59 protein-coding genes (2 of these 59 only partly in view) are annotated in these 56,098 nt (G+C 71.7%); 42 read left to right on the top strand and 17 right to left on the bottom strand.

What is annotated here, in order from left to right; genetic code table 11:
- Together ABD951_RS22085 and ABD951_RS22080 are read left to right on the top strand one after the other, a co-directional pair.
- Positions 1-806: the 3' portion of a sensor histidine kinase gene (locus tag ABD951_RS22085; protein WP_345350246.1), read on the top strand. Its footprint begins 457 nt before the window's first position; the window shows 806 of its 1,263 coding nt (coding positions 458-1,263); its start codon lies beyond the left edge, outside the window; it ends in the stop codon at positions 804-806.
- Entirely contained in the window at positions 803-1,492 is a 690-nt protein-coding gene (locus ABD951_RS22080) for a winged helix-turn-helix domain-containing protein (protein WP_345350243.1), read from the top strand. Before ABD951_RS22085 ends, ABD951_RS22080 begins: the two co-directional genes overlap by 4 nt.
- Here the strand turns inward: ABD951_RS22080 and ABD951_RS22075 are convergent.
- On the bottom strand, positions 1,474-2,307 hold the full coding sequence (locus ABD951_RS22075; RefSeq protein WP_345350240.1) for a DUF3109 family protein: 834 nt from the start codon (positions 2,305-2,307) through the stop codon (positions 1,474-1,476). The genes ABD951_RS22080 and ABD951_RS22075 overlap by 19 nt on opposite strands.
- 66 nt (positions 2,308-2,373) lie before the next feature.
- Here ABD951_RS22075 and ABD951_RS22070 point away from each other — a divergent pair, with 66 nt between their 5' ends.
- From ABD951_RS22070 to ABD951_RS22060, 3 genes are read left to right on the top strand one after another with little or no spacing between them, the layout of a single operon-like run.
- The gene (locus tag ABD951_RS22070; RefSeq protein WP_345350237.1) at positions 2,374-3,324 is read left to right on the top strand and encodes a Ppx/GppA family phosphatase; all 951 of its coding nucleotides are present in this window, start codon (positions 2,374-2,376) and stop codon (positions 3,322-3,324) included.
- Complete coding sequence (locus ABD951_RS22065; RefSeq protein WP_345350234.1) at positions 3,321-4,703, top strand: hypothetical protein; 1,383 nt, start codon at positions 3,321-3,323, stop codon at positions 4,701-4,703. The genes ABD951_RS22070 and ABD951_RS22065 overlap by 4 nt, the downstream gene beginning before the upstream one ends.
- Before the next feature lie 4 nt (positions 4,704-4,707).
- On the top strand, positions 4,708-5,595 hold the full coding sequence (locus ABD951_RS22060) for a sugar phosphate isomerase/epimerase family protein (protein ID WP_345350231.1): 888 nt from the start codon (positions 4,708-4,710) through the stop codon (positions 5,593-5,595).
- An 8-nt stretch (positions 5,596-5,603) separates the two neighbouring features.
- Here ABD951_RS22060 and ABD951_RS22055 read toward each other — a convergent pair whose 3' ends face one another.
- Positions 5,604-6,020 (bottom strand): hypothetical protein, encoded by a 417-nt coding sequence (locus ABD951_RS22055; protein ID WP_345350229.1) that lies wholly within the window; start codon positions 6,018-6,020, stop codon positions 5,604-5,606.
- 130 nt (positions 6,021-6,150) lie between these two features.
- Between ABD951_RS22055 and ABD951_RS22050 the strand changes: the two genes are divergently transcribed.
- From ABD951_RS22050 to ABD951_RS22020, 7 genes are all read left to right on the top strand, one after another.
- Entirely contained in the window at positions 6,151-6,813 is a 663-nt protein-coding gene (locus ABD951_RS22050; RefSeq protein ID WP_345350226.1) for a MerR family transcriptional regulator, read from the top strand.
- Complete coding sequence (locus tag ABD951_RS22045) at positions 6,810-7,670, top strand: thioesterase family protein (protein WP_345350223.1); 861 nt, start codon at positions 6,810-6,812, stop codon at positions 7,668-7,670. Before ABD951_RS22050 ends, ABD951_RS22045 begins: the two co-directional genes overlap by 4 nt.
- Positions 7,671-7,712: 42 nt before the next feature.
- Complete coding sequence (gene proC / locus ABD951_RS22040) at positions 7,713-8,528, top strand: pyrroline-5-carboxylate reductase (RefSeq protein WP_345350220.1); 816 nt, start codon at positions 7,713-7,715, stop codon at positions 8,526-8,528.
- Positions 8,529-8,653: 125 nt separating this feature from the next.
- Complete coding sequence (locus ABD951_RS22035; protein WP_345350217.1) at positions 8,654-8,887, top strand: helix-turn-helix domain-containing protein; 234 nt, start codon at positions 8,654-8,656, stop codon at positions 8,885-8,887.
- A gap of 234 nt (positions 8,888-9,121) precedes the next feature.
- Positions 9,122-9,223, top strand: coding sequence for a 30S ribosomal protein bS22 (locus tag ABD951_RS22030; protein WP_003402602.1), 102 nt, complete (start codon positions 9,122-9,124; stop codon positions 9,221-9,223).
- A gap of 294 nt (positions 9,224-9,517) precedes the next feature.
- Positions 9,518-10,642 carry an NAD-dependent epimerase/dehydratase family protein gene (locus tag ABD951_RS22025; protein ID WP_425569912.1) on the top strand — a complete coding sequence of 375 codons (1,125 nt, stop codon included), beginning with the start codon at positions 9,518-9,520 and terminating at the stop codon, positions 10,640-10,642.
- Entirely contained in the window at positions 10,639-11,682 is a 1,044-nt protein-coding gene (locus ABD951_RS22020) for a lysophospholipid acyltransferase family protein (RefSeq protein ID WP_345350211.1), read from the top strand. The genes ABD951_RS22025 and ABD951_RS22020 overlap by 4 nt, the downstream gene beginning before the upstream one ends.
- Positions 11,683-11,751: 69 nt before the next feature.
- Here ABD951_RS22020 and ABD951_RS22015 read toward each other — a convergent pair whose 3' ends face one another.
- Entirely contained in the window at positions 11,752-12,678 is a 927-nt protein-coding gene (locus ABD951_RS22015; protein ID WP_425569922.1) for an HAD family hydrolase, read from the bottom strand.
- Between the two features lie 192 nt (positions 12,679-12,870).
- Between ABD951_RS22015 and ABD951_RS22010 the strand changes: the two genes are divergently transcribed.
- The 14 genes from ABD951_RS22010 (at position 12,871) to ABD951_RS21945 (ending at position 24,263) form a co-directional block, all read left to right on the top strand.
- Positions 12,871-13,131, top strand: coding sequence for a glutaredoxin family protein (locus ABD951_RS22010; RefSeq protein WP_345350205.1), 261 nt, complete (start codon positions 12,871-12,873; stop codon positions 13,129-13,131).
- Between the two features lie 133 nt (positions 13,132-13,264).
- On the top strand, positions 13,265-14,191 hold the full coding sequence (locus ABD951_RS22005) for a redox-sensing transcriptional repressor Rex (RefSeq protein WP_345350202.1): 927 nt from the start codon (positions 13,265-13,267) through the stop codon (positions 14,189-14,191).
- Complete coding sequence (locus ABD951_RS22000; protein WP_345350199.1) at positions 14,188-15,603, top strand: glutamyl-tRNA reductase; 1,416 nt, start codon at positions 14,188-14,190, stop codon at positions 15,601-15,603. Before ABD951_RS22005 ends, ABD951_RS22000 begins: the two co-directional genes overlap by 4 nt.
- Positions 15,600-16,598: a hydroxymethylbilane synthase gene (gene hemC / locus ABD951_RS21995; protein ID WP_345350196.1), complete on the top strand. Its 999-nt coding sequence runs from the start codon at positions 15,600-15,602 to the stop codon at positions 16,596-16,598. The genes ABD951_RS22000 and hemC overlap by 4 nt, the downstream gene beginning before the upstream one ends.
- Before the next feature lie 141 nt (positions 16,599-16,739).
- The gene (locus tag ABD951_RS21990) at positions 16,740-18,311 is read left to right on the top strand and encodes a bifunctional uroporphyrinogen-III C-methyltransferase/uroporphyrinogen-III synthase (RefSeq protein WP_345350193.1); all 1,572 of its coding nucleotides are present in this window, start codon (positions 16,740-16,742) and stop codon (positions 18,309-18,311) included.
- Between the two features lie 31 nt (positions 18,312-18,342).
- Complete coding sequence (gene hemB, locus ABD951_RS21985) at positions 18,343-19,317, top strand: porphobilinogen synthase (protein ID WP_345350190.1); 975 nt, start codon at positions 18,343-18,345, stop codon at positions 19,315-19,317.
- 140 nt (positions 19,318-19,457) lie between these two features.
- Positions 19,458-19,934 carry a hypothetical protein gene (locus ABD951_RS21980; protein ID WP_345350187.1) on the top strand — a complete coding sequence of 159 codons (477 nt, stop codon included), beginning with the start codon at positions 19,458-19,460 and terminating at the stop codon, positions 19,932-19,934.
- Positions 19,931-20,371 carry a hypothetical protein gene (locus tag ABD951_RS21975; RefSeq protein ID WP_345350184.1) on the top strand — a complete coding sequence of 147 codons (441 nt, stop codon included), beginning with the start codon at positions 19,931-19,933 and terminating at the stop codon, positions 20,369-20,371. The genes ABD951_RS21980 and ABD951_RS21975 overlap by 4 nt, the downstream gene beginning before the upstream one ends.
- Complete coding sequence (locus ABD951_RS21970) at positions 20,364-20,843, top strand: hypothetical protein (protein WP_345350181.1); 480 nt, start codon at positions 20,364-20,366, stop codon at positions 20,841-20,843. Before ABD951_RS21975 ends, ABD951_RS21970 begins: the two co-directional genes overlap by 8 nt.
- Entirely contained in the window at positions 20,840-21,067 is a 228-nt protein-coding gene (locus tag ABD951_RS21965; RefSeq protein WP_345350178.1) for a hypothetical protein, read from the top strand. The genes ABD951_RS21970 and ABD951_RS21965 overlap by 4 nt, the downstream gene beginning before the upstream one ends.
- A gap of 43 nt (positions 21,068-21,110) precedes the next feature.
- On the top strand, positions 21,111-21,392 hold the full coding sequence (locus tag ABD951_RS21960; RefSeq protein ID WP_345350175.1) for a metal-sensitive transcriptional regulator: 282 nt from the start codon (positions 21,111-21,113) through the stop codon (positions 21,390-21,392).
- A gap of 40 nt (positions 21,393-21,432) precedes the next feature.
- Positions 21,433-21,609 carry a heavy-metal-associated domain-containing protein gene (locus tag ABD951_RS21955; protein ID WP_345350704.1) on the top strand — a complete coding sequence of 59 codons (177 nt, stop codon included), beginning with the start codon at positions 21,433-21,435 and terminating at the stop codon, positions 21,607-21,609.
- Positions 21,606-23,780: a heavy metal translocating P-type ATPase gene (locus ABD951_RS21950; protein WP_345350172.1), complete on the top strand. Its 2,175-nt coding sequence runs from the start codon at positions 21,606-21,608 to the stop codon at positions 23,778-23,780. The genes ABD951_RS21955 and ABD951_RS21950 overlap by 4 nt, the downstream gene beginning before the upstream one ends.
- A 99-nt stretch (positions 23,781-23,879) precedes the next feature.
- A complete protein-coding gene (locus ABD951_RS21945; protein ID WP_345350169.1) occupies positions 23,880-24,263 on the top strand; it encodes a DUF4259 domain-containing protein in 384 nt (127 codons plus the stop codon).
- Positions 24,264-24,324: 61 nt separating this feature from the next.
- Here ABD951_RS21945 and ABD951_RS21940 read toward each other — a convergent pair whose 3' ends face one another.
- Complete coding sequence (locus tag ABD951_RS21940; protein ID WP_345350166.1) at positions 24,325-24,771, bottom strand: ester cyclase; 447 nt, start codon at positions 24,769-24,771, stop codon at positions 24,325-24,327.
- An 81-nt stretch (positions 24,772-24,852) separates the two neighbouring features.
- Between ABD951_RS21940 and ABD951_RS21935 the strand changes: the two genes are divergently transcribed.
- Positions 24,853-25,956 (top strand): helix-turn-helix transcriptional regulator, encoded by a 1,104-nt coding sequence (locus ABD951_RS21935; protein ID WP_345350163.1) that lies wholly within the window; start codon positions 24,853-24,855, stop codon positions 25,954-25,956.
- A 133-nt stretch (positions 25,957-26,089) separates the two neighbouring features.
- Here the strand turns inward: ABD951_RS21935 and ABD951_RS21930 are convergent, their stop codons facing one another.
- The 6 genes from ABD951_RS21930 to ABD951_RS21905 form a co-directional block, all read right to left on the bottom strand.
- A complete protein-coding gene (locus ABD951_RS21930; RefSeq protein WP_345350160.1) occupies positions 26,090-27,727 on the bottom strand; it encodes a PHA/PHB synthase family protein in 1,638 nt (545 codons plus the stop codon).
- Between the two features lie 191 nt (positions 27,728-27,918).
- On the bottom strand, positions 27,919-28,368 hold the full coding sequence (locus ABD951_RS21925; protein WP_345350157.1) for an STAS domain-containing protein: 450 nt from the start codon (positions 28,366-28,368) through the stop codon (positions 27,919-27,921).
- Positions 28,369-28,549: 181 nt separating this feature from the next.
- Positions 28,550-28,843: a hypothetical protein gene (locus ABD951_RS21920; protein WP_345350154.1), complete on the bottom strand. Its 294-nt coding sequence runs from the start codon at positions 28,841-28,843 to the stop codon at positions 28,550-28,552.
- Positions 28,844-29,251: 408 nt separating this feature from the next.
- Positions 29,252-30,148, bottom strand: a complete 897-nt coding sequence (locus ABD951_RS21915) for a phosphatidylinositol mannoside acyltransferase (protein ID WP_345350151.1) — start codon at positions 30,146-30,148, stop codon at positions 29,252-29,254.
- Between the two features lie 385 nt (positions 30,149-30,533).
- Positions 30,534-30,725: a hypothetical protein gene (locus ABD951_RS21910; RefSeq protein WP_345350148.1), complete on the bottom strand. Its 192-nt coding sequence runs from the start codon at positions 30,723-30,725 to the stop codon at positions 30,534-30,536.
- Positions 30,726-31,023: 298 nt separating this feature from the next.
- The gene (locus ABD951_RS21905; protein ID WP_345350145.1) at positions 31,024-31,947 is read right to left on the bottom strand and encodes an IclR family transcriptional regulator; all 924 of its coding nucleotides are present in this window, start codon (positions 31,945-31,947) and stop codon (positions 31,024-31,026) included.
- Between the two features lie 565 nt (positions 31,948-32,512).
- Here ABD951_RS21905 and ABD951_RS28745 point away from each other — a divergent pair.
- The 5 genes from ABD951_RS28745 (at position 32,513) to ABD951_RS21880 (ending at position 39,223) form a co-directional block, all read left to right on the top strand.
- Positions 32,513-33,235, top strand: a complete 723-nt coding sequence (locus tag ABD951_RS28745; protein WP_425569909.1) for a cytochrome P450 — start codon at positions 32,513-32,515, stop codon at positions 33,233-33,235.
- 9 nt (positions 33,236-33,244) lie between these two features.
- The gene (locus ABD951_RS21895; RefSeq protein ID WP_345350139.1) at positions 33,245-34,942 is read left to right on the top strand and encodes an FAD-dependent oxidoreductase; all 1,698 of its coding nucleotides are present in this window, start codon (positions 33,245-33,247) and stop codon (positions 34,940-34,942) included.
- Positions 34,939-36,417, top strand: coding sequence for a hypothetical protein (locus ABD951_RS21890; RefSeq protein WP_345350136.1), 1,479 nt, complete (start codon positions 34,939-34,941; stop codon positions 36,415-36,417). Before ABD951_RS21895 ends, ABD951_RS21890 begins: the two co-directional genes overlap by 4 nt.
- A gap of 67 nt (positions 36,418-36,484) precedes the next feature.
- Complete coding sequence (locus ABD951_RS21885) at positions 36,485-37,936, top strand: flavin-containing monooxygenase (RefSeq protein ID WP_345350133.1); 1,452 nt, start codon at positions 36,485-36,487, stop codon at positions 37,934-37,936.
- A 183-nt stretch (positions 37,937-38,119) separates the two neighbouring features.
- The gene (locus ABD951_RS21880) at positions 38,120-39,223 is read left to right on the top strand and encodes a PQQ-dependent sugar dehydrogenase (protein ID WP_345350701.1); all 1,104 of its coding nucleotides are present in this window, start codon (positions 38,120-38,122) and stop codon (positions 39,221-39,223) included.
- 33 nt (positions 39,224-39,256) lie between these two features.
- On the opposite strand, the gene ABD951_RS21875 is transcribed toward ABD951_RS21880, so the two are convergent.
- The 5 genes from ABD951_RS21875 to ABD951_RS21855 form a co-directional block, all read right to left on the bottom strand.
- A complete protein-coding gene (locus ABD951_RS21875) occupies positions 39,257-40,360 on the bottom strand; it encodes a sulfate/molybdate ABC transporter ATP-binding protein (protein ID WP_345350130.1) in 1,104 nt (367 codons plus the stop codon).
- Entirely contained in the window at positions 40,357-41,178 is an 822-nt protein-coding gene (locus ABD951_RS21870; protein ID WP_425569921.1) for an ABC transporter permease, read from the bottom strand. Before ABD951_RS21870 ends, ABD951_RS21875 begins: the two co-directional genes overlap by 4 nt.
- A complete protein-coding gene (modA, locus tag ABD951_RS21865; RefSeq protein ID WP_345350124.1) occupies positions 41,178-41,981 on the bottom strand; it encodes a molybdate ABC transporter substrate-binding protein in 804 nt (267 codons plus the stop codon). Before modA ends, ABD951_RS21870 begins: the two co-directional genes overlap by 1 nt.
- Positions 41,982-41,998: 17 nt before the next feature.
- On the bottom strand, positions 41,999-42,403 hold the full coding sequence (locus tag ABD951_RS21860; RefSeq protein WP_345350121.1) for a TOBE domain-containing protein: 405 nt from the start codon (positions 42,401-42,403) through the stop codon (positions 41,999-42,001).
- Between the two features lie 107 nt (positions 42,404-42,510).
- Positions 42,511-46,770 carry a bifunctional nitrate reductase/sulfite reductase flavoprotein subunit alpha gene (locus ABD951_RS21855; RefSeq protein ID WP_345350118.1) on the bottom strand — a complete coding sequence of 1,420 codons (4,260 nt, stop codon included), beginning with the start codon at positions 46,768-46,770 and terminating at the stop codon, positions 42,511-42,513.
- 225 nt (positions 46,771-46,995) lie between these two features.
- Here ABD951_RS21855 and ABD951_RS21850 point away from each other — a divergent pair, with 225 nt between their 5' ends.
- From ABD951_RS21850 to ABD951_RS21840, 3 genes are read left to right on the top strand one after another with little or no spacing between them, the layout of a single operon-like run.
- Positions 46,996-47,229 (top strand): TOBE domain-containing protein, encoded by a 234-nt coding sequence (locus tag ABD951_RS21850; RefSeq protein ID WP_345350115.1) that lies wholly within the window; start codon positions 46,996-46,998, stop codon positions 47,227-47,229.
- A gap of 55 nt (positions 47,230-47,284) precedes the next feature.
- Positions 47,285-47,707 (top strand): winged helix-turn-helix transcriptional regulator, encoded by a 423-nt coding sequence (locus ABD951_RS21845; protein WP_345350112.1) that lies wholly within the window; start codon positions 47,285-47,287, stop codon positions 47,705-47,707.
- A gap of 52 nt (positions 47,708-47,759) precedes the next feature.
- Complete coding sequence (locus ABD951_RS21840; protein ID WP_345350109.1) at positions 47,760-48,095, top strand: thioredoxin family protein; 336 nt, start codon at positions 47,760-47,762, stop codon at positions 48,093-48,095.
- Positions 48,096-48,097: 2 nt separating this feature from the next.
- Here the strand turns inward: ABD951_RS21840 and ABD951_RS21835 are convergent, their stop codons facing one another.
- Positions 48,098-48,574, bottom strand: a complete 477-nt coding sequence (locus tag ABD951_RS21835; protein ID WP_345350106.1) for an Lrp/AsnC family transcriptional regulator — start codon at positions 48,572-48,574, stop codon at positions 48,098-48,100.
- 136 nt (positions 48,575-48,710) lie between these two features.
- Here ABD951_RS21835 and hppD point away from each other — a divergent pair, with 136 nt between their 5' ends.
- Positions 48,711-49,913: a 4-hydroxyphenylpyruvate dioxygenase gene (hppD, locus tag ABD951_RS21830; RefSeq protein ID WP_345350103.1), complete on the top strand. Its 1,203-nt coding sequence runs from the start codon at positions 48,711-48,713 to the stop codon at positions 49,911-49,913.
- A gap of 60 nt (positions 49,914-49,973) precedes the next feature.
- Positions 49,974-50,348, top strand: coding sequence for a hypothetical protein (locus ABD951_RS21825; RefSeq protein ID WP_345350100.1), 375 nt, complete (start codon positions 49,974-49,976; stop codon positions 50,346-50,348).
- 58 nt (positions 50,349-50,406) lie between these two features.
- Here the strand turns inward: ABD951_RS21825 and ABD951_RS21820 are convergent, their stop codons facing one another.
- Positions 50,407-51,954 (bottom strand): ATP-binding protein, encoded by a 1,548-nt coding sequence (locus ABD951_RS21820; RefSeq protein WP_345350097.1) that lies wholly within the window; start codon positions 51,952-51,954, stop codon positions 50,407-50,409.
- A gap of 112 nt (positions 51,955-52,066) precedes the next feature.
- Between ABD951_RS21820 and hemL the strand changes: the two genes are divergently transcribed.
- The 5 genes in view from hemL to resB are tightly spaced (at most 55 nt apart) and all read left to right on the top strand, a layout consistent with a single transcriptional unit that may run on beyond the window.
- Positions 52,067-53,395, top strand: a complete 1,329-nt coding sequence (gene hemL, locus ABD951_RS21815) for a glutamate-1-semialdehyde 2,1-aminomutase (RefSeq protein ID WP_345350094.1) — start codon at positions 52,067-52,069, stop codon at positions 53,393-53,395.
- A 55-nt stretch (positions 53,396-53,450) separates the two neighbouring features.
- Positions 53,451-54,119, top strand: a complete 669-nt coding sequence (locus tag ABD951_RS21810) for a histidine phosphatase family protein (RefSeq protein WP_345350091.1) — start codon at positions 53,451-53,453, stop codon at positions 54,117-54,119.
- Complete coding sequence (locus ABD951_RS21805) at positions 54,116-54,724, top strand: TlpA disulfide reductase family protein (protein WP_345350088.1); 609 nt, start codon at positions 54,116-54,118, stop codon at positions 54,722-54,724. Before ABD951_RS21810 ends, ABD951_RS21805 begins: the two co-directional genes overlap by 4 nt.
- Positions 54,721-55,557 (top strand): cytochrome c biogenesis CcdA family protein, encoded by an 837-nt coding sequence (locus tag ABD951_RS21800; protein WP_345350085.1) that lies wholly within the window; start codon positions 54,721-54,723, stop codon positions 55,555-55,557. Before ABD951_RS21805 ends, ABD951_RS21800 begins: the two co-directional genes overlap by 4 nt.
- Positions 55,554-56,098, top strand: partial view of a cytochrome c biogenesis protein ResB gene (gene resB, locus ABD951_RS21795; protein ID WP_345350082.1) — the 5' end (the start) only. 1,168 nt of this gene lie beyond the right edge of the window; only the first 545 of its 1,713 coding nucleotides appear in the window; its start codon is at positions 55,554-55,556; the stop codon falls past the right edge of the window. The genes ABD951_RS21800 and resB overlap by 4 nt, the downstream gene beginning before the upstream one ends.

Genomic DNA, 56,098 nt, shown 5'->3' with positions numbered 1-56,098 from the left:
CCCGGCGCGACTTCGTCGCCAACGTCAGCCACGAACTCAAGACCCCGGTCGGTGCGATGAGCCTGCTCGCGGAGGCCCTGCTCGAATCCGCCGACGACGCCGACTCGGTGCGGCACTTCGGCGAGCGGCTGCTGTCGGAGTCGCGGCGACTCGGCAACATGGTCGGCGAGCTGATCGCACTCTCGCGCCTGACGGGGGCGGAGAAGCTGCCCGACCTCGAACCCGTCGCCGTCGACGAGATCATCGACGAGGCACTCCGGCGCAGCACCGTCACCGCCGAGAACGCGGGCATCACCGTCGGCACGGACAAACCCAGCGGCCTCGAGGTCCTCGGCGACCGCACCCTGCTCGTCACCGCGCTGTCGAACCTCGTCGAGAACGCGATCGCCTACTCGCCGACGGGGTCGCCGGTGTCGGTCAGCCGGGTGCGTCGCGGCGACGACGTCGCGATCGCCGTCACCGACCGCGGTATCGGCATCGCCAAGGAAGACCAGGAGCGGGTGTTCGAGCGGTTCTTCCGCGTCGACAAGGCCCGATCCCGCTCGACCGGCGGCACCGGCCTGGGGCTGGCGATCGCCAAACACGTCGCCGCGAACCACAACGGCTCGATCACCCTGTGGAGCAAGCCGGGCACCGGGTCCACGTTCACACTGGTGCTGCCCGCGTACGTCGAGGACGACGTGTCCGACGACCCAGCGGTGCCCGTGACGAACGGGCACCCGAGCGCCGCACCCGACAAGCCCGAACCGATCACTCAACCAGAGCGACCCGCCGCGGTCGCGACGAACATGGAGGCCAACCGGTGACGAACGTGCTGATCGTGGAAGACGAGGAGTCGCTCGCCGACCCGCTCGCGTTCCTGCTCCGCAGGGAGGGATTCGAGACGACGGTCGTCGGCGACGGCCCGTCCGCCCTCGCCGAGTTCGACCGCTCCGGCGCCGACATCGTCCTGCTCGACCTGATGCTGCCCGGCATGAGCGGCACCGACGTGTGCAAGCAGCTGCGGGCCCGTTCCGGGGTCCCGGTGATCATGGTGACCGCCCGCGACAGCGAGATCGACAAGGTCGTCGGGCTCGAGCTCGGCGCCGACGACTACGTCACGAAGCCGTACTCGGCGCGGGAGCTGATCGCCCGGATCCGGGCCGTCCTGCGCCGGGGCTCCGACACCGACGCCGACGCCGGGACCGTCGACGGCGTCCTCGAGGCCGGCCCGGTGCGGATGGACGTCGAGCGGCACGTCGTGCACGTGGGCGGTGAGCCCGTCACCCTCCCGCTCAAGGAGTTCGACCTGCTCGAATACCTGCTGCGCAACTCCGGTCGGGTCCTGACCCGCGGTCAGCTGATCGACCGGGTGTGGGGTGCCGACTACGTCGGCGACACCAAGACCCTCGACGTGCACGTCAAGCGGCTGCGGTCGAAGATCGAGGACGACCCGGCCAAGCCGAAGCACCTGGTGACCGTCCGGGGACTGGGCTACAAGCTCGAGGGCTGACCGGTCTCGGGCGACAGCCGCGCCGACCGCGTCGCGGCCTTGGCCTCGCGCGCGGCGGCGGTCGCCGGGTGCACCGCGATCAGGCCCAGCCCGGCGCGTCGCCGGCAGTGCTTGACCAGCTCCTCGTAGGCCGGCGCCCCGAGCAGTTCGGTCAGCTCCGGTCCGTACGACTGCCAGACCGGCTTGGTGCCGACGTGTGCGTCCGGCGACCCCGAGCAGTACCAGTGCAGGTCCGCGCCGCCCTCGCCCCAGCCACGGCGGTCGTACTCGGTGATCGTGGTCTTGAGGACCTGCTCGCCGTCCGGCCGCTCGACCCACTCCTGGGTGCGGCGGATGGGCAGCTGCCAGCACACGTCCGGTTTGACCTCGAGCGGCTCGATGCCCTGCCGCACCGCCATCAGGTGGAACGCGCACCCGATGCCGCCCTCGAAACCGGGACGATTCAGGAAGATGCATGCGCCCTTGTAACGGCGGGTCCGCAGCGCCGGCTCGTCCTCGAGGTCGTCCTCTTCGACGTACCCCTTCTTGCCCAGCCCCTTGTCCATGAACTGCCAGTCGTCCGGAGTGAGCATGCTCACGCAGCGGTCGAGCTTCTCGCGGTCCTCCTCGTCGGAGAGGAACGCGCCGTGGGAACAGCATCCGTCGTCGGGTCGGCCGGCGACCGTGCCCTGGCACGCGGGAGTGCCGAACACGCAGGTCCAGCGGGAAAGCAGCCAGGTCAGGTCCGCGACGATGACGTGCTCCGGATTCGCAGGGTCGAGGAACTCGATCCACTCGCGCGGGAAATCGAGGTCCACCTCCGGGGTGGGATTCATCTTCGGAAATTGCGGGGCGGCGCCTGCTGTCACAGTGCCCGACGGTAGACCCAGTACCGTGGTCACGTGCGTTTAGGGGTACTCGACGTCGGAAGCAACACCGTCCACCTGCTGGTGGTGGATGCGCACAGGGGTGCGCATCCCACGCCGATGAGTTCGACCAAGGCCACGCTGCGGCTCGCGGAGAACACCGACGACCGCGGTGACATCACCGACGCCGGTGCCGATCGGCTGGTCGCGGCGGTCGGGGATTTCGCGTCGATCGCCGCGACCTCCGGCTGCGGCGAGTTGATGGCGTTCGCGACATCCGCGGTCCGCGACGCCAACAACTCCGAGGGCGTCCTCGCCCGGGTCCGCGCCGAGACCGGGGTGAACCTCGAGGTGCTCTCCGGTGTCGACGAGGCCCGGCTGACGTTCCTCGCCGTGCGGCGCTGGTACGGCTGGAGCGCCGGCCGGATCATGAACTTCGACATCGGCGGCGGCTCCCTCGAACTGACCTCCGGCGGCGACGAGGACCCCGATGTCGCCTTCTCGCTGCAGCTCGGCGCCGGACGGCTGACCCGGGACTGGCTGCAGACCGACCCGCCCGGGAAGCGTCGGGTTGCGGTGCTGCGCGACTGGCTCGACGCCGAACTCGTCGAACCCGCGAAGGCGCTGCGCGCGGCAGGCACCCCCGACCGGGTCGTCGGCACGTCGAAGACGTTCCGCTCGCTGGCGCGACTCACCGGAGCCGCGCCCTCCGCCGCCGGACCCCGCGTGCAGAGGACACTGACGGCGAGCGGTTTGCGTCAGTTGATCGCGTTCATCTCCCGGATGACCGCGTCGGACCGCGCGGAACTCGAAGGCGTGAGCTCGGATCGGTCACAGCAGATCGTGGCCGGTGCACTGATTGCGGAGGCGAGTATGCGGGCACTGTCGGTCGACGAACTCGAAATCTGCCCGTGGGCGCTGCGCGAGGGCCTGATCCTCCGCAAACTGGACACCGACATGGGTGGCGAACTGGTGGTGGCGCGATGACTGAGAAGCCGGACAACACGGGTCAGATTTCGGTGGCCGAGCTGCTGGCCCGCAACGGACAGCAGGTCGAGTCGCGGGGCGGGCGGCGCCGACGCGGCGCGCCCGGAGGAATCAGCGTCGCGGAACTGACCGGGGAACTGCCGGTCGTGTCCGACATCGAGGCGCCGACCCGGAACCGCCGCGCCGCACCCGAGACCGACGACGGCACCCCGGCGCCGGACATCGGCACCACGCCCGCCGCGGCCCCGTCGGTGACGCCGCCGGTCACGGCCGCCCCGTCGGTGACGCCGTCGATCCCTTCGGTGACCTCGTCGACTCCGTCGGTGACGCCGTCGATCCCGTCGGTGACGCCGTCGATCCCGTCGGTGACCTCGACTCCGTCGGTGACGCCGTCGATCCCGTCGGTGACCTCGTCGACTCCGTCGGTGACGCCGTCGATCCCGACGGTGACCCCGACGCCCACCCCGCCCGAGAAGCCCGTGGTCCTCGCGCCGGACGCACCTGCCGCGCCCGAGCACACCCAGGCCATCCCGGCGCTGCGCCGCGCGGTGCTCGCGAAGGCCGACGCGGACCGCAAGGCCGCCGCCGAGAAGGCCGCCGCCGAGAAGGCCGCCGCCGAGAAGGCCGCCGCGGGGAAGGGCGTAGCCGAGAAGACACCCGCGGTGACGAAGGCGGCCCCGGTGATCCGGGCGACTCCGGTGGCCAAGGTTGCGCCGGTCGCCACGGCGACGCCGCCGGCCGAGGCGCCCGCGGAGAAGACGCAGGTCGTCGGGAAGGTCGCCGCCGCGGCCGCCGAACCGCCCGCGACGCAGCCCGCAGCCGCGGTGACGCCGCCCCCGCCGCCGGTGGCCAAGACCGGATTCCCGCGCCCCCCACAGGTCCGGGAGCCGGCGTTGCTGTCCGGGCAGAGTCTCGAGGCCGACCTGCTGCGGCAGGCGCGCACCTCACGGGACGAGTCCCTCGACGAGGCGCGCGCGCTGGTGCACACGACCGGCGAGTTCCCGCGCATCACCGACGCCCCGGCCGGGGAGAAGGCCGGCGCCGACGCGTCGACCGCCACCGGGTCGAGCGAGGCCGTCGCCCCGGCCGACGAGGGCGAGGCGGCCCCGGCGACCGGCGCGGTCCGTCAGTGGCTCGTCCTCGCGGGGCAGGCCGTCGTCGCGATCGTCGCCGGCGCGTTGCTGTTCAAGGGCTTCGAGAAGCTGTGGGAGTCGCTGCCGTGGGTGGCGCTCGTCCTCGCGGTGCTCGTGATCGCGGGCCTGGTCGCGGTGGTCCGGATCCTGCGTCAGACCGAGGACCTGCTGAGCCTGCTCATCGCCGTGATCGTCGGGGTGTTCGTGACGATCGGCCCGCTCGTGTTCGTGCTCAGCTCGAGCTGACGCGATGGGCGGTGACAACGGACCGGGTGGCCACGCGGCAGCCGGCGGTCGACCCGGTCGGATACTCGTCGGGCTGTCGACCGCCTCGGTGTATCCGCAGAACACGGAGGCGGCGTTCGAGTTCGCGGCCGAACTCGGCTACGACGGCGTCGAGCTGATGGTGTGGGCCGAGTCGGTCAGCCAGAACATGGCCGCGGTCACCCGGCTGGTCCGCAAGTACGCGGTCCCGGTGCTCGCCGTGCACGCGCCGTGCCTGCTGATCTCGCAGCGCGTCTGGGGTGCCGACCCCGTCGTCAAGCTGGAGCGGTCCGTGCGGTCCGCGGAGGCCCTCGGCGCCCGCACCGTGGTGGTCCATCCTCCGTTCCGCTGGCAGCGCCGCTACGCCGACGGGTTCGCCGACCAGGTGCACGAGCTGGAACAGCGCAGCGACGTGGCGGTCGCGGTGGAGAACATGTTCCCGATGCGGGCCGACCGGTTCTGGGGCGCGAAGTCGCGATCGGCCGAGCGGCTCGAGAAGCGCGGTGGTCCCGGGCCCGGGGTGTCGGCGTTCGCGCCGTCCTACGATCCGACCGACGTCGGGCACGAGCACTACACGCTCGACCTGTCACACACCGCGACCGCCGGGATGGACGCGTTCGCGCTGGCCGACCGGATGGCCGGTGGGCTCACGCACCTGCATCTGGCCGACGGCCGCGGGGCCTCGTCCGACGAGCACCTGATTCCCGGCCACGGCACCCAGCCCTGCGCGCAGATGTGCCGTGCGTTGGCAGCGTCGGACTTCGGGGGCCAGGTGGTGCTCGAGGTCAACACCCAGAACGCCCGGACCCGGGCCGAGCGCCGGTCGATGCTGGCGCAGTCGCTGGCGTTCGCCCGCGAACACCTGGCGCGGTAGGCGCACGTTCAGAGGGCGGCGGCCGCAGCGGCGATCGTCGCGACGCCCGACACGACCAGGCCGAGCACGAGCACGGCGAATCCGGCCCACACCGAGCGGATCCACCCGTTCGGGCGCTGGGGGTCGGTGCCGAGCGCGGACAGGAAGAACCCGGCCGGGACGAGGATCGCGGAACCGAGCACCAGGACCGCCCCGGTCGTGGACCAGGCGTCGCCGACCCCGGCGGCCTGGGTGAGCAGCGCGATCACCAGGCCGAGGGTGACGAGCACCCCGGCGTGCGCGTGCCCGGCGCGGAAGAGGGTCTTCTGGAGGTCGTTGGCGCCCACGGCGCCGGTGACGACGCGGAGCATGAACGTGCCGCCGAACGCGATGCCGACGACGGTGAGCAGGGTGATGCCGGTGACGAGGGCGAGTACGGGGTCCATGACGGGCTCCTCGGGTGGGAGACGTGACTCTCGGACTTGGATTGGATAGTCTCGATATCCAATATTGGATAGTATTGGTATCCAGTGGTCGGGTCAACGAGGAATCCGGTCGAGCCTCGGGAGGTGTGTCGTGCGGGTGTCGGAGCTCGTCGAGCGATCGGGTGTGCCGCTCGCGACGATCAAGTACTACCTGCGCGAGGGCGTGCTGATGCCTGGGGAGGCGACCGGCGCCACCAAGGCCGACTACGGCGACGAACACCTGCGGCGCCTCGCACTGATCAAGGCGCTCGCCGGGGCGGGTCTGCCGATCCACAAGATCCGTGTCATCGTCCGGCTCATCGACGACCCGGGCGACGACCTCCACGAGACCATCGGCCGTGCGATCGCGACCCTGCCGCCCTACCCGGACGGCCCCCGGTCCCGCGAACATCCGCGGGCGCGCCGCGTGCTCGCCCGCCTCGGGCAGGTGTACGACCCGGCGTATCCGGCCGTCGACCAGCTCGAACGGGCCCTCGAGGCGGTCGAGGCCGTCGGCATTCCGATGACCGACGAGCGTCTCGAGGCCTACGGGCGGCACATCCGCGGCATCGCCGAACTCGACCTGGCGCTGATGCCCGCAGACTCCGCCCGATCCGCGGTCGAGTACGCGGTCCTCGGCACCGCCGTGTACGAGCCCGTCATCGCCGCGATGCGCCGCCTCGCGCACCAGGACGTCGCGGAGCGCATCCTGCGGCGCCGGCCGACCACGCCACCGAGCACCCCACCAGGAGAACCCGAGAGGACCGCCCGATGACCGAGACCAAGACCCTCACCTCCACCCGGCCGTTCACCGACCTGACGACCCTCGCCGACCTCGGTGGCGGTGCGTTCGGCGCGTACATCGATCCGATCTGGACCATCGGGCCCAAGGTGCACGGCGGCTGCATGATGGCGGTCTGCGCGGCCGCGGCCCGCGACGCGATCCGCGCCGACGGTGACGAGGCCCGGGCGCTGCAGCCGGTCGCGATCAGTGCGAACTACCTCGCCGCCCCGGATCCCGGCGACGTCCGGCTCGTCACCACCGTGCGCAAGCGGGGCCGGCAGGTCTGCCTGGTCGACGTCGGCCTGCTGCAGGGCGACCGGCTGGCGGTGTCGGCGTCGGTGACCCTCGGCGCACTGGACGCAGGCGAACCCCGGCACCGGCAGCCGCTCGCGCTCGACGAGATGCCTGCCGAACCGTCGCCCGACGCGGTGCCGATCGTCGAGGGCCATCCGATGCGCGAGATCGTGCACGTGGCCAAGGGCTGCGACCTCCGCGTCGACCCGGCGGCCGCGCGGTTCCTCGCCGGCGAACTGGGGGAACCGGTGAATCGGATGTGGGTGCGCCCGCTCGCCGAGGACGAGGCGACCGCGGACACCGCGGTGATGTTCGCGATCATGCTCGGCGACATCAGCGCGCCGGTGACGATGAACCGTGGCATGTTCGGCTGGGCGCCGACGGTGCAGCTGACCGCCTACCTGCGTCGCCGGCCGGAACCGGGCTGGCTGCGGGTGATGGCCAGCGCCGACGTGATCGGCCGGTCGTGGTTCGAGGAGGACCACGTCGTGGTCGACGCCACCGGCCAGGTCGTCGTGCAGACCCGGCAGCTGGCGATGATCCCGAAGGCCTGACCGGTCTCGGAGCCCCGGTCGGGCCGTGGCAGGCTTGCCGTCATGACGAGAATCGCAGTGATCGGTGGCGGCAGGATCGGTGAGGCGCTGATCGCCGGACTGGTGAAGGCGGGCCACGCGCCCAAGGACCTCGTGGTCGCCGAGCAGTACCCGCCGCGCGCGCAGGAGCTGGCCGGCCAGTACGGCATCCTGGCCACCACGGTGGCCGACGCCGTCGAGGGCGCCCACGTCGTCGTGATCGCGGTCAAGCCCGCCGACGTCGACGCCGTGATGGTCGAGCTGGGTGGCAGCGACCTCGACGGCGACGTCGAGCAGCTGGTCGTCAGCCTCGCCGCCGGACTGCCGACCGCGCGGTTCGAGAGCAAGCTGCCCGCGGGGTTCCCGGTCGTCCGGGTCATGCCGAACACGCCGATGCTGGTCGGTGAGGGTGTCAGCGCGATCGCGCCCGGCCGGTACGCCACCGCGGAGCACCTCGCGACGGTCCGGGAGATCCTCGGCGCGGTCGGCAAGGTCGTCACGGTCGCCGAGTCCCAGCTCGACGCCGTCACCGCGGTGTCCGGTTCCGGCCCGGCGTATGTCTTCCTGGTTGCCGAGGCCATGATCGAGTCCGGTGTCGCGCTCGGCCTGACCCGCGCCACCGCGACCGAACTCGTCGTGCAGACGATGGTCGGATCCGCCGCGATGCTCGACGGGTCCGGCAGCACCCCGAACGAGTTGCGGGCGGACGTGACCTCGCCCGGCGGCACGACCGCGGCCGCGCTCCGTGAGCTGGAACGGGGTGGGGTCCGGACCGCGTTCCACGACGCGCTGGCGGCCGCGAAGGCGCGCTCGGCGGAGCTCGGCGCCACACCGGAATGAAATTGGATCGCCCACACCCGTCGCAGTAATCCCATCCGTCCCGCTAAGCTCGATACAGCACGTGCGTGTCTGTTCCGCCGGAGGGGAAGCCGGCGGCGCGACACGTGCCGGAGGTATGCGGATTAATGGTGTCTACAAGCAAGCCGAAGGGACCAGGTTCGGACAACCAACCGGTCCTCGGCGGCACACAGTTTCTCACCGTCGCCGAGGTGGCGGCGCTGATGCGTGTGTCCAAGATGACGGTGTACCGGCTCGTGCACAGCGGGGAACTGCCCGCGGTGCGAGTCGGGCGGTCGTTCCGGGTACACGCGAAGGCCGTCCACGACTACTTGGAAACGTCGTACTTCGACGCAGGCTGAGAGTCCGGTTTCGGTCCGCCGGTGCGGCCCCGGTACGATGATGACTCGTCGTGCCAGCTGATCTGGTGCCGCCAGGCGCCGGCGAAGCGGATACGAGGCTGCAGCACCAGGCCGGTCGCGTCAGACGGTGTCGCCACGGCGGCGTGGACCGGGTGGGGTGATCAGCCAGAATGCACGCGCGTACGTCACCGGCGTGCGCAGGACCGCTAGAGAAGAACGTGAGGAACTCCCGCCATGGGTTCAGTGATCAAGAAGCGCCGCAAGCGCATGTCGAAGAAGAAGCACCGCAAGCTGCTTCGTAGGACTCGCGTGCAGCGTCGGAAACTCGGCAAGTAGGTCCGCCGAGCTGCAAGGCACGGGGTTCGTACCCCCGCGATGCCCGTCACCGTTCCGGTGGCGGGCATCGCGCATTTCGGGGTGAATTCGTGTCATGCAATTACGGAAACAAAATCCGGGCATTTCGCAAGTTGGTCGTCCGACCATTTCGTGGGGAGAAGTAACGGGCTTCGGCTGAACCGTAAAACACCTGGTGGATGGGTGGTTTCGACCTCGTTAAGTTTTTGAACGTCGGCGCCGAATGCGGTTACGCTCGTCAGTGACCGATCGGCGACCATTCAGTGATCAAATCGAATGCAGGTCGTGCGATCCGGTCGACAACCGACAGGGCGAACACGGACAGGGGTGGACGTGGCGGGTGATCGCGGGGTACAGCGTCCCGGTGTTGTGCTGGTGACCGGGGCCAGCCGGTTCCTCGGTGGGTACCTGGTGGCGAGGCTCGCGCAGGATCCCGGGATCGACAGGGTCATCGCCGTCGACGCGCAGTCGCCCAGCAAGGACATGCTTCGGCGGATGGGTCGGGCCGAGTTCGTCCGCGCCGACATCCGGAACCCGCTCATCGGCAAGGTGTTGCGCGGCGCGAAGGTCGACACGGTCGTGCACGCCGCCACGATGGTCAAGCCGCCGAAGTCGGGCGCCCGCACCGCGATGAAGGACATGAACGTCCTCGGCGCCATGCAGCTGTTCGCCGTCTGCCAGAAGTCCCCGGACGTCCGCAAGGTCGTCGTCCGCTCGACCGCCGCCGTCTACGGCTGCAGCGCGAAGGACCCGGCCAAGTTCAGCGAGGAGATGAGCGCCCGGCGGCCGCCGCAGGGCGGCTACGCCCGCGACAGCATCGAGATCGAGGGGTACGCCCGCGGGCTGGGCCGGCGGCGCCCGGAGATCGCGGTCTCGCTGCTGCGGATGGCCCCGCTGATCGGCCCCAACCTGCACGGATCGGTGTCCCGGTACCTGCACTCGCCGGTCGTGCCGATGATCCTCGGCCGGGACGCCCGAATGCAGCTGCTGCACGAGGAGGACGCGCTGGCGGCCCTGGAGCGGGCCACGGTCGCCGGGCCGGCCGGCACCTTCAACGTCGCGGGCGACGGCGTCGTGATGCTGTCCCAGGCGATCCGCCGGGCCGGGGGCGTCGCGGTCCCGGTGCCGTTCCAGCTGCTCGGCGCGCTGGGGCGACTCGTGCCGGCCTCGAGGATGCGCGAGTTCACGCAGGAGCAGCTCGAGTACTTCCAGTTCGGGTGCGGGCTCGACACCACCCGGATGCGTGCCGAGCTCGGGTTCGAACCGCGGTGGACGACGATGCAGGCGCTCGACGACATGATCAGCGGTGCGGCGATCCGCCCGCTGGTGAGCAAGGACTGGTTGAGATCGGCCGAGTTCCGGATCCAGGAACTGGTCGGCGTGAGCGGGGGAGCGCGATGAACGAGGCCGCGAAGAGCACCGAGGGAGCAAAAGTCATTCCGCTGCACGGCGACGCCGCGCATCGAGGACCGCGGATCAACCCGCGCCATGCCCGGCTGGGGCCGTCGGAGCCGACGCGGTTGTTTCCCGCACCGGTCGCGGCGCCGGAGCCGGCACCGGCCGGATCGCTCGCCGACACGCTCCGGGACGCCGCCCGCGACCTGGTCGCCGACCAGGTGGTCGCGACCGCCGAGTTCGTGCGACGCAGATTGACCGGTGACTATCACGTCGACGACTTCGGGTACGACCCGCACTTCGCGGAGAACGTCTGGCTGCCGCTGCTGCGTCCGCTGTTCGACCGCTGGTTCCGGGTCGAGGTGCGGGGCATCGAGAACGTGCCCGACGACGGCGGTGTCCTGGTGGTCGCGAACCACGCCGGAGTGATCCCGATCGACGGGCTGATGACGTCGGTCGCGATGTTCGACCACCATCCCGCGCACCGGCCGCTGCGCATGCTCGCGGCCGATTTCGCGTTCGAGATGCCGGTCGTCGGCAACATCGCCCGCAAGGCCGGGCACACGCTCGCGTGCAACCCCGACGCCGAACGACTGCTCCGCAGCGGCGAGGTCGCGGCGGTGTTCCCGGAGGGCTTCAAGGGCATCGGCAAGCCGTTCAGCGAGCGCTACAAGCTGCAGCGGTTCGGTCGCGGTGGCTTCGTGTCCGCCGCCCTGCGCACCGGCGTGCCGATCGTGCCGTGCTCGATCGTCGGTTCGGAGGAGATCTATCCGAAGATCGGCGAGCTCAAGTCGCTCGCCCGGCTGCTCGGCATGCCGTACTTCCCGGTCACGCCGTTCTTCCCGCACCTGGGCCCGCTCGGCATGATCCCGCTGCCGTCGAAGTGGTACATCGAGTTCGGGGAACCGATCCGTACCGACACCTACGACTGCGCGACCGCCGACGACCCGATGGTGACGTTCGAGCTGACCGACCACGTCCGCGAGACGATCCAGCAGACCCTCTACCGGCTGCTCGCCCAGCGTCGCAACGTGTTCCTGGGTTAGGGCCCGCGTCCCGGACGGCGGTGGCGCCGCCCGGGTGCACGCCCGGCGTGCGGTGGTGCGGCCTGCGCGTCAGCGCTTCTTCCGGCTGACCACCGCGGCGAGCGCGCCGCCGGCCGCACCGAGGGCCAGGGCCGTCGGGACGCCGATCTTTGCGGCCTTGCGGCCGGTCCGGTAGTCACGGATCTCCCAGCCCCGGTTCCTCGCGACCTCCTTGAGGTCGGCGTCCGGGTTGATCGCGACCGCGGTGCCGACGAGCGAGAGCATCGGCACGTCGTTGTGGCTGTCGGAGTAGGCGGTGCAGCGCTTGAGGTTCAGGCCCTCGCGGACCGCGAGGGTGCGCACCGCGTGCGCCTTGCCCGCGCCGTGCAGGATGTCGCCGACGAGCCGTCCGGTGAACTTGCCGTCCTCGGATTCGACGACGGTGCCGAGCGCGCCGGTCAGACCGAGGCGTTTCGCGATCACCTGCGCCAGTTCCACCGGGGTCGCGGTCACGAGCCACACCTGCTGGCCGGCGTCGAGGTGCATCTGCGCGAGGGCCCGGGTGCCGGGCCAGATCTTGTCGGCGATCAGCTGGTCGTAGATCTCCTCGCCGAGGCGGGTGAACTCGGCGGTCTCCCGGCCGGCGATGAACGCGAGGGCCTTCTCCTTGCCGGACGCGACGTCGTCGCTGTTCTCCTTGCCGGTGACCCGGAACTTGAGCTGCTGCCACCCGAAGCGGGCCATGTCCGAGAGAGAGATGTAGTTGCGGGCGGCGAGGCCGCGGGCGAAATGGATGATCGAGGCGCCCTGCACCATCGTGTTGTCGACGTCGAAGAACGCGGCGGCGGTCAGGTCGCGGGGGACCTGGGGTTCGCCCTCGGTGGGCTCGATGCCGGTCTCGACCGCGGCGGCCTCCGCTTCCTGGAGGGCGAGGGCGGCGTCCGCGCTGGCTTCGCCGGCCAGGTTTGCCCGCAACTGTGCGTCGGTCGGTCCCAGCGGGTTGCGCTTGCGGCGCATGCGGGACCAGCCGGTCCCCACACCCGATCCGATCGGCCCTGTCAGCCCAGGCACTCGCACCTCCTGTGGTTGGCGATCCGGGGTAACCCTAACCCCCGTCCCGGGCGTGCACCGGGCGGACCGACTCGGGGACGACGGCGCTGTGACATCCGTCTCGGACGGCCGGGCCCGTCCGGATGGCAAGGTGGACGCATGACGGCTTCGACGCACACGATCACCCTCCTCACGCGCGCCGGTTGCGGCTCCTGTGCAGTGGCGTGGGAGCAGCTGGTGCCGTTGTGTGAGGAATTCGGCATTCCGCTCGAATCCGTCGACGTCGACGAGGCGGCGGCGGTGGATCCCGAACTCCGGGCCGAGTACGGCGACCGGCTGCCGGTCGTGCTTCTCGACGGCCGCGAGCACAGTTACTGGGAGGTTGACGAAGTTCGGCTGCGGTCGGATTTGACAATCTGAGGTCCGCCTGCGCGCCGCGACATCGGGTCGCTGCGCAGGTCGCAGCGTGTTGCGCGACTTTGTGCAGGGCTTCACAAGCGGTTACCGTGGGTGGGAACGTCCCCCCGGATCAATGTGAACTCCGGTCGTGTGCATGGCCGGACGAGGAGCCACCGAAGTGACCGAACAGCACCAGCCGCATGGGTACTCCGCCCGTGGCGTCGCCGGGGCTGATTCGGCCCGGCGTGCCGAGGCGGCCTCCTCGGGAACTCGGGCGGATTCCGTCTCCTCGGGAACTCGGGCGGATTCGACTGTGCGTGATCTGCCGCAGGCCACCGTCACCCGGCTCGCCAGCTATCTGCGGGTGCTCGGCGTGATGGCCGACGACGGCACGCTGATCGTGTCGAGCGAGGAGCTCGCGTCCGCGGCCGGGGTCGGGTCTGCGATGTTGCGCAAGGACCTGTCGTTCCTCGGGCCGAACGGGGTCCGGGGCGTCGGCTACGACGTGACCCGGCTGCGTGCCCGGATCGAGTCCGCGCTCGGTCTCGACCAGGGGCACCGCGTGGTGCTCGTCGGGGCGGGAAACCTGGGGCAGGCGTTGGCGCGGTACGGCGGGTTCGGGCGGCGCGGGTTCACGATGGTCGGCCTGTTCGATCGGGACCCGGAGCGGATCGGCACCGACGTCGACGGCCTGACCGTGCGCGACGTCGCCGAGCTCGAGTCCGCGTGCCGGGAACTCGGCGCGACGATCGGGGTCGTGGCGACCCCGGACGAGGCCGCGCAGCAGGTGTGCGACCGCCTGGTCGGCGCCGGTGTCCGGTGCATTCTCAGCTTCGCCTCCTCCTCGGTGGAGGTACCGCCGCACGTGGAGGTCGGGCGGGTGGACCTCGCGGTGGAGATGCAGGTTCTTTCATTCCGGAGTGCCCGCAACGCGGAGTCCGATCACGGCACCGCCGTGGCGTCCGATCACGGCACCGCCGTGGCGTCCGATCACGGCACCGCCGTGGCCGCGGTGGGCGGCGCCCGGTCGACTTCGACCGGGCTGGGTTCGACAAAGAATGGATCGGTGATCGCACCGTGAGTGTTCTCCTGGTCGGGATTTCGCATCGCAGCGCTCCCGTCTCCGTGCTCGAGCGGGTCGCGGTCGCCGACACCGACCGGCCGAAGCTGATCGACAAGCTGCAGGGTTCCGCGCACATCTCGGAGTCGATGATCGTCTCGACGTGCAACCGTGTGGAGATCTACGCCGTCGTCGACGCGTTCCACGGCGCGCTCGCGGACGTCGGCGAACTGCTCGCCGATCACTCCGGTCTCGAACTGAACGACCTCACCAAGCACGCGTACGTCCGCTACAGCGAGGCCGCGGCCGAGCACCTGTTCGCCGTCGCCAGCGGACTGGACTCGATGGTCATCGGTGAGCAGCAGATCCTCGGTCAGATCCGCACCGCGTACGCGGTGTCCGACTCCCAGAAGGCCGCGGGCCGCGCGCTGCACGAGCTGGCGCAGCAGGCGCTGCGCGTCGGCAAGCGGGTGCACACCGAGACCGGGATCGACCGCGCCGGCGCGTCGGTGGTGTCGGTGGCACTCGACCGGGCCGCGGCGGTCCTCGGTGCACCGGAGCACGGCGGGAGCGGGCTCACGGGCAGGACGGCGGTGGTCGTCGGCGCCGGGTCGATGGGTGGGCTGTCGGTCGCGCACCTGACCCGGAACGGGATCGGGCGTGTCGTCGTCGCGAACCGGACCCGGGAACGCGCCGAGCACCTCGCCGACACCGTGCGCGCCGCCGGGGTGGACGCCGCGACCGTCGAACTCTCCGACCTGGCGACGGCGGTGGCCGAGGCGGACGTGATGGTCGCGTGTACCGGCGCGGTCGGTGCGGTGGTCACCCTCGCCGACGCGCACATCGCGCTCGCGTCCCGCAATTCCGCGCAGCGGCCGCTGGTGATCTGCGACCTGGGGTTGCCCCGGGACGTCGAGCCGGCCGTCGCGGGCCTGCCGGGCGTGACCCTGCTCGACATCGCGACGATGAAGTCCGACCCGGGTGCGGGTGCCGCGGCGGCCGATGCGGACGCCGCCCGGGAGATCGTCGCCGGCGAACTCGCGACGTACCTGGCCGGCCAGCGGCTCGCCGAGGTCACCCCGACCGTGACGGCGCTCCGCCAGCGTGCGGCCGAGGTGGTCGAGAGCGAACTGCTGCGGCTCGAGTCCCGGCTGCCGGGGCTCGACGATCCGCAGCGCGACGAGGTGGCCCGCACCGTGCGCCGCGTCGTCGACAAGTTGCTGCACGCTCCGACCGTGCGGGTCAAGCAGCTCGCGACCACCCCCGGTGGCGACGCCTACGCGGCCGCGCTGCGGGAACTGTTCGAACTGGCTCCCGGGCGCGCCGAGGCGGTCGCGACCCCGATGGAGATGCGGGCCGTCGTGCTCGCCGACGACATCGCATCTGCCGGTGGCGACGCCGCCGGTACCTGGTGGAAGGGGATGCAGGCATGAATGCGGCCGCACCCTCCGCGCCCGAGACCGAGGTGGCGCGCACGACCCTGCGGATCGGTACCCGCGGCAGCCTGCTGGCCACCACGCAGGCCGGGACGGTCCGGGACGCGCTGATCGCGGCCGGGCACCCCGCCGAGCTGGTGATCATCACGACCAAGGGCGACGTCACCGCCGGCCCGGTGCAGCGCATCGGGGTGGGTGTCTTCGTCGCCGAGCTGCGCGAGGCGCTGCTGGCCGGGGACGTCGACGTGGCCGTGCACTCGTACAAGGACCTGCCGACCGTGCAGCCCGCCGACCTCGTGGTCGCCGCGGTGCCGCCGCGGGAGGATCCGCGGGACGCGCTGGTCGCCCGCGACGGTCTGGTTCTCGGTGAGCTGCCGCCCGGCTCGAAGGTCGGGACCTCCGCGCCGCGCCGCCGCGCCCAGCTGCGTGCGCTGGGCCTGGGACTGGACATCCAGCCGCTGCGGGGCAACATCGACACCCGCCTCGGCAAGGTCGAGTCGGGGGAGCTGGACGCGATCGTCATCGCCCGGGCCGGGTTGTCCCGGATCGGGCGTCTCGACGCGATCACCGAGTCGCTCGAGCCCGTGCAGATGCTGCCCGCGCCGTCGCAGGGTGCGCTCGCCGTCGAGTGCCGCGCCGACAACCCGGCGCTGATCGCGGTCCTCGCGGAACTCGACGACGCCGCGTCCCGCGCGGCGGTGGTGGCCGAACGTGCGCTGCTCGCCGAACTCGAGGCCGGATGCACCGCGCCGGTCGGCGCGATCGCCGAGGTCGTCGAGTCGATCGACGACGACGGCCGGGTCTTCGACGAGCTGTCGGTGCGTGGGTGCGCGGCCGCCCTGGACGGATCGGACTCGATCCGGGCCTCCGCGGTCGGATCGCCCGCGCACGCGGAGGAGCTGGGCCGGGCCGTGGCCCGCGAGCTTCTCGACCTGGGGGCGCGCGAGCTGATGGTCGCCGCCGACGCCGAGGACGGTTCCTCCGATGACTGACCTGTGGCTTTTCCGTGAGCCGCGCCGCCCCACCGGGCAGTGGCGATCGAAACGAAGCGCGCGACCACCGCGCGGCGACCTGCTCGCCTTCCCCTCAGCACCCGTCACCACCGGCATTTTGAACGCACTGGAGAACAACCGATGAGCCGAGTCCGCAAGAACACCCCCGGACGGATCCTGTTCGTGGGATCGGGCCCGGGTGACCCCGCTCTGCTCACCGTCCGCGCCCGGGACGTCCTCGCGAACGCGACGCTGGCGTTCACCGACCCCGACGTCGACCGGGGTGTCACCGCGCTGGTCGGGACCGCGCTGCGGGTCAAGGGCGTCGTGGAGGATCCGGAGCATCCGATCTCCGAGGTCCGGCCGGCGCTCGGCGAGCCCGCCGAGGTGGCGAAGACCCTGGTCCAGGAGGCGAAGGCCGGTCACGACGTGGTGCGCCTGGTCTCCGGTGACCCGCTGACCACCGACTCGGTGATCGCCGAGGTCAACGCCGTGGCCCGCACCCAGGTCGTGTTCGAGATCCTGCCGGGTCTGCCCGCCGGTTCCGCGGTGCCGAGCTACGCCGGTATGGCGCTCGGCTCCGGGCACACCGAGGCCGACGTGCGCGGCGAGGTGGACTGGGCCGCGCTGGCCGCGTCGCCCGGTCCGCTGGTGCTGCACGCGAGCGCCGCGCACCTGGCCGAGACGGCGAGCGCGCTGGTCGAGCACGGCCTGGCCCCGCAGACCCCGGCCGCGATCACGGTCCGTGGCACCACCCGTCAGCAGCGCACGGTCGAGGCGACCCTCGCGACTCTGAACGAGGCGGGCTCGGAGCTGGTCGGGTCGCTGATCGTGACGATCGGCAAGGTGGTCGCGCACCGCAACAAGATGTCGTGGTGGGAGTCGCGTGCCCTGTACGGCTGGACGGTGCTGGTGCCGCGCACCAAGGAGCAGGCGAGCGAGATGAGCGACCGCCTGGTCACCCACGGCGCCATCCCGATCGAGGTGCCGACGATCGCGGTCGAGCCGCCGCGCAGCCCCGCGCAGATGGAGCGCGCGGTCAAGGGCCTGGTCGACGGTCGCTACCAGTGGGTGGTGTTCACCTCCACCAACGCGGTCCGGGCGGTGTGGGAGAAGTTCGAGGAGTTCGGTCTCGACGCCCGCGCGTTCTCGGGCGTGAAGATCGCGTGCGTCGGGCAGGCCACCGCGGACAAGGTGCGCAGCTTCGGCATCAACCCGGAGCTGGTGCCGGCGGGTGAGCAGTCGTCCGAGGGACTGCTGGCCGAATTCGCGCCGTACGACGACGTTTTCGACCCGGTCAACCGGGTGCTGCTGCCGCGTGCCGACATCGCGACGGAGACCCTCGCCGAGGGTCTGCGCCAGCGGGGCTGGGAGATCGACGACGTGACCGCATACCGGACGGTGCGGGCGGCGCCGCCGCCGGCGGAAACCCGCGAGATGATCAAGACCGGCGGCTTCGACGCGGTGTGCTTCACCTCGTCGTCGACGGTCCGGAACCTGGTCGGTATCGCCGGAAAGCCGCACGCGCGCACCATCGTTGCGTGCATCGGCCCGAAGACGGCGGAGACCGCGATCGAGTTCGGCCTGCGGGTGGACGTGCAGCCGGAGACGGCGCAGGTCGGTCCGCTGGTCGAGGCGCTCGCCGAGCACGCCGCCCGGCTGCGCGCCGAGGGCGCCCTGCCGCCTCCGCGCAAGAAGTCCCGCAGGCGCTGACGCGCACACGTCGACCGAAAAGGGAGGCCCCTTGTTCCCGGCCGAACGACCCCGTCGCCTGCGCGGCACCAAGGCGCTGCGCCGACTTGTCGCCGAGACGTCGTTGGAGCCACGGCATCTGGTGCTGCCGATGTTCGTCGCGGACGGCATCGACTCCCCGCGGGAGATCACGTCGATGCCCGGCGTGTACCAGCACACCCTCGACACCCTGCGCGCCGCCGCGACCGACGCGGTGCGGGCCGGGGTCGGCGGGCTGATGCTGTTCGGCGTTCCGCGGCCGGAGGACAAGGACGCGCGCGGGTCGGGAGCGACCGACCCGGACGGCATCCTCAACCGCGGGTTGCGGGCGCTGCGCGACGAACTCGGCGACGACACCGTCCTGATGGCCGACACCTGTCTGGACGAGTTCACCTCGCACGGGCACTGCGGCGTGCTGACCGCCGGTGGCGCCGTCGACAACGACGCCACGCTGACGCGGTACGTGGACATGGCTGTCGCGCAAGCGGAGTCGGGTGCGCACCTGCTCGGTCCGAGCGGGATGATGGACGGCCAGGTCGCGGCGATCCGGGAGGGTCTCGACGACGCCGGCCACGCCGACACCGGCATTCTGGCGTACTCGGCGAAGTACGCGTCCGCGTTCTACGGTCCGTTCCGGGAGGCCGTGGGGTCGTCGCTCGAGGGGGACCGGCGCACCTACCAGCAGGATCCGGCGAACCGGCGCGAATCGCTGCGGGAGGTCGACCTGGACCTCGACGAGGGCGCGGACCTCGTGATGGTCAAGCCCGCGATGAGCTATCTGGACGTGCTGCGCGAGGTCGCCGACATGTCCACGGTCCCGGTTGCGGCGTACCAGATTTCGGGCGAGTACTCGATGATCACCGCCGCTGCGCAGAACGGTTGGATCGACCGGGACGCGGCGGTTCTGGAGTCGTTGCTGAGCATCCGCCGGGCGGGTGCGGACGTGGTGCTCACCTATTGGGCCGCCGAAGCGGCGGGCTGGTTGTGACCGCGCCGCCCCCGGGCCCGGGGCCGTCACCGGCCGCACCGCCGCCCGGGGCGCCGTGGCCGCCCGGCGGGACCGGCCCCCAGCAGTACGGGCCCCCGCCGTTCGGTCCGCCGCCCCAGCCGCCGCGACCGGAGCCGCCGGTGGACGTCGTGACCGCCTTCCAGTTGTTGTGCGCTGTGGCCGCGCTCGGTGTGGTCAACATGATCGCGACCCTGCTCGCCGTGTACTCCGACCGCGCCTCCTACGTCGACCAGCTGCTGCGCGACGTCGCGGCGCAGGACGCGGGCGTCGAGATCGGCCGGGACACCGCCGAGGCCCTGCTGATGGTGGGTCTGGGGTTGACCGCGTTGGTCGGATTCGCCGTGACGGCGCTGTACCTGCTGTTCGTGTTCAAGATGCGGGCCGGTCGCAACTGGGCGCGGATGCTGGTCACGATGATCGGTGTGATCATGGTGTTCTTCGCGATTCCGGCCCTGTTCGGCCTGGGCGCCGGAAGCGGCGCCGCCGCGATGGTCGCGGGTGGGGCCGGGATCCTGCAGGCCGTGCTCGCGGTCGGGGCGGTCGTGCTGATGCACCGCGGCGACGCCAATCGGTACTTCCTTCCGGGTCTGCAGTGACGCCGGCGGACGAGCGGGGCGCGCGGCCGCGCGCGGTCGACGTCGCGTACTGGCTGTGGCTGGTGTGCGCGGGTCTGCTGGTGCTGCTCGGGTTGCTGTCGTTGACGGCGTCGGGTGCCGCGGTGCGCGAACAGCTCCTCGCGAACGGCGCCGACCCCGGTGACGTCGACGCGCTGGTGACGTTGCTGCGCGGTTCGGGCGCCCTGGCGCTCGCGGTGGGAGTCGGGACCGGCTTCCTGGCCGGTCCGGTTCGGGCCGGCGATCCGCGGTTCCGGCGGGCCGAGGTCGCGTTGTCCGCCGTGTACGCGGCAGTTCAGCTGGTGGCGCTGGCCTTCGGGGTGGGGCAGTTGCCGACGATGCTGGTCGCCGTCGGGATGCTCGTGGCCGCCGTGCTGGTGTACCTGCGCTCCGCGGCGGGCTGGTTCGTTCGTGGCTGACGCCCCGGCGGTGTTCGCCGAGCCGGGTGGCCGGTGGCGCACGGTGGCGTACGGACCGGTGCTGTGCCTGGTGGTGCTGATCTCGGACCTGGTCATCGGCGCCGGCGTGCACGTGTTCGGGCTGGCGTTGTTCGCCGTGCTGCTGGCCGCGCTGGTGGCGGTGCAGGTGGCGGCCGCCCGCACCCACGCGAGCGTCGAGGTCGCCGGCGACACCCTGCGATGCGGACGAGAGAGCGTGCCGCTCGCCGAGGTGGCGCAGGTGCTGCCCCCGGCGGATCCGGCGGCCGAGGACCTCGAGCCGTGGGAGGCGGCACGGGCACTCGGGGACCTGTCGGGAGTGCCGCGCCGGCGGACGCCGGTCGGGTTGCGGATGGCCGACGGCACGCTGGTCCGGGCGTGGGCCCGCGACGGTGACGGCCTGCGGGCGGCGCTCGGGGCGGCGGTGGACGATGTCGAGGGGAGCGGCTCGTGAGCGGTCGGGGACGCAGCATCGCCGATCTGGGCCTGGCGGTGGTCGCACTGGTGGCCGCGGTGTGGTGTTGGTCGCGTGCGGTGACCACGTCCGAGTACGCGCCGATCGCGGAGGGGGCGCCGGCGTTCACGGCGACGCACTACTCGGGTCCGTGGATCGCGGCCGCGTCCGCGGCGGTGATCGTCGCCGGTCTGGCCGTGCTCGACGCGTGGCGGCGCCGGTAGGGCACCCCTGGCGTCAAGTACCCATGGGGGGTATGCTATGGGCATGAACGGTTACACGCCCGAGAAGGACGCCCTGCTCAAGCGGCTGCGCCGCATCGAGGGGCAGGTCGCGGGCATCGCGCGCATGGTCGACGACGATCGCTACTGCATCGACATCCTCACTCAGGTGTCGGCGGTCACGAGTGCGCTGCAGTCGGTGTCGCTCAAGCTGCTCGACGAGCACCTGTCGCACTGCGTCGTCGAGGCCGCGCGCAAGGGTGGACCCGAGGCGGATGCGAAGGTCAAGGAGGCCTCCGACGCGATCGCCCGCCTCGTCAAGTCGTAGAACGGGAGGCACCGTGCAGACCACCTACACCGTCACCGGAATGACCTGCCGGCACTGCGTCGCGTCGGTGACCGAGGAGGTCTCGGAGATCGCCGGCGTCATCGGGGTCGCCGTCGACCTCGACAGCGGCCGGGTCGACGTCACCAGCGACACCCCGCTCGACCGGGCCGCGGTGGCCGCGGCAGTCGAAGAGGCGGGCTACGAGCTGGCGCCGTGAGCACCGACGTCTCCGTGGCCGCCGACGGTGTCGACCTCGACATCGGCGGGATGACCTGCGCGTCGTGCGCGAATCGCATCGAACGCAAACTCGGCAAGCTCGACGGGGTCACCGCGACGGTGAACTTCGCGACCGAGCGTGCGCACGTCGTCCATCCGGCGGCGGTGTCCGTCGCGGATCTCGTCGCCGCCGTCGAGGCGGCCGGCTACACCGCGTCGGAGGTGCCGCAGGAACCGGAACCGGTCCCCGCGCACAGTGATTCGCTCGGCGTCCGGCTCGTCGTGTCCGCGATTGCCGCCGTGCCGGTGGTCGCGTTGTCGATGGTGCCTGCGCTGCAGTTCGACGGCTGGCAGTGGATCTGCCTCGCGCTGACGACGCTGGTCGTGTTCTGGGGCGGGTTCCCGTTCCACCGGGCGGCATTCGTCAACGCCCGGCACGGAGCATCGACGATGGACACCCTCGTCTCGCTCGGCACCCTCGCCGCGTACGGCTGGTCGCTGTGGGCGTTGGTCTTCGGCACCGCCGGGCGGATCGGGACGACCCACGAATTCGGCCTGACGCTGGGTGCCCACGACCCGTCGAGTCAGATCTACCTCGAGGTCGCGGCCGCGGTGACGGTGTTCCTGCTCGCCGGGCGCCACGCCGAGGCCAAGGCGAAACGCCGCGCCGGGGCGGCGCTGCGGTCGCTGCTCGAGGTCGGCGCCAAGGACGTCACCCTGCTCGACGGGGACACCGAGACCCGAATCCCGGTGGGTCGCCTGCGGGTCGGTGATCGCTTCGTGGTCCGTCCCGGGGAGAAGGTCGCGACCGACGGTGTCGTGGTCCGCGGCCGAGCCGCGCTGGACACCTCGACGATCACCGGCGAGTCGGTTCCGGTCGACGTCGCGGCGGGCGACCCGGTCGTCGGCGGCACCGTGAACACCGACGGACACCTGGTCGTACGCGCCGAGAAGGTCGGCGCCGACACCCAGCTCGCTCACATCGCACGACTGGTCACCGAGGCACAGAACGGCAAGGCCGCGGTGGCGCGGCTCGCGGACCGGGTGTCCGCGGTGTTCGTCCCGGTGGTGCTGGTGCTCGCCGCGGCCACCCTGGCCGGCTGGCTGGTCACCGGGCACGCCGCCACCCAGGCGTTCACCGCCGCCGTCGCCGTCCTGATCGTCGCGTGCCCGTGTGCCCTCGGACTGGCAACGCCGACAGCGCTTCTCGTCGGCACCGGGCGCGGTGCCCAACTCGGCATCCTGATCCGCGGGCCCGAGGTGCTCGAACAGACCAAGCGGATCGACACCGTCGTCCTCGACAAGACCGGCACCGTCACCACCGGCACGATGGCCGTGCGCCGGGTCGTCGCCGCGGACGGGGAGGACCCGGACCGGGTGCTGGCTCTCGCCGCCGGCGTCGAGTCCGCGTCCGAGCACCCGGTGGCGCGGGCGATCGCCGCCGCGGGGAGGGCGTCGGCGGTCACCGACTTCGAGAACCGTGCCGGGCGCGGCGTCGTCGGCACCGTCGACGGACTGCGGGTCGCGGTCGGCAAACCCGAACACCCGGCGCCACCGGAGCTCGCCGAGGTGTTCGCGTCCGGTGACACCGCGGTCGCGGTGTCGTGGGAGGGGGCGGTGCGCGGCGCGATCACCGTCGCCGACGCCGTGAAGGAGTCGAGCGCCGAGGCGATCACCCGGATCCGAGCGCTGGGAATGGACCCGGTGCTGCTCACCGGGGACGGCGAGGCGGTCGCGCGGCGGGTCGCCGCCGAGGTCGGCATCGAGCGGGTGATCGCCGGGGTGCTGCCGGACGAGAAGGCCGCCGTCGTCACGCGACTGCAGAGCGAGGGACGGGCGGTCGCGATGGTCGGGGACGGCGTGAACGACGCCGCCGCGCTCGCGACCGCCGACGTCGGGCTCGCGATGGGCACCGGCACGGACGCCGCGATCGAGGCCGGTGACCTGACGTTGGTGCGCGGCGACCTGCGGTCGGTGCCGCAGGCGATGCGGCTCGCCCGGGCCACCCTGAACACGATCAGGGCCAACCTGTTCTGGGCGTTCGCCTACAACGTCGCCGCGATCCCGCTCGCCGCGCTCGGTCTGCTCAATCCGATGATCGCCGGTGCCGCGATGGCCGCGTCGTCGTTGTTCGTCGTGGGTAACAGCCTGCGGCTGCGCCGCTTTCGCTGAGTCGGTCCGGAACACCCCGATCCGGTTCGGCCGACACCGGACCGTGCGGTGAGCTGTAGGCTGCGCACGGCAGGTCGGTGACGGACGGGGAGGAACGCTGTGGGTGTCTGGGGTCCGGGGAATTTCGAGAGCGACACGGTGGCCGACGGGTTGGGTGAGCTGACGGACCGGATCATCGGGGACATCGCCCAGCAGTACGACGGCGACTCCGACGACTCGGCGCTGGATCCGGACGAGTGGGGCGGGGAGATGGTGCCCGCCTGGCTCGAGCTCCTGGTCGACATCGTCGAGCGCCGGAGGGTGGGTGCGACCTTTCCCGCGGCGGCGGTGCTGACCGACTGGCGCGACCGGTACCTGCGCGTGTGGGACGGGTACATCGACGACCTCGATCCGGACGAGGACTACAAGGTCGCGCGACGTGCGGTGCTCGTCGGCACCTTCGATCGGGCGATCTCGCTCGCGGCGATCCGCGAGCAGGACTGAGTCCCGGCCGCCGGGTTCGACCTGCGCGGTCGAGGCGGAACCCGGCGCGACGGAGACCGGCTCAGGCGATGATGCCGAGCTGCTGCAGGTGCGTGACGTCGTCGCGGAGCCCCCAGTGCTCGACGACCCGGCCCCCGGGGGAGAACCGCATCCAGTGCATCTGCCGGAACCGGAAGGCGCGTCCGGTCGGCGCGTTGCCCATGAACTCGCCGAGATGTGTTCCCGCGTACCAGTTCCGGCCGACGACCACGTCGCCGGTCGCGACGAAGTCCTCGAAGTCGGTCCGGCCGTCGGGGAACGCGGTCCGGAGCATCGTCACCAGCGCCCGGAGCGGGGCCGTGCCGTGCCGGTGTGCCTCCGGCGCGGTGTGGTTGACCATGTTCGGGTCGAACAGCTCGTCGATCAACTCGAGCCGCCCGGCCCCGAAGATCTCGTCGTAGATCCGGCGCATCGTCGCGATGTTGCGGTCCGGGGCGGTGTGGGTGGGGGAGAGCGCGGAATTCGTCATGTGCTCATCGTGGTGAGCGGGTGCGGCGCCGGCCATCCCCACTGTCTGGGATTCCGGGCGCCGGTGGATAGCCTGCTGTGCATGGCTGCAGATCGTGGTGAACGACTGGTGCGTGAGGTGGTGCGGGTGACGCACCGGGGGCTGGGCCTCGACGAGTTGCGCGAGCAGTTCGACGGCGTGGTGCGCGGGTTCGTGCCCTGGGACGTGGCCGCCTGGTCGACGACGGATCCGGCGACGCTGCTGTTCACCAGCTGCGTGCTCAGTGGGCGCGCCGAGGACCCCGACGCCGAGGCCCGGCTGTTCGACAGCGAGTTCCGGGTCCCCGACGTGAACACCTTCGCCGACCTGGCCCGCTCGAACCCGCCGGTGGGGACCCTGCACGCCGCGACCGGGGGCCGGCTCGACCGCTCGGCGCGGTGGCGGACCATCCTCGGACCGATCGGCGTCACCGACGAGATCCGCGCCGCGTTCCTCGACGGGTCGAGCTGCTGGGGCACCCTGGTCGCGTACCGGATGGGTGGGGCGCCGTTCACCCCGGACGACGTGGCGCTGCTCGCGCGGATCGGTCCGCTGGTCGCCGACGGACTGCGGCGCGCGATGCTTCACACCGCGGCGGACCACGCGGTGGACGCGGTCGCGTCGCCGGGCATCGCGATCGTCGAACCGGACGGCACGCTCGGCGACGTCACCCCGCAGGCACAGCGGTGGCTGGCCGACATCGCGGAGGAGGACACGGTTCCCAGCGTGTTCCGGGCGGTGGCCGCCGCGGCCCGATCGGCCGCGGACGGTGCCGGCGACCGGCCCGCGCACGCGCGACTGGCCCGCCGCGGCGGCGGCTGGATCCTCGTGCACGGCTCGGTGCTGACGAGCTCCGGGCGGGTCGCGGTCATTCTCGAGGCGGCCACCGAGAACCACCTGTCGGACGTGCTGGTACGCGCCTACGGGCTGACGCCGCGCGAACGCGAGATCACCGAACTCGTGCTGCGCGGCGCCTCGACCGACGCGATCGCGAAGGCGCTGTTCATCTCGGCGTACACCGTGCAGGACCACGTGAAGTCGATTCTCGCGAAGGCCGAGATCCCCAGCCGCCGAGACCTTGTCGCCGCGCTGTACGGCAGGCACTACGCCCCGCTCACCGCCGCCGGTGCGATCCCGAGCCCGTACGGCTGGTATCTCGGGGCCTGACGCAGCTCGGCGACGCGGTCGAGTTCGTCCTCGGTCACCGGGCCGCCCATGCCCACGGCGCCCCGGGCGCGGCGGCCGGTGAGCCGGAGAGCCGGGGGCGCCGACACCGTCGTGTCGGGGCCTCGGTCGCCCGTCAGGCCGGAAGGTCCTTGACGTAGCGCCCCGGTGCGGGACCGAGGGGGTTCTCGATGTTGTCGGGCTCGGGAGAGGGCACACGCTCTCCCGACCTGCTGCCGACCCAGTCGGCCCACGCCTGCCACCAGGTGCCCGTGACGCGGTCCGCGTGATCGAGCCACTGTTGCGGGTCCGGGCCCGGCTTCCGTCCGGTCCAGTAGTGGGACTTCGGGTTCCCCGGCGGGTTGACGAGACTGGCGATGTGCCCGGAGTGGCTGAGCACGAACGTGGTGTCGTCCCCACCGAGCAACTGGGTGGTGCGGTAGCAGTTCTTCCACGCGGTGAGATGGTCGTCGATCGCACCGGACACGAAAGTCGGCAGCGTGACGGTCGACAGGTCGACGGGGGTGCCGAGCACCGTCACCGCGCCCGGCTTCGTCAGGTGATTGCCGCGGAAAAGGTCGAGGAACTGCGCGTGCAGGGCTCCGGGCAGGTTGGTTCCGTCGGCATTCCAGGCGAGGATGTCGAACGTGGGCGGCGTGCGGCCCATCAGATAGTTGTTGACGACGTAGTTGAACACCAGGTCGTCCGGACGCATCCAGGTGAAGGCACTGCCCATCTCGCGGGCGCTGATGATGCCGTTGCGCAACGAGCGGCGCCGGGCGAACGAGATGAGGTTCGGCGAGGCGAACGCGCCGAGCTGTTCCTTCTTCTCGAAATCGAGCATGGTGACCGCATAGGACATCGAATGCACCCGAGTGTCTCCGACGGCCGCAAGATGGTTGAGCAGGGTCGTTGCGATGATGCCGCCGGCGCAGAATCCGATGAGGTTGACGTCGTCGCTGCCGGTCTGCTCACGAACCGTGTCGATCGCGTCGGACACGCGCTGAGCGTAGGTGTCGAGATCCCAGTCGCGCTGCTCCTGCTGGGGGTTTCGCCACGAGAGCATGAACGTCTGCAGTCCTCGGGAAACCGCGTATTCGACGAAGCTGCGGCCGGGCCGCAGGTCGAGGAAGTAGTACCGCCCGATCGGCGGGGGCACCACCAGCACCGGGCGCGAGTGCACGGTGTCGGTGCTCGGGTGGTAGCGCAGCACTTCCGCCACGTCGTCTCGGGCCACCACCGAGCCGGGGGTGAGGGCCAGATCGCGGCCGACCTCGAAGGCCCCCGGCTCGACCATCGTCGGCATGCCGCCGTTGCGGCGCACATCGGTGGCGTAGTTCCGCACGCCTCGCACCAGGTTCATCCCCGCCGTGTCGAAGGTTTCCTTCACCGCGGCGGGGTTGGTCGGCAGGTAGTTGGTCGGAGCCAGGCCGCTGACGAGGATGCGTGAGAAGAACTCGAGCTGGTGTGCCCGGTCGGGGTCGGCGTACTGTCCGATCCCGACGGTGGCGCGGCCGATCTGCTGCGCGGACGCGAGGTAGGTCTGCTGGATGCGCCGATACAGCGGGTTCGTCGTCCACGCGGGATCGACCCAGCGACGATCCCCCTTCGGCGGTGTGAGCTCCGACTTGCCGACCGCGATCCGGGCGAACTCACCACCGAATCGGGCGGAGCACTCCGCGGCCACCTGCGCACCGCCGACCGCTGTACCGACCACTCCGGCCAGCCGGCCGAGGCGACGCCGCAGCCCGCTGTCCGGTATGGGAATTCCCATGTGCACCAACTCCTTTTGCTGCCGATCGGCGTGGGACCTCCGCAAGCTAGCAGCGGACGGAACTTACTCGCGCGTCTTGTCGAGTCCCGCGGCTCAGGCGGGCAGGTGATGCGGATCGTGGTGGTGCCCTTCGGATCGGGGCGCCGGAACCCGGCTCGCCGCAGTGGCGCCGGCGCGTGGGAGTCTGCGGATCAGCGGCCCGCGGCGCCCGGTCCGCGTGCGCCCGACCGGGCGGCGGTGAATGCGTCGGCGAACGTGGCGTGGCACGGCGCACCGGCCGCGGCCGGATCCACCCCGAGCGCCGCCCTCGTGTCCGGCCGGGCCGCGACCGTCAGGGCGAGTCCGTCGCCGCGTAGTCGGGCGGCCGCGGAACCGATCAACGCCGCCGCGCTGCGGTCGAGGTCGACGACCTCGAGCAGGTCGAGCACCACGCCCCGCCCGCATCTGACGGCCTCGTTCAGGACGTCGCCCAGTGTCGGGACGGTGGCGGCGTCGAGTCCCCCGGCGACGTGCAGGACCAGCGGTCCGCCGACCGGCTCGCCCACCTCGATGCGGAAGCCGGCGCTGCCCGTCTCGTCCGCGTCGAGGAACGACGACCGCACGGTGGCCGGTGGGTCGAAGATCGATCGAAGATATGTCAACGAACCCTCCCTTCCGGTACCGGACGGTCGGCTCTGACTCGCTCGGAAATCCGTCGCCGAGCCGGCGGTGTCTCCGCGGGCCGGACGGTCGGTGCCCTCCGCCGGGCCGCCGGGCCCGGCCCGGCGACCGCGACCCCGATCGCCGGCGACAGCATCACGGGCGGGTCGAGGACGTCGGCATTCACGCGGGCCGGCCCGGGGAGGAGTCGCCGGACATCCACCCGTATGCGGCGTCCACGCTCAGGCAGCGCAGGCCGGCGGCGTCGACGTCGTGCAGGATCCGCTCCTGCGCCGGTGAGCAGGACCCGCGCAGGACCGCGGTGGTCGCCACGACGCACCGCACCCCACCCCCGGCGGGGGTACGGGTGCACTCGAAGCCCTGCTGCATCGCCCATCCGCGCAGCGCCGCCCACTGCGCCACCTCGTCGGCGTCGGGGCTCCCGACGAACAACACTCGATTCTTGGGTGCGCTCACTCGAACTCCCTTTTCCTGCCGCGTCCGTGCGCGGAGCGCCCGTCCCGACCGGGTCCCACATCGGCGGGATCGGGTCGACGCGGGGCCGCCGACCGCGAGGTGGCTGTACCTCCGCGTCACACGAAAGTGATTGGTGTCACACATGTTTTCTATCGCGGGGCGCGGCGGACCGCCACTCGAACACGCCACGAGGCCCGCGTCACGAGGTCTGGTCCGGCAGCTGCACCGTCGTCACGCCCCGATGCGGTGGAGCGTCTCGGCGGGGTCGGGAACCGCGATCCGGCCCAGTCGAGCGGGACCGGGTTCGCTGCTCGTCGCGCGGGCCTCGCGGCACGCGCGTGGTCGTGCCGCATCCGGGAAGCGGTCGCGCTCCGATCGTTCGATGGTCGTCGTTCGGACGGCCCGCCGTCATTCCGGACGGCTGCGGCGGGACTCGGGCAGATCCGACACCCACAGCGGTTGGAGCATGTGCCAATCTGCGGGGTGTTCGGTGATGTTGGCGGCGAACCGATCCGCCAGCGCCTGTGTCGTGGCCGCCACCCCGGCCGACACGTCGAGCGGGGGCTCGATCTTGAAGCCCCACCCGGAGTCGGTGTTCCAGCAGTGCACGGGCAGCAGGGGCGCGCCGGTGTGGTCCGCCAGTTTCGCCGGTCCCGGGGGCATCCGGGTTTCCTCACCGAAGAACGAGACCGGTACCCCGTGCGCGGTCAGATCGCGCTCCGCCAGCAGACCGACGATCCTGCCCTCCCGTAACCGATCCGCGAGGGCCTCGAACGGGGGACGCTGTCCCCCGCTGACCGGCAGCACCTCGAAGCCCAGCTGCTCGCGGTAGCGGACGAACCGCCGGAACAGCGATTCGGGCTGGAGTCGCTCGGCCACGGTCGTGACCTTCCCGTGGTGGTGCACCAGCCATACTCCCGCCAGGTCCCAGTTGCCGCTGTGGGGGAGGGCGAGGACCGCGCCGTGGCCTCGCCTCACGGCCGCCTCGAGGTGCTCACGTCCCTGCACCGAGGCGTCGATCGATGCGGTGACCTGCGCCGGGTTCATCGACGGCAGCCGGAAGACTTCCTTCCAGTAGCGCGCGTAGGAACGCATGCTCGCGCGGATCATCTCGTGGGGCACGTCGGTCGGGGTCACGCGCAGGACCCGGGCCAGGTTGTGCCGCAACTGTTCCGGCCCGCTCTTGCGGGCAGCGATGTCGGCGCCGCAGTCGAACAGGTCCGTCGCGATCCGGGACGGAAGCGCGCGGACGACGTGCCACCCGGCGATGTAGCCGAGAGCGCTGACCCGTCCGGAGGATGCCACGGGTTTCGGCGGCCTTCCCGATCTTCTCGTTGCTGGTTGGCGCGGGGCAGGGTTCCCGGAAGATCCACTCCGGGTGCCCAGCCCGACAACACGACTGTAGACCCATCCGCTCCGGATCCGGGCGGCTCGAGGAAAGCCCACGCTGTGCCCGGAGCTGCTCGAGGTGGTTCGGGTCGCGTGCGCCACGGGATCCACTGGACCGGCGAAGCGATCGTGAGCACGCAACCGAGCTGCGCAGATGCCGCCACACAGGTCCGCTCGGCCGGCGGTGAGATCCGCATCGACACCGTGCCCGCACCCTGACCCTCGATCTCGTCGTCGCGTGGGGCCCGGGGTCGAACCGCGGTGGTGTCGGCGTCGACCCCGGTGAGGTGGCCCTGCGGCGTCACGCCGACCGGCTGTGTGTGTCTTCCTCGTGCGTCGAGTACCAGGCCAGTTCGTCGTGAGCGACGACGAACGTCCGGCGCATCACGGCCCGCGTCAGTGCGCCCACGGCTCGGGTCTGGAGGTCGAGGGCCGCGTCGGCGGTCGCCAATGCGAGCACCAGAGGTGTGCCGATCCAAAGCGGAATTCTCATGAATTCTCCTCGGGCTGCGTGGTCTCCGTCGGTGGCGAGGAGCCTGGTGGGTGGATCCGTGCGGCCCCGCCGACGCGGGGGCATTGTCGGCGGGGCCTACGCCGTCCATGGAGGGGGAGGTGGACGCCGCATTTTGACACTAGATGCCACAAGTCGTTACTCGCGCGTACGGAACCGGGTGGTTTGTCGGCGTCGCATGTGCGGCACGTCCGCAACGCCACCCCGCGACCGATCGGGCGCGCCCGGTGCTCGGCCGTGACCGCAACCCGTCATGGTGGGGGAACTCGACGAGCGGGCGTCACCGGCGGCGTCCCCCGCCGTCCGCGACCATCGACGTGCCGAGTGCGTCGACGGTGGCGAGCAATTCGCGCACCAGGGTGTCGCGCTCCGCCTTCGTGACGGCCGGTCGCAGCGGTCCGATCTGCAGTTCGTACGTGGCCTCGCCGCGGCTGTCGCGGACCGGGGCGATCAGGTAGCTCACCGGCAGGGGGGTGTCGCCGTCGAGTTCCGCGGTCGTGTACGGGTGCCCGCTGAGGCTCGCGATCAGTCCGAACACACGCTCGCGCAACGCCGTTCGGGTCGGATGCTCGGCGAGCAGTTCGACGACGTCCGCGAGCACGTCGAGCAGGTGTGCGTCGGTCTCACGCATCTGGAACACCGCGACCCCGGTCCGGCGGATCTGCGCGAGCAGTCGCTCCAACGCGTACCGCTGCGATTCGGGTGCGCCGCCCAGCCAGGCGTCCTGGCGGGTCTGCTCGGCATGGGCGATCACGGTGGCCCCGACGGGCGCGTGCAACGGCAGCCGCGTCCCCGCGGCGACGCCGGCGGGGATGCGCCCGCGCCCGCGGGTGACCTCCAGGAACGTCAGCTGCTCGCCCTGGACGACGCTCAGCGCCACCCCGCACCCGATCCGGTCGGCGAGTGCGGACAGCACGTCGGACACGCCGTCCGACAACGGAAGCGAGTCGCGCACCGCGTCCGCGACCCCGACGAGCCCGGGACCGAGGGTGTAGCTGCGGTCGGGTCCGCGCCGCACCCACCCGGCGTGCTCGAGCGCGGTCAGCACCGACGTGACCGTCGACCGGCTCAGCTCGAGACGTTCCGTCACCTCGGCGACCGAGCAGCCGCGGGGTTCGGCGGCGAGCAACTCGACGATCGCGACCACGCGGTCGGTCGGTGGGGAGTCGCCCCGACGCGGGAACTGGGTCTTGTCGTGATCCATGTCACCTCCTACACTCCTCCGCCACACAAATGCGCCATTGATGTGACGAATATTCGCCACACTAGCAAGGAGACAGACCATGCCGGACGCCACGACCCTCGCCGACCTCGACATCGACGGCATCGACTTCGCGTTCGAGGACAACCCCGATCTGCACGCCACGCTCGCGGATCTGCGGGCACGCAAGCCGTATGCGGTGGTGCCGTTCGCCGGGGTGCGGGCGATCGCGCTGCTCACCGAGGACCTGGTGGCCGCCGCGTTCCGGGACGAGAAGATCTTTCCGGCCAAGGCGATCTACCCGCTGTCCACCGGGCCGGTGCTCGGGCACACGCTGCAGTGCATGACCGGGCGCGAACACCGGATCAACAAGGCGCTCGTGTCCAGGCCGTTCCGCCGGCTGGCGACCGCCGCGCTCGCGGAGCCGCTGATCACCCCGATCGCCCACCAGCTGGTCGACGCGTTCGCGGACCGCGGCGAGGCGGATCTGGTCGCGGAGTTCACCACCGCGTTCCCGGTCCGGGTCATCTCGGCGCTGCTGGGGTTGCCGGACCGGGACGTCACCGACATGGCCCGGTGGGCGCACGACCTGTTCAACTTCCCGGTCGACGCCGACGCCGCGATGCGGGCCTCCCGCGAATTCACCGAGTACATCACCCCGGTGCTGGCGGAGCGCCGGGTGAACCCGGGAGACGACCTGATCTCCACCCTGGTCGGCGAGAACGTCGAGGGCGAGGAACTCGGCGACGACCAGATCCTGGCGTTCCTGCGTCTGCTCTTTCCCGCCGGGGCCGACACCACCCACTTGTCGCTGGGCAGCACCCTGTCCGCGCTGCTCACCCACCCGGATCAGCTCGACCTGGTGCGGGCCGATCCGGACGAGCAGATCCGTTGGGCGATCGCGGAGGGTCTGCGCTGGGAGCCTCCGGTGGCGATGCTGCCGCGTTTCTGCCCGGAGGCGGTCACCTGGGAGGGCATCGACATCCCCGCGAACACCCCGATGATCTTCGCGATCACCGCCGCCAATCGGGATCCGGCCACGTACCCGGATCCGGACCGGTTCGACATCACCCGGCAGGTCATGCCCGCGACCGCGTTCGGCGGCGGCCCGCACGCGTGCCTGGGCAACTGGCTGGCGCTGGTGGAGATGCAGACAGCCCTCGCGGTGCTGCTCGAACGGCTGCCGGGGCTGCGTCTGCGGGCCGGAGCCGAGGAGCAGGCGAGGGTGACGAGCATGGTCGCCGCCGCGCTGCGCGGACCGCGGTCGCTGCCGGTCGAGTGGGACGTCTGAGTCCCGGTCATGGCCTACGTGATCACGCAGCCGTGCTGCAACGACGCGACCTGCCTCGAGGTGTGCCCGGTCGACTGCATCCGGCCCACACCGGCCGATCCGGGCTTCGCGACCGCGGAGATGCTCCACATCGACCCCGGCACCTGCATCGACTGCGGCGCCTGCGCCGAGGAGTGCCCGGTCGACGCGATCTTCGCGGCCGACGAGCTGCCCGAGGAGCACGCCCGCTACGCGTCCGTCAACGCCGACTGGTTCGACCGCCATCCACTCGAATCGTCGTGGGACGCACTGGAACCGGGTGGACGGGTCACGCTGCCGCCGGACACGACGCCACTGCGGGTGGCGATCGTCGGGTCGGGCCCGGCCGCGTGCTACGCCGCCGCGGACCTGATCGGCAGGGCCGGGGCGGCCGTGGAAGTGGAGATGTTCGATCGGCTGCCCACCCCGTGGGGCCTGATCCGCGCCGGGGTGGCCCCCGACCACCCCGGTACCAAGGCCATCACCGACGTCTTCCGGGCGACCACGTCGAATCCGGCGTTCGCGTTCCGCCTCAACGTCGAGATCGGCGCCGACCTGTCGCACGACGACCTGATGGCGCACCACCACGCCGTGATCTACGCGGTGGGGGCCGCCGGCGACCGGCGGCTGGGGGTGCCGGGTGAGGATTTCGCCGGCTGTCACGGCGCGACCGAGTTCGTGGCCTGGTACAACGGCCATCCCGACCGGGCGGACGCCCGGTTCGACCTGTCCGGAGAGCGGGTCGTGATCGTCGGCAACGGCAACGTGGCGCTGGACGTGGCGCGGATCCTGGTGTCGGACCCCGACGAGCTCGCGGCCACCGACATCGCCGACCACGCGCTGGAGGCACTGCGCGCGAGCAACATTCGCGAGGTGGTGCTGCTCGGTCGCCGTGGTCCCGCCGAGGCGGCCTACACCAGCCCGGAGCTGATCGCGCTGGGCCGGTTGCCCGGAGTGGACGTCGTCGTCGACGCCCTGGCCTTCGACGAGCACGCCCGAGGGGCGGCCGGCGACGACGCGTCCGACGCCGCGACGGCGCTCAAGACGGCCGTCGCCGCGGAGTACGCGGAGCGTCCGCCGACCCCGGGGAACAGGCGAATTGTGTTGCGCTATATGGTTTCTCCGGTGGTGATGCTCGGCGAAGGTCGCGTCGAGGGCGTGCGGATCGTGCACAATGCGCTGGTCGACGAGGACGGCGTGCGGCGGGCCGAACCCACCGACCGGTACGAGAGCATCGAGACCTCCCTGGTGCTGCGCGCGATCGGCTACCGCGGCACGGCGGTGCCCGGACTGCCGTTCGACGAGGACCGCGGGGTCATTCCCAACGCGGGCGGTCGGGTCGCCGACCCCCGGACCGGCGCGCCGCTGCCCGGCGTGTACGCGGCGGGCTGGATCAAGCGGGGTCCGTCCGGCGTGATCGGCACCAACAAGCGGTGCGCGCAGGAGACGGTCGCCCACCTGCTCGACGACGCCGTCGCGGGACGGCTCGTGGCACCGACCGGGAACCGCGACACCCTGACCGCGCTGCTCCGCGCCCGCAGTCCCGAGGTCGTCGACGGCGAGGGGTGGCGCGCCATCGACGCCGCCGAACGCGATCGCGGCCGGACCCAGGGCCGGCCGCGCACCAAATTCACCGACATCGAGTCCATGCTCGCCGCGGCGAGCCCCGGCAACCTGGAGGTACCGTGATCCGCGCCACGACCACGCCCGTTCTCGCCGCCGCCCTGGCGGCGACCGCGGCACTGACGATCGCCGCCGCGGCGAGCGCCGCGCCGGGCAAGTTCGGTCCGCTGCCGCCCCCGAACCCGGCCGCCGGTCCCGTGGGCACCGCGTTCCAGCACGGCGACTCGGAGGCGTCCGACAGCACCCCGTTCGCCGGGCCCGGCGCGGGCGCCGTGCGCTCGACGTTCGCCCCGCTCGGCGCCAACTGCGCCAGCATCCTGATGGGCTCCGACGGCGTGGTGCAGGCCCTGTGCAGCTCCAACGCCGACCAGTCGCCGGTCGTGCAGCTGCTCGACCCCGGCACCGGGGCGTCGCTCGCGTCGCTGGCGCTGCCGAAGGGCGGGCTGTTCTCCGGCGTCTACGGCTATCTCGACAACGCGAACCGGATGGTCGCGGTCGACGGGCGGAAGAACCTGGTGCGGATCGGCCACGACCGCGGTGGCCCGAACGGATCGTGGCGCCTGTTCACCGCGGAGTCGACCTCGATCGCGTCGGCGGCCGAGAAGTTCTGCGGCACACCCGGATGCGACAACGTCGTCGCGCCGACCCCGGACCACTCCGGCAAGGTGTGGTTCGCCACCTCCCGCGCGACGGTCGGCGTCGTGGACACCGCCACGGGCGTCGCCTCGTCGATCCTGCTCGGCGCCGGGGAGGGTGTCGCCAACAGCATCGCCTCGGCCCCGGAGGGCATGTCGGTGGCCACCACCCACGCGCTCTACCTGCTGCGCATCGACGACAGCGGCACGCCGCAGGTGGTGTGGCGCAAGGAGTACGACCGCGGCCCCGGGCGCAAGCCGGGCCAGCTCAGCCACGGCACCGGCGCGACCCCGACGTTCTTCGGGCCGCGGACCGGCACCGAGTACATCGCGATCACCGACAACGCCGCCCCGCAGGAGAACCTGCTGGTCCATCGCACCGCAGACGGCTCCACGGTGTGCTCGACCCCGGTCGTGGCCGGCACCGAGAACTCGCCGATCGGCTCGGGAAACAGCGTCTTCGTGGCGTCGACGTTCGGCTACCCCTACCCGGTCGACCTCGGCCCCAGCGTGCCGCCGACCGCGGACTTCACCGGCGGGATGGTGCGCGTGGACGTCGCGGCGGACGGCAGCGGCTGCGCGACGAAGTGGACGAACGAGGTCCGCTCGGCCGCGGTGCCCAAGCTCTCGCTGGCCGACGGCGGCATCTACACGATCGCGCGCCGCTCGCCCGGCGGGCAGCCGGGGCCGGACGACACCTACGAGTACACCGTGACCGACGCCCAGACCGGGCACGTCCGTAGGGCGCAGCAGATCGGTCAGGGCGCCGGCCAGAACACCCTGCAGCTGGCCGGGAACATCATGCCGGACGGGACCCTGTTGCAGGGCGCCGTCGCGGGCGTGCACCGCATCGCGTCCGTGGGTGGCCAGGGCCCGGGTTCGAGCTCGGGCGGGTCGGCGAACTGACCCGGCGGCGGGACCGCCCGTATCTGTGACTTGCCTTCGCGCACCCATACTTGAACACTGTTCAAGTATGGGTGTGACGAGTGACGACGTACGGTCCGCGCGGGTGCTGATCATCGGGGCCGGATTCGCCGGCCTCGGCATGGCGGCCGCGCTCGAGCGCGCCGGTGAGCGCGACTTCCTGGTGCTGGAGAAGGCCACCGGGGTCGGCGGAACCTGGCGGGCGAACACCTATCCGGGCAGCGCCTGCGACGTCCCGTCGGTGCTGTACTCCTACGCCGCCGCGCCGGGTCGATGGACCACGGCGCGGGCCCGGCAACCGGAGATCCTCGACTATCTGACCGGCGTGGCCGCACCGCTGCGCGACCGCATCGTCCTCGGCGCGGAGGTCGCCGACGGCCGGTGGGACGAGGCCTCCGCCCGCTGGCACGTCGCGGCCGTCGACGGCCGCCGCTACGCGGCGCAGTTCCTCGTCGTCGCGACCGGGGCGCTGAATCTGCCCAAGCTGCCGCGGATTCCGGGAGCGGACACGTTCGGCGGTCCGGTCATGCACACGGCCGACTGGGATCACGGGGTCGACCTCGACGGCGCGCGGGTCGCGGTGATCGGCACCGGCGCCTCCGCGGTCCAGGTCGTGCCCGAGATCGCCGGGCGAGCAGCGCATCTGACCCTGTACCAGCGGACCCCGTCCTGGGTGCTACCCGCCCGCGGCACCCGTGCGCCACGACTGCGGCGGGTCGCCCGAGCGGTCGAGTACTGGCGGGCGGAGGCGTTGGTGCCCGCCCTCGCCGGGCCCCGGACGGCGTCGGCGCGGTTGCAGCGCCGCGCCCGGCGGCACCTGACCAGTCAGATCGCCGACCCCGGGCTGCGCCGTGCCCTCACCCCGGAGCACCGCATCGGCTGCAAGCGGATCCTATACTCCGACACCTATTTTCCCGCACTGGCCGGACCCGGGGCGGAGGTCGTCACCGACCCGATCGAGCGGATCACCCCGGACGGGGTCGTCGCCGCGGACGGCGTCATGCGGGCGGCCGACGTCATCGTCCTCGCCACCGGATTCCGGGTCGCGGGCGCGCTCGCCCGGCTGCCGCTCACCGGCCGGGACGGGATCACCCTGCAGCAGCGGTGGCAGGCGGCCGGTGCCCGCACCCATCTCGGGATCACCGTCGCGGGACTGCCGAACGCCTTCCTGCTGTCCGGGCCGAACACCGGCCTCGGCCACAACTCGGTGGTGTTCATGATCGAGTCCCAGATCCGGTACGTGCTGGGCGCGATCGCGGCCGTCGACCGGTCCGGGGCCGTCGCCCTCGACGTCCGGGAGTCGGTGCAGGACGCGTCGCACGACGAGGTGCAGCGCCGGCTCGGCACCGCGGTGTGGAGCACCGGCGGGTGCGCGAGCTGGTACCTCGACGGACGCGGCACCAACCATGCGCTGTGGCCGGGCTCCTCGTGGCGGTACCGGGCCCGCACCCGCCGGGTGCGGCTCGAGGACTACGAGATGACCTTCCCGGCACGTCCGTAGCACTCCCACTCCCTGCGGACGCGCTGGACGTGTTCGGCGGCGGCACGGACCCACGGCCGTCGGTTCGCTTTGCCCCGGACGGGCCGTGGGCGCGGCGCTATCGTTGGTTCGACCGCGACGGGGATGTGGGATTCGGACATGGCCGGGATGCTCGGGATCGGCGCGGCACTGGGTGCCGCGATCATGGTCGGGTCGGTGGCCGTGGCCTGCACCGACGCGGCGTCGGACGACGCCGGTCCCGCGGTTCGGGTGAGCACCGTGCTCGACGGGTTGGCCCATCCGTGGGACGTCGTGGTGGCCCCGGACGGCGCGGTCCTGACCGGGGAGCGGGCCGGCCGGTTCGTGGTCGAGCGGGCCGACGGCACCTCCGGCGAGGTGACGGCCGACCTGTCGGACCTGTTCGCCGCGGGGGAGACGGGGCTGATGGGAATCGCACTCGACCGCGACTTCGCGGCGAACCGGACGCTGTACACCTGCCAGGGCCACCGGGGAGCGGGCGCCGCGCCGGTCGGCGACATCCGGGTGGTGTCCTGGACCGTCGACGACGGATGGACCACCCTGACCCGCGGCGCCGACGTGCTGACCGGAATTCCGCTCGCGCCGAGCGGCAGGCACGGTGGCTGCCGAGTGCTCGCGCACCCCGACGGCACCCTCTACATCGGCACCGGCGACACCGCCTCCCCGGCCGTGCCGCAGGACCGGGCGTCGTTGGGCGGCAAGGTGTTGCACGTCGACACCGACGGCACCCCCGCGGCCGGGAACCCGGACCCGGCGAGCCCGGTGTTCACCCTCGGTCACCGGAACGTGCAGGGCCTGGCACTGCAGCCGGGAACCGGGCGGCTGTACGGCATCGAGCAGGGCACCCGGGTCGACGACGAGGTGAACCTGCTGACCGCGGGCGGCAACTACGGTTACCGGCCGGACCGCGCACCGGGCCGCTACGACGAGTCGGTGCCGATGACCGATCCGGACCGGGTGCCGGGCGCGATCGTCGCGGTGTGGAGGTCGGGAGACCCGACGATCGCGACACCCGGCGGCACCTTCCTCGACGGGCCGGGCTGGGGCGAGTGGTCCGGCGTGCTGGTGGTGACCAGCCAGCAGGCGGAGAAGCTGGTGCTGCTGCGGCTGTCGGACGACGGGCGGTACGTCGCCCACGAGAGCTCGGCGCTCGAGAGACGGTTCGGCCGGCTGCGCTCGGCGACCCTGGCCCCCGACGGGGGCCTGCTGATCACCACCGACAACGGGTCCGGTGACCGCGTCCTGCGGGTCGCGCCCGACTCCGGGTAGCCCGGTGTTCGCCCGGCGCACCGACCCGGGGCGTCATCGCGGGTCGGGGACGGCCGGGAGCGCGGGATGCAGCGACACCTCCTGGGCCTTGACCGCGAACCACACCCGCCGCCCGGGGGCGAGATCGAGTTCGGCGACGGCGGCCGGGGTGACGTCCGCGACCGGCCCGGTGCTGCCGTCGGGGTTCGCCTCGGCGTGCACGCGGATCGCCGCGCCGTGCGTCTCGAGTTCGGCGATCGTCACCTCGAAGACGTTGCGGGGGCTGGCGTGCGGCGCTTCGGTGTGCACGGCCACCGCACTCGGTGCGAACAACGCGACCCCGGACCCGCCGGCCGCCGGGCCGCCCGCATCGACCGACCCGGAAACCGTGACACCCCACGATGTTTCGAGGACGCCCGGGCCGGCCATCGTGCCCCCGACGAGGTTCACCCCGGCGATCCGCGCCGCGAACGCGCTGCGTGGTGCGGCGAGAACGTCGCGGACGTGGCCGGATTCGACGACCCGACCGGACTCGACGACGATCACCCGGTCGGCGAGGGCGAGCGCGTCGAGCAGGTCGTGGGTGACGATCACCGCGGTGCGCCGCTGCTCGCGCAGGATCCGGCGCAGCAGGCCGCGCAGCGCGGGCGTGACCGCGATGTCGAGCGCCGCCATCGGCTCGTCCAGCAGCAGCAGCCGCGGCTCGGCGGCGAGTGCGCGGGCGATCGCGATCCGTTGTGCCTGCCCACCCGACAGCTGGGACGGCCGGCGGGCGGCGAGGTCCTCGGCGTCGACCTGACGCAGCCAGTGGGCGGCGACCTGCCGGGACGCGGAGCGTGACAGGCCACGACTGCGCGGTGCGAACGCGACGTTCGCCGCCGCCGTCATGTGCGGGAACAGCAGCGCCTGCTGGGACAGCAGGGCCACCCCGCGGTCGTGGGGTGGCACGAACACCCCGGACCCGGTGTCGGTGAGGGTGCGGCCCCCGACGGTGACGATGCCGTCGTCCGGACGCAGCAGCCCGGCGATCAGGCCGAGCAGGGTGGACTTGCCTGCCCCGTTCGGCCCGAGCACCGCGAGCACCTCGCCGTCGCCGAGGGTCACGTCGAACGCGCTGCCGCGGTGGGTCAGCCGGGCCTGCACCCGCAACGCGCTCACAGGACTCCCGCCGTTCGGTGACGATGGGTCAGCAGCACGATCGCGACCGCAACCAGTATCAGGAGCAACGACAGCGCGACCGCGGCCTGCGGGTCGGTCTCGCGCTGCAGGTAGATCTCGAGCGGCAGCGTGCGGGTGACGCCCTGGAGCGATCCGGCGAACGTGATCGTCGCCCCGAACTCGCCGAGCGCACGGGCGAACGCGAGCACGGCTCCGGACGCCAGCCCGGGCAGCACCAACGGCAGCGTCACGCGGCGCAGCACGGTGGTCGGCCGGGCCCCGAGCGTGGCGGCGACCTCCTCGTAGCGCCGGCCCGACACCCGCAGCGCGCCTTCGAGGCTGACCACCAGGAAGGGCAGCGAGACGAAGGTCTGGGCCAGCACGACGGCGGTGGTGGAGAACGCGATCCGGATGCCGAACGCCTCGAGCTGCTGGCCGAGCAGGCCGTTGCGTCCGAACGTGTAGAGCAACGCGATCCCGCCGACCACGGGCGGCATCACCAGCGGCAGCAGGACCAGCGAACGCAGCATCGAGCGGCCGCGGAAGCGGCCGCGGGCCAGCACCAGCGCCATCGGGACACCCAGCAGGACGCAGGCCAGCGTGCTCGCGCTCGCGGTCTTCAGGCTCAGTACCAGCGCGGTGCGGGCGGATTCGGAGGTGACGAGGGAAACGAAGTCGCCCCAGTCGATTTCGGTGAAGACCGCAATCAGGGGCAGGGTCAGGAAGGCGACCCCGAGGGCGGCGGGCAGGTACGTCCATCCGGGAAGGCCGATCCGCACCTGCCCGTCGGGGTCGTGCCCCGCCCGCCACCCGGAGATCACGGCGCGGCGAACCCGGCCCCGGACAGCACCTTCTGCCCTTCGGCTCCGGTCACCAGTGCCACGAACGCGGTGGCCGCGTCGGGGTTGTCGGAGGCCTTCAACGTCGCGATCGGGTAGGTGTTCACCGCTCCGGCGGACTCCGGGAACGGCACCGCGGTGACCTTGTCGCCGGCGGCCGTCGCGTCGGTGACGTACACGAGGCCGGCGTCCGCCTGCCCTGACGTGACCTTGCCGAGCACGTCGGTGACCGAGGACTCCTCGCTCACCGGCGTCAGCGTCACGCCGGTGGCCTTCTCGATCTTCTCGGTGGCCGCGCCACACGGCACCTGCGGCGCGCACACCACCACCTGGACTCCGGGCTTCGCGAGATCGGCGAACGAGGTCACGTGCGCCGGGTTTCCGGGCGGGGTGACGATCGTCAGCGTGTTCGTGGCGAAGTTCACCGGAGTGCCGGCGACCAGATCCTGCGCCTTCGTCATGTTGTTGGTGTCCGCGGAGGCGAAGACGTCCGCCGGGGCGCCCTGCTGGAGCTGCGCCACCAGGTCGGACGACCCGGCGAAGTTGAAGGTGACCGACGTGCCGGGGTGGGCGGCCTCGAACATCTCGCCGAGCTCGGTGAAGGTGGACTTCAGTGACGCCGCCGCGAAGACGGTCACGTCGCCGGTTGCCGCACCGGACGTGGCCGCGGTGGTCGGTGCGGTGTCGTCGCCGGACGAGTTCGAGCACCCGGCGATCAGGGCGACGGCGGTTGCGCCGGCGAACAGGGTCGCCAGGGTGCGGCGTCCGCGGACGAGGGTCATGGGGTTGCCTTTCGTGGTCAGGAGCTGCCTTCGGGGGTTTCGACGATGACGGTGGTGGCCTTGACCATCGCGACGGCGACCGAGCCGGGCTCGAGCCCGAGTTCGCGCACGGACTGCGAGCTCATCAGCGAGACCACCGTGAACGGCCCGCACTGCATCTGCACCTCGGCCATCACCGTGTCGGCGGTGACCTTGGTGACCAGGCCGACGAACCGGTTGCGCGCCGAGCTGCCGGAGCCGAGTGGATTGGGTGGGGGAGAGGCGTGTTCGACGGCGAACTCGGCGAGCACCCTCCCGTCGATCACCATCCGGCCGGACGCGTCCCGGTCGGCGGGCAGCGTGCCGCCGTCGATCCAGCGGCGCACGGTGTCGTCGCTGACCCCGAGCAGGCCGGCGGCGTCCTTGATGCGAAGCGACGGCATGGTCTTCCTTTCGCACATACGGATATGCTGGCCATCAAAGACTCGCATCCGCGGAGATTCCTCGTCAATTGTGACGCATTGTCGGGTCCTGATCCGCCGCGGTGGCGTCAGTACACGTCGCGCACGTACCGCTTCTCGGCCGCGAGGGCCCGGACGTAGGCCTCGGCGCTGCGGGGTGCGAGCTTCCCGTGCCGGGCGACGACGCCGCAGAGGGCCTCGTCGACGTCCTTGGCCATGCGGGCGGCGTCACCGCACACGTAGAAGTGGGCGCCGTCCTGCAGCCACTCCCAGAGACGGGCGCCCCGCTCGCGCATGCGGTCCTGGACGTAGACCTTCTCGGCCTGGTCGCGAGAGAACGCGAGATCGAGTTCGGTGAGGACACCGTCGCGGCGCAGTTCCTCGATCTCGTCGCGGTGGTAGAAGTCGGTGGCCGCGTGCTGCTCGCCGAAGAAGAGCCAGTTCGGGCCGGTGTGCCCGAGTGCCCGGCGTTCGTGGAGGAAGGCGCGGAAGGGTGCGACACCGGTGCCGGGTCCGACCATGATCATCGGTGTGCCGGGGTCGGACGGGGGCCGGAAACTTCGGGACTTCTGCACGAAGATGCCGACGGGGTCGTTCTGGGCGTGGTCGGCGAGGTAGGTCGAGCACACCCCGCGCCGGGGTATGCCGTGCACGTTGTACCGGACGGCCGAGACCGTCAGCTGCACCTCGTTCGGGTTCTCCTTCGGACTCGACGAGATCGAGTACAGCCGCGGCTGAAGGGGGTTGAGGACCGTCAGCCATTCCGCCGCCGGCACCCGCACCGGAGTGCGGGCGAGGACGTCCAACGACTGACGACCCCATGTCCAGTCGTCGAGCGCGGCCTTGCTCTCCGGCTTCAGCATCGCGGCGAGCTCGTCGTCCCCGGTGCGGTCGTGGACGAAACGCAGCAGCTCGGTCGTGACACGGGTGATCTCGAGGCGGTCGGTGAGCGCGGCGCGCAAGGTCATCGCGCCGTGGTCGGCCAGTTCGATCGTCGTGTCGCCGTCGAGGCCCGCGAGAGCGAGCCAGTCGTCGACGACCGGCGCCGCGTTGCGCGGCCACACCCCGAGGGCGTCGCCCACCTCGTACTCGAGGGTGCCGTCGGGCAGGTGGAAACCGAACTGCCGCACGTCTTTCGACGACCCCGGCAGCGACAGGGCGACGTTGCGGGTCATCGATGTCACCAGTGGGGTCTTGCGCGTGTACCGCGTGACCGCCGGCGGGGTGTCGATGGCGGGGGCGGGCGCCCGGGTGACCGGGGTCGGCGCAGTTGCCGTCGCGGCGCCACCGGCGCCGGCGAGTACCGGAGCGGTCCGGAGTGCCTCGGTGACCGCGGTCAGCCAGGATGCGGCCGCGTCCTCGTAGTCGGGTTCGCAGTCGACGCGGTCGAGGATGCGGGTGGCGCCGAGTTCGGCGAGGCGGGCGTCGAGTGTGCGTCCGTGGCCGCAGAAGTCGTCGTAGGTGGAGTCACCGAATGCGAGTACGGCGTAACGGGTCTCGGGTAGCGTCGGTGCGGTGTCGCCGGAGAGGGCATCCCACAGGCCGGCGCCGTTGTCCGGTGCGTCGCCGTCGCCGTAGGTGCTGGTGATCACCAGCACCTCCCGGGTGCCGGCGAGGTCCGCGGCGGGGAAGGTGTCCATGTCGTGCAGGCTCACGGGGAGGCCCGCGTCGGTGAGCGAGGCCGCGCAGGTGGCCGCGAACTCCTCGGCGTTGCCCGTCTGCGAGGCCCACAGCACCACGATCGGAGCGCGCGCGGCGGACTCGTCTCCGGTGCGATCCGGGGTCGCCGGGCCGCCGCCGAGGACGGGGACCGCACCGCCGCCGGGGAGGGCTTCGCCGCTGCCGGACCCCGGGACCGAGGTGCGGGAGAACAGCCCGGCCAGGACGCCGTCGACCCAGGCGCGGGTAGCGGGATCGAACGGTGCGCTCGCGGGCAGCGCGGGGACCCCCGGGGCCAGGCGGCCGGCATCGCTGCGCAGCCCGGCGACCAGTCCCGCGAGGAAGCGGCGCTCGAGTGCGCCGAGGGTGGGCGTCGGGTCGGCGGAGACGCCGAGAAGGTCGGCGAGAGTGTCGATCTGGGACAGTGTGTGCTCCTGCGTCGGTGTCCGGCCCGTGATCGACGGTGCCGCGGGGTGCGGTGGCGCCTGCGCGAAGGGGTCGGCGGCCGGCTCGTCCACGGCGGCCACCGCGGTGAGGGTGACCGCGCAGGCCTTGAACTCCGGCTGCTGGGAGTCCGGGTCGATCGCGTCGTTGGTGACCGCGTTGACGGCCAGGTACTCGCCGAACACGTCGTTCCAGTGGAACGGGGCGAAGCAGTCGCCGGGCCGGACCCGGTCGGTGACCGTGGCCGGCAGCACCGCGCGGCCGCGGCGGGACGCCACCTCGATCCGGTCCCCGTCCGTGACACCGAGACGGGCGGCGTCCCCTGGATGGATCTCGACGAACGGGCCGGGATTGAGCTTGTTCAGCTTGGCGACCTTGCCGGTCTTCGTCATCGTGTGCCACTGGTGCGCCAGCCGACCGGTGTTGAGCAGGAACGGGAAGTCGTCGTCGGGCATCTCGGCGGGCAGCATGTGCGGGCGGGCGAAGAAGACCGCCTGCCCGCTCGCGGTCGGGAACGCGAGCCGCGGCGTGGTGCCGTCCTCGCGGACGAGCAGGGTCTGGCTGACCCCGTCGTTGAGGTAGCGGATCGGGTGGCGGTCGGTGTCGGTCCCGGGTGGGCACGGCCACTGGATCGGCGTCCTCCGCAGTCGCTCGTAGGTCACCCCGCGCAGGTCGTACCCGGTCCGCGGATTGGCGAACTGCTTGATCTCCTCGAACACCTCCTCCGCGGAGGAGTAGGTGAACGCCTCCGAATAGCCCATCTCGCAAGCGATCCGGGCGATGATCTGCCAGTCCGGGAGGGACTGACCGGCCGGGTCGAGCGCCTGCTGGAACAGGGTGAGGTTGCGCTCGGAATTGATCATCACCCCCTCCGACTCGGTCCACAGCGCGGCGGGCAACAGGATGTCGGCGTAGTCGTTGGTCTCGGTCTCGAGGAACGCGTCCTGGGCGATCACCAGGTCCGCCCGCTCGAGTCCGGCCAGTACCGTCTTGCGATTGGCCACCGTCGCAACGGGATTGGTGCAGATGATCCAGCAGGCCTTGATCTCCCCGGCGGCCATGCGGGAGAACATGTCGATCGTGCCGCCGCCGATCTCGGTGCGCAGCGTTCCGCGCGGAATGTTCCAGTGGTCCTCGACGAACTCCCGGTCGGCGTCGGATGTCACGGCCCGCTGCCCCGGGAGGCCGGGGCCCATGTACCCCATCTCCCGGCCGCCCATCGCGTTCGGCTGCCCGGTCAGCGAGAACGGGCCGCTGCCGGGTCGGCAGATCGCGCCGGTCGCCAGGTGCAGATTGCAGATGGCGTTGGTGTTCCAGGTGCCGTGCGTGCTCTGGTTCAGCCCCATCGTCCAGCAGCTCGTCCAGTCGCCGGCTTCGCCGATCCACTGCGCCGCCTGCCGGATGTCTGCCTCGGGGATGCCGGTGATCTCGCTGACCCGGTCGGGCGGGTAGTCGGACAGGAAGCCGGGCATCGCGTCCCACCCCTCGGTGAACTCCGCGATGAAGTCGGGGTCGGTGTGTCCGTTCGCGACGACCAGGTGCAGCAGCCCGTTGAGGAGCGCGAGGTCGGTGCCCGGCGCGATCTGCATGAACAGGCTCGCCTTGTCGGCGGTCGCGGTGCGACGTGGGTCGACGACGATCAGCTTCGCGCCTGCCTTGACCCGATCCATCATCCGCAGGAACAGGATCGGGTGGCAGTCCGCCATGTTGGCGCCGATCACGAAGAACACGTCCGCCCGGTCGAAGTCCTGGTACGAGCCGGGTGGCCCGTCCGCGCCGAGGGACTGCTTGTAGCCGGTGCCGGCGCTGGCCATGCACAGCCGGGAATTGGACTCGATCCGATTGGTGCCGATGAACCCCTTCGCGAGCTTGTTCGACAGGTACTGGGCTTCGAGCGACATCTGTCCCGACACGTAGAGGGCGAGCGCATCGGGGCCGTGCTCGTCGACGATCGCCCGCAATCGCCGCGCGGTCTCGGTGATCACGGCGTCCATGTCGCCGGACTCGATCGGGGCGCCGCGTTCGCGGCGCAGATACGGCGACGTCATCCGTCCGGGTGCAGCGAGCATGTCCGCGGTGGTGTTGCCCTTGGTGCACAGCCGGCCGAAGTTCGTGGGATGCGTCTTCCGTCCCGCCGCCTTCGCGGCCGTGCGGCGTCCCGTCGCCGGGTCGGTGGTGATGTCGAGGGTCAGTCCGCACCCGACCCCGCAGTACGCACAGAGGGTGTCGACCCGGTCGCCGCTCACGTGCGCCTCCTCCGCAAAACCAGGGCACACCGCGTGCGCGCCCGAATGTCGAGAAGTCTCGGACGCGGTTGTTTCGAGATACCACTCCCGGCATTGCGGATCTGTGAACCGTTGGTCACCGCAGATGCGCTCCGGCTGTGCGGTGCGGTGGCTGCCGTTCGCGGTTCGTGCCTGCGGAAGGAGGGTTACCGTCTCATCGAGCCCCCGGCCGAATCGAGGAGACCGATGCGCCTGTCCACCCGAAACCAGTTGTCCGGAACCGTCGTCGACGTCACCACCGGAGCGGTGATGGCCACCGTGAAGGTGCGGCTCGACGGCGGTGATCAGATCGTGACGGCGTCGATCACCAGGGAAGCGGTCGAGGAACTCGGCCTCGAAGCCGGCAGACCCGCCACCGTGCTGATCAAGTCCACCGAGGTGATGCTGGCGGTCGAGGACCAAGCGCTCGCCGACGGGTGAAATTCGTCGGCGCCCCGGGCCGTCGATCCTGGGTGTGAAATGTAGACTCAGCGCCGTGACCACGCTGTCGGACACGTTGACCCTGCTCGGCGAGCGCTGGGCGCTGCTCGTCGTGCGCGAGGTGTCGCTCGGAGTGCGCCGCTTCGACGAGCTGCGCACCGCGACCGGTGCACCGCGCACCGTGTTGTCCGACCGGCTCCACCGGCTCGTCGCGGCCGGGGTGCTCGGCACCCGCGAGTACCGCGTCCCCGGCAGCCGCGCGCGGCTCGAGTACACGCTCACCGCCGCCGGGCTCGACCTGCTTCCCGTTCTCGCCGCGCTCACCGACTGGGGGGAGCGCCACCTCGAGTCCGACTCCGCGCCCGACGTGGCCTATCGCCACGGCGGATGCGGAGGCCGGGTCGGCGCCCGCCTGGTGTGCGAATGCGGCGCGGACGTTGTTCCGGGACATCGGCTCCTCGCGCAGGTCGACCGCTGATCCGTGTCGACGCTCGATCGCTCCACCCGACGACAGCAAGAAGGGCTCGCTCATGACGCTCGCCACCACCACCGACGCCCGGTTCGCCACCGACGTCCTGCACGCCGACCTGCCGGTGCTGGTCGACTTCACCGCGCAGGGGTGCGGGCCGTGCCGGATGATCACCCCGGTGCTCGAACAGATCGCGGCCGAGCAGGACGGCCGGATGCGCGTCGTCACCCTCGACGTCGGCACGAACCCGGTGGTCGCCGGCGAGAACCAGGTGATGGGCACGCCGACGCTCGCGCTGTTCGTCGGCGGCGAGCCGGTGGTCCGACTGCCGGGCGCCCGGTCACGTGCCGCGATCATGCGCGAGATCGAACCGCATCTGCCGGGCGACCAGGACTGACCTCACCCGGCGCCGTCCCGCGCGACCGGCACCAACTGCACGTGGCGCAACGGGATCGGGGTCTCGAGCGCGATCGCGGTCGACGACCGCAGCACGTGCCTGCCGTCGACGATCTCGTTGATCACCCGCTGCAGGTCGGCGTGCGTGCGGGCGACGACCCGGATCAGCAGGTCGCCCGACCCGGTCGTGGTGTGCGCCTCGAGCACCTCGGGGATCGCGGACAGGTGTTCGATCACCGCGCCGTGGCCCTGGCCCTGCACGATCTCGAGCGTCGCGAAGGCCGTCACCGGAAATCCCAGCGCCGACGGGTCCAGGGTGGGGGAGCGGCCCGCGATCACACCGGAGCGCTCGAGGCGGTCGAGGCGGGACTGCACGGTGCCGCGGGCCACGCCGAGCCGTCGCGACGCCTCCAGCACCCCGATCCTCGGCTCGTCGTGCAGCAGTTCGAGCAGGGCGACGTCGAGCCGATCCAGTGTCATGGCCAGCCTCCCGATCAACCGGTGCGCGGTAGTCGATCTGTCCAGTGAAACCCCGCCACAGCCCAGCATTCTGTACAGGATGACCAGCGTCAACGCCGACCGTTGCACGGCCGTCGCCACGGGCCGACAGTGAGGCATGCGCACTCTGCGGCTCACCCCCCACGAACGCGCCGCGCACCTGCGGGCCGGGCAACTGCGCCGACTCGTCGGACTCGTCGACCACGACGACGCGGCCGACCCGTTCCCGGTCGTCGGCATGGACGCGGTCGAGTTCGTCTGCGGCAACGCAACCCAGACAGCGCACTACTTCGTCTCGGCCTGGGGCATGACGCTGGTGGCGTACGCGGGGCCGGAAACCGGTCTGCGCGACCACAAGTCGTTCGTCCTCGAATCCGGATCGGCCCGTTTCGTGGTGAGCGGCGCCGTCGACCCGGCCAGCGGGCTCGCCGACCATCACCGCCGGCACGGCGACGGCGTCGTCGACCTGGCGCTCGAGGTAGTCGACGTCGACCGCTGCGTCGCCCACGCCCGGGCGCACGGAGCCGTCGTCCTCACCGAACCGCACGACGTCACCGACGCGCACGGCACCGTTCGCGTCGCCGCACTCGCCAGCTACGGCAGCACCCGCCACACACTCGTGGACCGGTCCGGGTACCGCGGGGTGTACCTGCCGGGATTCGAGCCCCGCAGTTCGGGATTCACCCGCCGGCCCGGCGCACCCGAGCACGTGTTCGTCGCCCTCGACCACGCGGTCGGGAACGTCGAGATGGGCCGGATGGACCACTGGGTGCGGTTCTACAACGAGGTCATGGGGTTCACGAACATGGCCGAATTCGTCGGCGACGACATCGCCACCGAATACTCGGCCCTGATGAGCAAGGTGGTCGCGAACGGGAATCACCGCGTCAAGTTCCCGCTCAACGAACCCGCGATCGGGCGCAAGCGGTCCCAGATCGACGAGTACCTCGACTTCTACGGCGAGCCGGGCTGCCAGCACCTCGCCCTGGCGACCGACGACCTCCTCGCCAGTGTCGACGCGCTGCGCGCCGAGGGCGTCGAGTTCCTCGCCACCCCGGACGCCTACTACGACGACCCCGCGCTGCGGGCCCGGATCGGCCGGGTCCGGGTACCCGTCGACCAGCTCAAGGCGCGCGGCATCCTCGTCGACCGCGACGAGGACGGCTACCTGCTGCAGATCTTCACCAAGCCGCTCGGGGACCGGCCGACGGTGTTCTTCGAACTCATCGAGCGGCACGGGTCGCTCGGCTTCGGCAAGGGCAACTTCAAGGCGCTGTTCGAGTCCATCGAGCGGGAGCAGGCGGCGCGCGGGAACCTGTGACCGTGTCGCGACCGCCGTTCGGTGGCGAACCGGGCGCCGGTCGTGTTTCATCTGGGAACTATGAGCACTGTCACCCGGATTGCCCGCATCGTCACCGTCGCGGCCGGAGGCGTCGCCGTGCTGGCGTCCTCCGCCGCGATCGCCTCCGCCGCCCCCGCGGTGCCCGGCTCCGAGCGGTTCACGCTGCTGGCCGACGGCTCGCACACCGAGTACCTGGTCAACCCGGTCCTGAACCAGGACGACCTGCTCTACACGAACAAGGACATCACCACGATCCCCGGCGTGCGTGCACACAGCCTCGACGGTCGCACCTTCTCCTTCTACCGCGTCGTCGACGGCGCCCGGATCGGCATGGCCCGGATCAACGAGTTCTGCCTGCCCACCGGCGTCTGCCACGGCGTCATCGTCGACGCACCCAGCCCGGTCGTCCTGTAGGACACCGCAGTTCGCTTCGAGGCCCGGGACTGCCTGCGCGCGTCCCGGGCCTCGCCCGTCAGGAGGTGACCTCGGCCCACGTGGCCGGGACGTCGGCGCCGCCCTGCGGGCTGACCCGACGGCCCACCTTGGCGAGCACCGGAACCGGAGCGATCGGTCCGGCGAACAGCGCCTCGCCCAGCCCGAACCCGGTGGCCTGCTCGAGCATCGGCCGTGGCACGTGGGAGAAGAACCCGGCCAGCGCGGCGATGTCCGCGGCACCGTTCATCCGCATCAGCACCAGGTTGTCGCACTGCGACACGACGTTCGGGTGCACCTTGCCCGGACGCTGGGTGGCGACGAACAGGTGCAGGCCGAACTTGCGCCCCTCCCCGGCGATCAGGGTGCCGAGGTCGGTCGTCGCCGCCAGCAACGGATTGTCCGTCGCCGCCGGCAGCACGTTGTGCGCCTCGTCGATCACCAGCAGCACCGGATCCCGACGCCGCCGGGTCGCCCACCGCCGACCCAGCAACGCCAACACGACCGCGGTCCGCTCGTCCGGGGTCGGCAGGCTCCCGATGTCCACCACCACGCACCGCTTCGTCCGGATGTCGAAGTCCGCCGCCGACCGCTCACCCTCGCGGCGCCACAGTTCCCAGTCGGCGATCCCCAGGTTCGCGATCCGCTTCGCCAGGCGGGCGCCCTCCGGTGTCGCGGCGGCCGCCGCCGCGACGTCCGCCGCCGAGTAGGGGGCGGTCAGCGTCGACGTCACCTGCCGCAGCGCGTGGAAGTCGTCGAGGTCCCGCACCGGGTGCATGCGCAGCAGCAGCGCCTGGGTGTCCACCTCGAGATCGCTGAAGTCGAGGCACAGCGTGAACGGGGAGCCGAAGCCGCGGGCCCGCGCCACGTACACGTCGCCCGCGACGGCGCGATGCCGGACCGCCGCGGGTGACTCGTCCGCGGGATCGGCGGTCGCACCGAGGTGCACGTGGTCGGAGTTCGGGTCGAAGACCAGGATCGGCAGACTCGTCCGGCGCAGCAGACGCTCGAGCAGGCCGCCGGTCGTGTACGTCTTGCCCGAGCCGGACTGCCCGCACATGAACGTGTGCCTGCCGAACCCGGTCGCCCGGAGTTGCGCAGCGACCTGCGGGGCCTGGTTCAGCACGCCCACGTCGAGGGTGGCGGCGCCGGCAGGCAGACCCGCCGCCACCGCGGCGACCTCGCCGGCGGTGGCCGGGCGGATCGGGCTCTCCCCGAACGGAACCGTCCGCGGCAGCACCGTGAAGCCGGCGGAGTCGAGCTCCCCGAGGGTCACCGCGCTCCCGTGCAGCGCCCGCATCATCGGCCGGGCCCGGGCGGCCGACACCCCGTACCCGTGCACCTGCTCGCGCACCTCGAGGTCGAGCTCGGGGCCCTCCCGCTCCACCACCTCGACGCTGCGCACCTGCACCACCACACAGCGATCGGCGACCTCGACGACGGCGAACCCGCCGACCCGTACCCCGGTCTCCATCGGCCCGGCGAACGTCACCTCCAGCCCGTCCGACGAGACCGCGACCTGGGCCACCGCGAACCGGTCGTAGAGCAGGTGCCGCTGCTGACGAAGACCTTCGAACCGATCGTCCATCGGCACATCCTGGCATCACGGCGGAACCACCGGACGCACTTTCGCGCCCCGCGCGTGCCTTCTCCTACACCCTGTCGTTGTCAAGATCGCGGGAACTGGGACACTGGAGGTCGTGACTGCCACCCCCGGCGCGCACGCGCCCGCCTCCGCCAGGTCCGCCCAGCTCTTCGACCGGGCCTCAGCGGTCATCCCCGGGGGCGTGAACTCACCGGTCCGGGCGTTCGGGTCGGTCGGCGGCACCCCCCGGTTCATCGCGTCGGCGCGGGGCTGCACCCTCACCGACGTCGACGGCAACGACTACGTCGACCTGATCTGCTCCTGGGGTCCGATGATCCTCGGGCACGCGCACCCCGCGGTCGTCGACGCGGTCCAGCGGGCCGCGACCGGCGGACTCTCGTTCGGCGCACCGACCGAGTCGGAGATCGAGCTGGCCGAGACGATCGTCGACCGCGTCGCGTCCGTCGAGAAGGTCCGCCTCGTCAACTCCGGCACCGAGGCCACGATGAGCGCGGTCCGGCTGGCGCGCGGATTCACCGGCCGCACCAAGATCGTGAAGTTCGCCGGCTGCTACCACGGGCACGTCGACGCGCTGCTCGCCGAGGCGGGTTCGGGCCTGGCCACGTTCGGGTTGCCGACCTCGCCCGGCGTCACCGGCGCCCAGTCGTCCGACACCCTCGTGCTGCCCTACAACGACCTCGCCGCCGTCGAGCAGGCCTTCGCCGCGCATCCCGGCGAGATCGCGTGCGTCATCACCGAGGCCGCGGCCGGAAACATGGGCGCGGTGCCGCCGCTGCCCGGTTTCAACGAGGGCCTGCGCCGGCTGTGCACCGACCACGGCGCGCTGCTGATCATGGACGAGGTCATGACCGGGTTCCGGGTCAGTCGCTCCGGGTGGTACGGGCTCGACGGGGTCGCCGGTGACCTGACGACATTCGGCAAGGTGATGAGCGGCGGACTACCCGCCGCCGCGTTCGGTGGCCGCGCCGACGTCATGAACCACCTCGCGCCGGCCGGCCCGGTGTACCAGGCGGGCACCCTGTCCGGGAACCCGGTCGCCGTCGCGGCCGGCCTCGCCAGCCTGAAAGCCGCAGATCAGAGCGTGTACGACGCGCTGGAACGCAACGCCGCGACACTCGGGACACTGCTCGGTGACGCACTCCACGCCGCCGGCGTGCGGCACCAGGTCCAATTTGCAGGCACCATGGTGAGCGTGTTCTTCGCCGACCGACCCGTCACCAACTACGCGGAGGCGAAGGCCAGCGACACCTGGCGGTACCCCGCCTTCTTCCACACGCTGCTCTCCCGCGGCGTGTACGCACCCCCGAGCGCGTTCGAGGCGTGGTTCGTCTCGGCCGCGCTCGACGACGCCGCGTTCGACCGCATCGCCCAGGCCGTGCCCGCCGCGGCCGCGGCGGCCGCCGCCGCGACGCCGAGCAGCTAGACCGCACCGCCCGACCACACCACCAGTACCCACTTCAGCTCCCGGAGCAGCCCACGTGACCAGCCCCCAGCAGACGCCGTCCGCAGATCCCGCCGAGTCCCGCACGATCGTGCACGTGCTCCGGCACGGCGAGGTGCACAACCCGAAGGGCATCCTGTACGGGCGGCTGCCCGGCTACCGGCTGTCGGTGACCGGACAGGCGCAGGCCCGGACGGTCGCGTCGGTGCTGTCGTCGCACGACATCACCCACGTCGTCGCGTCGCCGCTGCAGCGGGCGCAGGAGACCGCGACCCCGATCGCGGACACCCACGGGCTGACCCTGGCCACCGACGACAACCTGATCGAGGCCGCGAACGACTTCGAAGGCCTGAAGGTCTCGGTCGGCGACGGCGCCCTCCGCCGGCCGCGGCACTGGTGGAAGCTGCGCGACCCGTTCACCCCGTCGTGGGGCGAGCCGTACCTGCAGATCGCGCACCGGATGCTGGCCGCGGTCAACACGGCCCGGGTCGCGGCGGTCGGGCACGAGGCGGTGTGCGTGAGCCATCAGCTGCCGGTGTGGACGCTGCGCCGGTTCCTGCAGGGCGAGCGGCTCTGGCACGACCCCCGGCACCGGCAGTGCGGCCTGGCGTCGCTGACCTCCCTCGTCTACGAGGGCGACACCCTCGTCGACATCGTCTACTCCGAGCCCGCCGGCGCGTCGGATCCGAGGGTGACCGGGGCATGACCGGCCGTCGCTTCGCGCGCGCGGGCGTGCTCGCCTGTGTCGCCGCCGTCACGGTGGCGACCGCGTCCGCGTGCGCCGGCGGCGACGACGCGGTCGCGCAGGGCGGCACGTTCGACTTCGTCTCGCCCGGCGGGCAGACGGAGATCGTCTACGACCCGCCCGCGAGCCGCGGCACCATCGGCAACCTCACCGGCGAGGACCTGATGGTCGAGGGCAAGACCACCTCGCTGTCCGACTTCGACGGCAAGGTCGTCGTGGTCAACCTGTGGGGGCAGTGGTGCGGACCGTGCCGCGGCGAGGTCGACGACCTGGAGAAGGTGTACGAGGCCACCCGCGACCAGGGCGTCGCGTTCCTCGGCATCAACGTCAAGGACCCGCAGCGGGACAAGGCGCAGGACTTCGTCACCAACAACAAGGTGGCCTTCCCGTCCATCTGGGATCCCGCGATGCGCAGCCTGACCGCGCTCGGCGGCAACTACCCGACCAGCGTGATCCCGTCCACCCTGGTGCTCGACCGTGAGCACCGGGTCGCAGCGGTGTACCTGACCGCGCTGCTCGCCGAGGACCTGCAGCCGATGGTCGAGAGGATCGCGGCCGAGCAGTGAACACCGCAACACTCGACACCGTGAACCTCGCGCAGGGGATCGGCACGACCTTCCAGAACACGGCCGCGACCGGCCCGCTCCTGCTCGCGCTCGGCGCCTGCCTCGTCGCCGGACTGGTGTCGTTCGCGTCGCCGTGCGTGGTGCCGCTCGTCCCCGGCTATCTGTCGTACCTCGCCGGGGTCGTGGGCGCGGACGCGCCCGCGGTGACGGTCGACCAGGCGAGCGTCCGGACCGAGTCGCGGGCCGCACGGATGCGGGTCGCCGGGGCGGCGGCGCTGTTCGTGGCCGGGTTCACCGTCGTGTTCGTGCTGGCCACGATGACGGTGTTCGGTGCGATGTCGGCCCTGTCGGTCAACCGGGAGATGTTCCAGCGGATCGGCGGGGTCGTGACGATCGCGATGGGCCTGGTGTTCATCGGCCTGATCCCGGCCCTGCAGCGGGACGTGCGGTTCGAGCCGCGCCGGATCTCCGGCCTGGTCGGGGCGCCGCTGCTGGGCGGGGTGTTCGCGCTCGGCTGGACGCCGTGCCTGGGACCGACGCTGACCGGTGTGCTCACCGTCGCCGCCGGCACCGAAGGCGCGACCGCGGCCCGCGGGCTGTCGCTGATGGTCGCCTACTGCATCGGCCTCGGTCTGCCGTTCGTGCTGCTGGCGTTCGGGTCGGCGAGCGCGCTGCGCGGGGTCGGGTGGCTGCGCCGCAACGCCCGCACGATCCAGATCTTCGGTGGCGTGATGCTGGTGGCCGTCGGCGTCGCGCTGGTCACCGGCGCGTGGGATGTGTTCGTCGGTTGGGTTCGTGACGCGTTCGTGTCGGAGGTGACGTTGCCGATATGACGGTCGGTGAAGAGAAGAGGACCGCGGGTCCGGACGGCCCGACCGCGGTGCCCAGGCAGTCGGCCGTCGGCCGGCTGGTGGCGCTCGGGCGCAACACCTGGCGCGGGCTGACGTCGATGCGGACCGCGCTGGTGCTGCTGTTCCTGCTGGCGGTCGCCGCGATCCCGGGTGCCCTGCTGCCGCAGCGCAGCCTGAACGCCGGGAAGGTCGACGAGTACATCGCGAACCGGCCGACACTCGGACCGCTGATGGACAAGCTCGAGCTGTTCGATGTGTTCAGCAGCTTCTGGTTCACCGCGATCTACGCGCTGCTGTTCGTCTCGCTGATCGGCTGTATCGTCCCGCGCTGCTGGGAGCACTACCGGGCGCTGCGCAGCAAGCCGGTCGCCGCGCCGCGCCGGCTGGCGCGGCTGCCGCACCACGCCGAGGCCGTCGTCGACGCCACCCCGGAGGCCGTCGCGGCCGACGCGGTGGCCCGGTTGCGCGGCTGGAAGACGGTCACCCGCACCGGCGACGAGCTGCGGGCCGGCCGGCCCGGCGA

The organism is Rhodococcus olei (assembly GCF_039540555.1).
In the GTDB taxonomy this organism is placed as follows: domain Bacteria; phylum Actinomycetota; class Actinomycetes; order Mycobacteriales; family Mycobacteriaceae; genus Rhodococcus_G; species Rhodococcus_G olei.
This window is presented reverse-complemented; position numbering and strand designations above follow the sequence as displayed.

Excerpts from the sequence above, each read along its gene's own strand:
- ABD951_RS22075 (WP_345350240.1), bottom strand. The coding sequence starts at position 2,307 with ATGAATCCCACCCCGGAGGTGGACCTCGATTTCCCGCGCGAGTGGATC.
- ABD951_RS22065 (WP_345350234.1), top strand. The coding sequence starts at position 3,321 with ATGACTGAGAAGCCGGACAACACGGGTCAGATTTCGGTGGCCGAGCTG.
- ABD951_RS22060 (WP_345350231.1), top strand. The coding sequence starts at position 4,708 with ATGGGCGGTGACAACGGACCGGGTGGCCACGCGGCAGCCGGCGGTCGA.
- ABD951_RS22055 (WP_345350229.1), bottom strand. The coding sequence starts at position 6,020 with ATGGACCCCGTACTCGCCCTCGTCACCGGCATCACCCTGCTCACCGTC.
- ABD951_RS22045 (WP_345350223.1), top strand. The coding sequence starts at position 6,810 with ATGACCGAGACCAAGACCCTCACCTCCACCCGGCCGTTCACCGACCTG.
- proC (WP_345350220.1), top strand. The coding sequence starts at position 7,713 with ATGACGAGAATCGCAGTGATCGGTGGCGGCAGGATCGGTGAGGCGCTG.
- ABD951_RS22035 (WP_345350217.1), top strand. The coding sequence starts at position 8,654 with ATGGTGTCTACAAGCAAGCCGAAGGGACCAGGTTCGGACAACCAACCG.
- ABD951_RS22030 (WP_003402602.1), top strand. The coding sequence starts at position 9,122 with ATGGGTTCAGTGATCAAGAAGCGCCGCAAGCGCATGTCGAAGAAGAAG.
- ABD951_RS22025 (WP_425569912.1), top strand. The coding sequence starts at position 9,518 with ATGCAGGTCGTGCGATCCGGTCGACAACCGACAGGGCGAACACGGACA.
- ABD951_RS22020 (WP_345350211.1), top strand. The coding sequence starts at position 10,639 with ATGAACGAGGCCGCGAAGAGCACCGAGGGAGCAAAAGTCATTCCGCTG.
- ABD951_RS22015 (WP_425569922.1), bottom strand. The coding sequence starts at position 12,678 with ATGCGCCGCAAGCGCAACCCGCTGGGACCGACCGACGCACAGTTGCGG.
- ABD951_RS22010 (WP_345350205.1), top strand. The coding sequence starts at position 12,871 with ATGACGGCTTCGACGCACACGATCACCCTCCTCACGCGCGCCGGTTGC.
- ABD951_RS22005 (WP_345350202.1), top strand. The coding sequence starts at position 13,265 with ATGGCCGGACGAGGAGCCACCGAAGTGACCGAACAGCACCAGCCGCAT.
- hemC (WP_345350196.1), top strand. The coding sequence starts at position 15,600 with ATGAATGCGGCCGCACCCTCCGCGCCCGAGACCGAGGTGGCGCGCACG.
- ABD951_RS21990 (WP_345350193.1), top strand. The coding sequence starts at position 16,740 with ATGAGCCGAGTCCGCAAGAACACCCCCGGACGGATCCTGTTCGTGGGA.
- ABD951_RS21960 (WP_345350175.1), top strand. The coding sequence starts at position 21,111 with ATGAACGGTTACACGCCCGAGAAGGACGCCCTGCTCAAGCGGCTGCGC.
- ABD951_RS21955 (WP_345350704.1), top strand. The coding sequence starts at position 21,433 with ATGACCTGCCGGCACTGCGTCGCGTCGGTGACCGAGGAGGTCTCGGAG.
- ABD951_RS21940 (WP_345350166.1), bottom strand. The coding sequence starts at position 24,771 with ATGACGAATTCCGCGCTCTCCCCCACCCACACCGCCCCGGACCGCAAC.
- ABD951_RS21935 (WP_345350163.1), top strand. The coding sequence starts at position 24,853 with ATGGCTGCAGATCGTGGTGAACGACTGGTGCGTGAGGTGGTGCGGGTG.
- ABD951_RS21930 (WP_345350160.1), bottom strand. The coding sequence starts at position 27,727 with ATGGGAATTCCCATACCGGACAGCGGGCTGCGGCGTCGCCTCGGCCGG.
- ABD951_RS21910 (WP_345350148.1), bottom strand. The coding sequence starts at position 30,725 with ATGAGAATTCCGCTTTGGATCGGCACACCTCTGGTGCTCGCATTGGCG.
- ABD951_RS21905 (WP_345350145.1), bottom strand. The coding sequence starts at position 31,947 with ATGGATCACGACAAGACCCAGTTCCCGCGTCGGGGCGACTCCCCACCG.
- ABD951_RS28745 (WP_425569909.1), top strand. The coding sequence starts at position 32,513 with ATGGCCCGGTGGGCGCACGACCTGTTCAACTTCCCGGTCGACGCCGAC.
- ABD951_RS21895 (WP_345350139.1), top strand. The coding sequence starts at position 33,245 with ATGGCCTACGTGATCACGCAGCCGTGCTGCAACGACGCGACCTGCCTC.
- ABD951_RS21885 (WP_345350133.1), top strand. The coding sequence starts at position 36,485 with ATGGGTGTGACGAGTGACGACGTACGGTCCGCGCGGGTGCTGATCATC.
- ABD951_RS21880 (WP_345350701.1), top strand. The coding sequence starts at position 38,120 with ATGGTCGGGTCGGTGGCCGTGGCCTGCACCGACGCGGCGTCGGACGAC.
- modA (WP_345350124.1), bottom strand. The coding sequence starts at position 41,981 with ATGACCCTCGTCCGCGGACGCCGCACCCTGGCGACCCTGTTCGCCGGC.
- ABD951_RS21860 (WP_345350121.1), bottom strand. The coding sequence starts at position 42,403 with ATGCCGTCGCTTCGCATCAAGGACGCCGCCGGCCTGCTCGGGGTCAGC.
- ABD951_RS21850 (WP_345350115.1), top strand. The coding sequence starts at position 46,996 with ATGCGCCTGTCCACCCGAAACCAGTTGTCCGGAACCGTCGTCGACGTC.
- ABD951_RS21840 (WP_345350109.1), top strand. The coding sequence starts at position 47,760 with ATGACGCTCGCCACCACCACCGACGCCCGGTTCGCCACCGACGTCCTG.
- ABD951_RS21835 (WP_345350106.1), bottom strand. The coding sequence starts at position 48,574 with ATGACACTGGATCGGCTCGACGTCGCCCTGCTCGAACTGCTGCACGAC.
- hppD (WP_345350103.1), top strand. The coding sequence starts at position 48,711 with ATGCGCACTCTGCGGCTCACCCCCCACGAACGCGCCGCGCACCTGCGG.
- ABD951_RS21825 (WP_345350100.1), top strand. The coding sequence starts at position 49,974 with ATGAGCACTGTCACCCGGATTGCCCGCATCGTCACCGTCGCGGCCGGA.
- ABD951_RS21820 (WP_345350097.1), bottom strand. The coding sequence starts at position 51,954 with ATGGACGATCGGTTCGAAGGTCTTCGTCAGCAGCGGCACCTGCTCTAC.
- ABD951_RS21805 (WP_345350088.1), top strand. The coding sequence starts at position 54,116 with ATGACCGGCCGTCGCTTCGCGCGCGCGGGCGTGCTCGCCTGTGTCGCC.